This window comes from Modicisalibacter tunisiensis (genome assembly GCF_020148005.1).
Lineage (GTDB): Bacteria > Pseudomonadota > Gammaproteobacteria > Pseudomonadales > Halomonadaceae > Modicisalibacter > Modicisalibacter tunisiensis.
Map to the genome: position 1 here is coordinate 122250 of NZ_JAGXFD010000001.1, position 57504 is coordinate 179753.

Here is a 57504-nt window from a genome sequence, read left to right on the forward strand (position 1 = left end):
CACTCAACAGCAATGGCAACAGAAGCGGCAAGATGTTGAAAATACGTGGGTATTTCTTTTTCCTCATCTCGCGACCTCGTCAGAGCATGAAGACGACCACCGACAAATACCGCTGCGCCAGGTCTCGCGGGGAAACCTGGCGCAGGCGACGTTTGCCACGACGCCTGTCCGGCAAGTCGACAGGGCGGGTGCACTGTCCGGCAGTCGCTATTCAGGGATGGCGTGCTGGTGGGGATCCCAGCGAGCGTCGATAGGCTGATCTGCCCTTGCCGCAGAACGCGCGTATTGTCGATGAACGGCGCATGAATGAGAAGGGACGATTTGCCGCAGGGTGTCGCACCTTGACACACATCCGGGCATGGCATATGGAGTGGCGGGCCGGCAGGGTCACGACCAGGCCTTTGACACACCACCGCCTTTCGGGTTCCCTCTCGAGGCAAGCCCCTGATCCTGTACCGGAGTCCCCTGCCATGACAAGTCTAATGAGCCTGGTCGGGATGGCCACCCTGATCCTGATCGCGGTGCTGTTCTCGTCCAATCGCCGCGCCATTCGCCTGCGCACCGTGGGCGGCGCCTTCGCGCTCCAGGCCGGCATCGGTGCCTTCGTGCTCTACGTGCCCTTCGGCCAGAGCGTGCTCGAGGCCATTGCGGATGCAGTCAGCCAGGTGGTCGCCTACGCCGACGACGGCATCAACTTCCTGTTCGGCAGCCTCGCCGACCCCGGCAGCGGCGTGGGCTTCATCTTCGCCATCAAGGTCCTGCCGGTGATCATCTTCTTCTCCTCGCTGATCGCCGTGCTCTACTACCTGGGCATCATGCAGCGGGTGATCCGGCTGCTCGGCGGCCTGCTGCAGAAGGTGCTGGGCACCTCGCGCACCGAGTCGATGTCGGCCACCGCCAACATCTTCGTCGGCCAGACCGAGGCGCCGCTGGTGGTGCGCCCCTTCATCGCCGGCATGACCCGCTCGGAGCTGTTCGCGGTGATGTGCGGCGGCCTGGCCTCGGTGGCCGGGTCGGTGCTGGGCGGCTACGCCGCGCTGGGCATCCCCATGGACTATCTGGTCGCCGCCTCCTTCATGGCGGCGCCCGGCGGGCTGCTGTTCGCCAAGCTGCTGATGCCCGAGACCGACACGCCGGACGACGACACCCGCCACGTCGAGCAGATCGAGGCCGAATCGAGACCCTCCAACGTGCTCGACGCCGCCGCCGAGGGGGCCTCCTCGGGGCTGCGCCTGGCCGCCAACGTGGGCGCCATGCTGCTCGCCTTCATCGCCCTGATCGCGCTGATCAACGGCATCCTCGGCGGCGTCGGCGGCTGGATCGGCATGGACGACCTGAGCCTGGAACTGATCCTCGGCTGGCTGTTCTCGCCGCTGGCCTTCCTGCTCGGCATCCCCTGGCACGAGGCCACGGTAGCCGGCTCCTTCATCGGTCAGAAGCTGGTGGTCAACGAGTTCGTCGCCTATGTCAATCTCGCCCCCTACATCAGCGGCGACCAGGTGGTGGCCGCCACCGGCGAGGCGATGAGCGCCCATACCCAGGCGGTGCTGTCGTTCGCGCTGTGCGGCTTCGCCAACCTGTCGTCGATCGCCATCCTGCTCGGCGGACTGGGCAGCATGGCCCCCGGCCGGCGCCACGAGATCGCCCGCTTTGGTCTCAAGGCGGTGCTCGCCGGCACCCTCTCGAACCTGATGTCCGCGGTGCTCGCCGGGTTCTTCATCAGCCTGGCGGCCGCCGGCTGAGCCATTCCGACGGCGCGGACGACCGAGGCCCGTGCCGCATCAGACCAAGGATGCAGCCCTCACGCCTGTCACCGGCCGGGGGGTTCGTTATACTCGGCCTCCCGACACCATGCCGCTCACCGCCCGCCGACGGGAGTCGTCGATGCCGCCATCGTCCTTCACGCCGTTCGAGCTGCTGCTGCTGAAAAGCCGCAACCAGACGGACACCGCCGCCCTGCTGATGCTGGCCTGGATCCTGGCCAACAAGGCGCGCGCCCTGCCGGAGGACCGCGACTACCTCGACACCCTGGCCGGCGACTTTCATCACGGCCATGCCCTGGCGCCGCTGATCGAGACCGCCGCCACCCAGGACATGGCGGCCATCCAGCTGGCCGCCGAGGTGCTGCAGAAGGACTGGCAGGGCGAGCCGGCACATCCCTTCCTGCGCCAGGCCATTGCCCTGGCGACCAGCGGCGGCCCGCCCTCGCACCGCAATCATCACGTGCTGCGCTTTCTCGCCGACCTGCTGGGCGTCGCGCCGGGGGCCCTGTCGGCCCTGTTCAAGAGCGTCACCGGCCAGCCGCTGCCACGCCCGGAGGACCCCAGCCGCGCCGGCTACTGGGCCGAGCGCGAGCATCGCCATCAGCGCCGGGCCCACGCCGACGACACCGCGCAGGCCCGGGCCGAGGAAGACGCCCGGCATCGCCGGGCGTCGGAGACCCGGCGTCGCGAGGAAGCCGAGGCAAGAGCCCGCCGTCAGGCCGAGGAGGAAGCCCGGCGACGCGACGAGCAGACCCGCCGGCACCGCGAGCGGGAACGCGCCGACCGGGCCCGCCGACAGCGCGAACGCGCCCAGCAGCGCCGGCACGAGGAGGAAGCCGCGCGGCGGCGACGCGAGCAGGAGCGCGAGCGGCAACGGGGCCAGGAACACGACGGGACCCGGCCTCCGCCGAGCTTCGACACCGCCCACGCCCTGCGCGTGCTGGGCCTCGATGACCGCGCCTCGCGAGGCGAGATCAAGCGCGCCTACCGCCGCCTGGCGCAGCTGCATCACCCCGACCGCTTCCACGCCCAGGGCGAAAGCCGCATGGCGCTGGCCTCCCGTCAGTTCCAGCGAATCCAGAAAGCCTACGAGCACCTGATGCAAGATGCGCGATTTGTATAAACGCCTGGGCGTGCCGGCCGACGCCTCGCCCGAGACGCTCGACACCGCCATCGAGGCCTGCCGACACACCGCCCTCCGGCAGGACGCCGACGCCGTGCTGCGGATCCCCGCCCGGCGCGAGGCCTACGACCAGCTGCACGCCACGCTCGGCGATCTCGGCCGGCTGCGCGCCCGCCTGGGACTGACCCACGCCCCGCACTGGCAGGATGACGTGGCCAACGACTTTTCGCAGGATTCCGACCGCAGCCTGTCGCGTCACCAGGAACTCGCCGACAAGCTCGATGCCCTGGTCGCCGGCGGCGACACCTCCGCCGCGTCACGACGTCCCTGGCGGTGGGCCGCCGCCCTGCTCGGCGCGGCGCTACTCGGCCTGCTGGCGGGTGCCTGGCTGTGACCAGCCGCAGGCTACATGGGGTCCGCATCGCCCTCGTCGGGGGGTGCCATCCCGTGCCGGCGCCGAATGTCGGCGGGCGTGCCGCCCGATCCGGCGCTAGCGGCCGGGTTCTCGAGCACCACGCTCAACCGCGGCAGCGACAGGTCCTGGCCGGTCTCGTCGAGCCGCTGCTTGAGGCGCAGGTTGAAGGCCCGGGCCACGTCCCACTGCATCAGCGGGCTGGTGCGCATGCGTACCCGCAGGATCGCCGCCCCCTGGTCGAAGCTCTCGATCCCCTGCAGCTCCAGCGGCGACCAGATATGGTGGCGCATCATGGGGTCCTGGCGCAGGCCGTCGGCCACCTCCCGCACCAGCTCGATGGCCGCCTCGATGCGCATGGTGTGGGGCACGCGGATGCGCATCAGGGCGATGCCGAACTCGCGGGCGAAGTTCTGGATGCCCTTGATCTGGCTGAAGGGAATGATGTGCACGATGCCGTCGAGATCGCGCAGGCGCACGGTACGCAGACTCAACCCCTCCACCGTGCCCATGTGACCGCCGACGTCGACGAAGTCGTCGATCGACAGCGAGTCCTCGATGAGGATGAACAGCCCGGTGATCAGGTCCTGGACCAGCGTCTGGGCGCCGAAGCCGATCGCCAGACCGATCACCCCGGCACCGGCCAGCAGCGGCGTGACGTTGACGCCCAGGTTGGCCAGCCCGACAATCGCCGCGATGATGAAGATGGTGGCAAACACCACGTTGCGGATCATCGGCGTGATGGTCTGGGCCCGGGCGCTGTTGACGCGCCGCCCCCGCGAGCGACCGCTGCCGCGCAGGGCCCGCTGGATCGCGGTATCGGCGAAGATCCAGGTCAGCCAGGCCAGCAGCACGGTCAGGCCGATGCGCAGCAGCGCCTGGCCGATGCGCGCACTCACCGCCCCCTCCGCGCCGATGCCGAACAGCGACAGCCCCCAGATCCGCAGCGACAGCTCCGCGAACAGCCCCCAGCACAGGAACTGCGCCAGGGTGTAGCCGAAGCGCTCGAGGCGTCGCCGGTACTGGGACTTGCGCCGCCGCCGGGTGGCACGCTCGGCGTGACGGCGCAGCCCACCGCTGACCACCAGGGTGAGCACCAGCAGGGCCGCGCAGAGGATAGCCCGGGTGAAGGCGCCGTCGGCGTCGCCGGCCGAGACGAAGATGGCGACCAGCGAGGCGACGATCAGCAACAGCGCCGGAATGTGCCAGAAATGCCCCAGCACGTTGGCCAGGTCGCGCAGCGAACTGTTGTCACGCCGGTGGGAATAGGGGCGATTGAGAATCAGGTGCTTGACCGGCCGACGCAGCCGAATGACCAGCGCACCGCTGATGAGCCCCGCCAGCACATTACCCATCACCGACAGCCAGTCGGCCAGGCTGGGGCCCAGCAGAGTCGTAAGCCGATCGCTGTTGGCGGCGTCGCCGAAGGCGGCCAGCACGCCGATCCAGAACAGGCGCTTCGGTGCCTGGCGGCGCAGCAGCTGGACGGCGACCCGCCGGTGCCCGTGGGTGAACACCGAGATCACCGTATCGAATACCGTGGCGAGCAACTGGCCGCAGAGCGTGACGTAGGCGATGACCAGCACCACAGCCCGGGCCGGACTCAGCGGTACCAGCCAGCGCAGCCCCAGCAGCATGATCAGGAAGGCCAGCCCCCAGGGCAGCACCTTGCGCAGGAAATGTACCACCAGCAGCGCCGGACGCGGCTCCGGTGGCAGGGCCAGCGGCCAGTCGCGCCGCGAGACAATCCAGCGGCCGGCACCGGCCAGCAGCAGTGCCAGGCCGAGCCAGATCGCCAGCAGCACCGCCGCCTCGAGGCTCTGGCGCAGCAGCTCTTCTCGCCCCATGGTATCGATCAACCGCTGCAGGTCGGCCAGCGCCCACTCGGAGCGAAGCTGCCAGATATCCAGCGGAGAATGCCCGGCCTCGGCCTGCGCGCCGAGGTCGGTGAGCGAGTCCGCCAGCGCGCCCAGCAGACCCTGACGCGGCTCGCCGTCCTGCCCCGGTGCGGCCACGGCCGTGCCCTCGCGCAGGGCCTTGAGCTGCTCGAGGAGCTGGCCGCGCCGGGCATCGTCCTCGAGCATGCCGATCACTTGATCCAGCGAGTCGCGCAGCGCCTGCGGATCGGCCTGGGCGGCGGGCTTGTCACCGCCGCTTCCCAGGCTCGCGGGCAACCCCTGCGCCTGCACCGGCAGGGCCACCATCAGCAGCAGGAACAGCCCGCCTGCCAGTCGCGCCAGCGCCATGTCTTCTCCTCGCGTGATTGACGTTGTGCCAAGCCTGACGCCCCGAAACAGGAAAGCCAAGGCCCGCGGGCCCTGGCTTTCTGCGGTACGGCGTTCGCGGGTCGGGATCAGTGGTCGCTGTCGGTCGCCACCTCGCCCTCACCGGTCTTGCCGCGCTTGCGATCGAGCCAGGTCTCGAAGCGCGTCACCAGCGTAAAGAACATCGGCACGAAGAAGATCGCGATCAACGTCGCGCCGAGCATGCCGCCGATCACGGCGGTGCCGATCGAGTGACGGCTGGCCGAGCTGGCCCCGGTCGCTGTCGCCAGGGGGATCACCCCGACGATGAACGCGAACGAGGTCATGATGATCGGCCGGAAACGCAGCCGTGCCGCCTCCTTCGCCGACTCGACAATGCCCTTGCCGGCTTGGCGCTGGTCGACGGCGAACTCGACGATCAGGATCGCGTTCTTCGCCGCCAGGCCGATCAGCACCAGCAGGCCGACCTGGAAGTAGACGTCACTGGTCAGGCCGCGCAGGATCACCGCCACCGCCGCGCCGAACATGGCGAACGGCACCGCGGTGATCACCACCAGCGGCAGCGACCAGCGCTCGTACTGGGCGGCAAGGATCAGGATGACCATCACCACGCCGAAGATCAGCGCCAGGTTCGCGTTGCCCGACGAGCTCTGCTGCTGGTAGGCCTCGCCGGTCCAGCCCATCTGGTAGTCCTTGCCGACCGTCTGATTTACCACGTCCTGCATCGCCGCCAGCGCCTGTCCGGAACTGTAGCCCTCGGCCGGCTGGCCCTGGATCTTGGCCGCCGGGAACAGGTTGAAGCGCTGGATAATGCTCGGCGCCTGGCTACGCGTCAGCGTCACCACACTCGACAGCGGCACCATCCGCCCGCTGTCGGCACGCACGAAGACGTTGTCCAGGTCCTCGGGAGTGTCGCGGTACTCGCCCTCGGACTGCAGATTGACCTGGAAGTTGCGTCCGAACAGGGTGAAGTCGTTGACGTACAGGGTGCCGAAGGTGCTCTGCATGGTCGAGTAGACATCGTCGAGCGCGATGCCCATGCTGCGTGCCTTGTCGCGATCCACCGTGGCGCTGTAGATCGGCACGCTGGTGCTCATGGTGGTCCGCACCTGGGAAAGCTCGGGCCGCTGGTTGGCAGCCTTGACCAGCGCCCGGGCCTTGGCCTCGATCTCCTTCGGCGACGCCCCCTCGGTGGACTGCAAATAGCCCTCGAAGCCGCCGGTGGTCGACATGCCCTGGATGGGCGGCGGATTGAAGGCGATCACCCGGCCATCGGGAAGCTGCGAGCCCATCTGGAAGGTCTTGCCCACCAGTTGCGGGGCGGTGACGGGCCGCTTGGACCAGTCGTCCAGGGTGACGAAGGCCACCCCGGCGTTGGGTAGCTGGGCGCTGGCGAGGATGTCATAGCCGGCGAACGACACCACGCTCTTCACGCCCGGGAAGTCAAGCATGCCATCGACCACCTTCTGGTTGAAGGTATCGGTCCGTTGCAGCGACGAGGCCGGCGGCAGCTGGGTGATAGCCAGGTAGTAGCCCTGGTCCTCGGACGGTACCAGACCGCTGGGCAGCCGCGTGAACAGGTAGGCGGTGAGGCCGCAGAAGCCGAGGAACAGCACCACGCCGAGGATCGCCCGCTTGACCATGAAGCTCACCCCGGCGAGATAGCCGCGCGTGGCCTTGTCGAAACCCCGGTTGAACCAGCGGAACGGCGCCATCGGTTCCTTGTCGTGTGGCTTGAGCAGCAGCGCGCACATCGCCGGCGACAGCGTCAGCGCGACGATCGCCGAGATCAACACCGAGATGGCGATGGTGATCGCGAACTGGCTGTAGAGCTGCCCGGAGATGCCGCCGAGGAAGCCCACGGGAATGAACACCGAGGCCATGACCAGGGTGACCGCGACGATCGGCCCGGAGATCTCGCGCATCGCCTTGAGCGCGGCCTGCTTCGGCGAGACGTCCTCCTCCTCCATGATGCGCTCGACGTTCTCGATGACGATGATGGCGTCGTCGACCACGATGCCGATCGCCAGGATCATGCCGAACAGCGTCAGCAGGTTGATCGAGTAGCCGAGCAGGTACATGCCGGCGAAGGTACCGACGATGGAGATCGGCACGGCGATGATCGGCACGATCGCCGCCCGCCACTTCTGCAGGAAGACGAACACCACGACCACCACCAGCGCCAGCGCCTCGATGAAGGTGTTGATCACCTCCTCGATGGACAGCTTGACGAACTTGGTGGTGTCGTAGGGAATCGAGTAGTTCAGGCCTTCCGGGAACTTCTCGGACAGCTTCTCCATGGCCTTCTGCACGGCGACCGAGGTCTCCAGGGCATTGGCCCCCGGCTGCAGGAAGATGCCGATCGGCACCGTCGGCTTGTTGTTGAGCCGGCCGACGAAGGAGTAGTCCTGGGCGCCCAGCTCGACGCGGGCGATGTCACCCAGCTTGAGCGAGGCGCCGCTGTCGTCGGTGCGCAGCAGGATGTTCTCGAACTGCTCGACACTGGAGAAGCGTCCCTCGGTGGTGATGGTGAAGGTATAGGGACGCGGGTGCTTCAACGGCTCGGCGCCCAACTTGCCCGCCGCGAACTGGGTGTTCTGCGAGCGAACCGCGGCGGCCACCTCGCTGGCGGTGATGTCGTAGTCGGCCATCTTCTCCGGGTCGAGCCAGACCCGGATCGAGTAGTCCTTGGCCCCGAACAGCTGGGCATTGCCGACACCGGGCGTGCGCTTGAGCGCATCGATGATGTTGGTCAACGCATAGTTGCTGATGAAGACCGGGTCGTACTCGCCGTTGTTCGACGACACCGTGATCACCTGCAGGATGCTCGACGACCGCTTGCGGACCTCCACACCCTGTTGCTGCACCACGTTGGGCAGCTGCGCCATGGCCTGCTGAACCCGGTTGTTGACGTCGATGGTTGCCTGATCGGGATCGGTGCCGATGGCGAAGGTCACCGAGACCGTCACCACCCCGCTGTCGGCACTGGTCGAGTTGATGTAGAGCAGGTTGTCGACGCCGTTGATCGCCTGCTCCAGCGGCGCCGCCACGGTTTCCGAGAGCGTCTGGGCGCTGGCGCCGGGGTAGCTGGCGCGCACCTGGACCTCGGGCGGCACCAGCTGCGGGTACTGCTCGACCGGCAGCACGCGCAGCGCCATCACCCCGGCGATCACGATGATGATCGACAGGACGCTGGCGAAGACCGGCCGCCGGATGAAGAAGCTCGAGAAGTTCATCAGCCCTGAGCCCCCTGGCTCGCTGCCTTGTCATCGGCGCCGCCGGATTTCGCGGCATCGCCGTCGGATTTCGCGGCATCGCCGACAACCGTCTCGGCCTCGCCGTCGAAGGGCTGGGCGTCGATGGCCTGCCCCGGGCGCACGCTGGCGACGTTGGATACCACCACCCGCTGACCGGCCTCGAGCCCCTGCTGGACGACGACCCAGGCCTCGGAGCGCTCGCCCAGGTTGACCGTGACCGGCTTGGCCTTGCCGTCGTCGCCGACGACGTAGACCTGGGGCCCTTCACGCCCCTCGACCACAGCGATCTCGGGCACCGCGATGACGTTCGGCAGCACCAGCCCATCCAGGGTCAGGCGCACGAACTGACCGGGCAGGAACAGCGCATCGGGATTGGCGAAGGTGGCCTCCGCCTGCACGGTGCCGGTGTTGCGGTCGACCCGCGAGCCGACGAAGGTCAGCTCGCCGCGCAGCTCGCTGTCGCCCTGGCCGTTGCGCGAGGTCGCCACCGGCGTGATGGTCTCGTCGTTGCGCCGCTGCAGACGCACGGCCATGGCATCGTCCGGGGTCAGCGAGAAGCGCGCCTGCAGGGTCTTGAGCGGGGTGATGGTGGCCATCACCTGCTGCGGCTGCACCAGGTTGCCGACGTTGACCTCGCTCAGGCTGACCTGGCCGGCCACCGGCGCCTCGACGCTGCTGTAATTGAGATCCAGCTGCGCATCCTCGAGCGCCGCGCTGGCCTGGGCCACCGACGCCTGGGCGGCGAGCAGATCGGCCCGGGCCTCGTCGCGCTGCTGCTGGCTCACCGACTTCTGCTGGTAGAGGCGCTGATAGCGCTCCCAGTTGCGCTGGGCGCGATACTGTTCGGCCTTGGCGCTTTCCAGGTCCGCCTGGCGCTGGGCGACCACCGCCCGGTAGCGGTCGGGCTCGATGACGAACAGCGACTGCCCCTGCTCGACATGCGCCCCCTCCTGGAACTCGCGCTTCTGCAGCTGGCCGGTCACCCGGGCGACCACGTCCACTTCCTGGTCGCTGCGCAGCAGTGCCGAGTAGGCCTTGTCGACCGGCAGGTCGCGGGGTGACAGCGTCATCACCTGCGCCTTGAGCGGGGGTGACTGCTGCTGCCCCTGGGCGTTACCGGCGGCCTTCTCGTCGCTGCACCCGGCCAGGGCCAGCACGAGCGCCACCGACGCCCACAGGACGCCTTGCAGCCGGCGCGGACTCGTCGGGATCGGCATGGTCTGTTCCTCGATGTGTGTCAGGTTGGCGGCAAGCCTACCCCCATACAACAGTGAATGTAAACACGCCGCGGGTGCGTTAAGATGCCCGTCCCGACGTGTTCCCCTTTCGTTCCCGGAGCCTTCACTCGTCATGGCCAGACGCACCAAAGCCGAAGCCGAGGCAACGCGGGAAGCCCTTCTCGACGCGGCCGAGACACTGTTCTTCGACAAGGGCGTGGCCCGCACCTCGCTGGAACAGATCGCGCGCCAGGCCGGCATGACGCGCGGCGCCGTCTACTGGCACTTTCGCAACAAGGCCGACCTCTTCCACGCCCTGCTCGACCGGGTTCGCATGCCCTTCGAGGAGCTGGCCGAGGATATCGAGGCCCGCCACGAGCCCGAGTCGCCACTGGAGTGCATCCGCCTGGCCTGCCACGAGAGCTTCATGCGCCTCGAGCGTCCGCAGTACCAGCGGATTCACTCGATCCTCATCCACCGCTGCGAGTTCTTCAGCGACATCGACCCCCTGGAGATGCAGACCCCATTGAGCCGCAACTGCTTCGCGGCGCTGCTGGACAAGTTCCGGGAGGCGCAGGACGACGGCCATCTCAACCCGGCGCTGTCGCCGGAGATGGCCACGCAGCTGCTGCAGTCCTGCCTCGGGGGGCTGTTTCACGACTGGCTGCGCAATCCGCACGACTACGCCCTGCATGAACAGGGCGGCGCGGTGATCGACGCCCTGTTCGGCCTGCTCGCGCGCTGACGCGCCCTTCAACCGCCGAGCGCGTCGAGGGTCGCCGTCACCGCGGCCCGGTAGCCGCCGCCGAACAGGTAGAGGTGGTTGAGCAGCGGATAGAGCTGGAAGAGCCGCTCGCGACGCGGCCAGTCCGCCGGCGGCCCGCCGTCCCAGTAGGCCTCGAAGAACGCCTCACCGGGCCGTCCGAACAGCGTCAGCATGGCCAGATCCACCTCGGGATAATGGTAATAAACGGCCGGGTCGATGAGCGCCGGCCCATCGGGGGTATACAGCACGTTGCCCGACCACAGGTCGCCGTGGACGAGCCGCGGCTCGGCATCCGGCAACCATTGTTCGAGACGCGCGGCGATCACGGCCAGACGCTCGCCGGCCGTCGCGTCGAGCAGGCCTCGCTGCCGACAAGCCTCGCCCAGCGCCAGCAGGCGCCGTTCACGCTGGAAGGCCCGCCCGTCCGCCTCCGGCGTGTTGCACTGCGGCGTCGGCCCGCAGCGATTGTCGCGGGGCCAGCCATGATAGGGTCCGACCACGGCATGCAGGCGACGCAGCCCTTCGCCGAGCCGGGCCGGATCGCGGGGTGCGGAACCGTCCAGCGCCTCCATCACCAGCAGGTCATCGTCCAGGGCGATCACCGCCGGCACCACCAGGCCACTGCCGGCCTCGCGCAGCGCCTGAAGGCCGTCGGCCTCCAGCCGCAGCGTCGCAGGGTCGTCCCGCTTGATCACCATCGCCCCCTGACGCGTCGCGACCCGCCAGACGTCGGCGCTGTCACCACCGCCCAGCGTCTGTGGCGCCTCGCTGGGTTCGAGGCCCAGCGGGGCCAGGCGTGACGGCCAGTCCGCTTTCTTCATGACGTCTCCTCGCTTGGTCGTCCGGAGTTCACCGCCCGCGTCTCAGGCACGCCGAAACGGTAGCCGCGCCTCGACATGATGCTGATAGGCGGCGATGTGCTCGCGCTCCTCGGCGCAGAAGCGCGCCACCGCGTCGCGGAAGCCGGGATGGGCGATGTAGTGCAGCGAACGCAGACGGCGCGGCGCGAACCCGCGGCTCACCTTGTGCTCGCCCTGGGTCCCGGGGTCGAAGCGCGTCAGCCCCTTCTCCAGACAGTGCTCGATGCCCTGGTAGTAGCAGGCCTCGAAGTGCAGGCAGTCGGCCTCCACCTCGCTGCCCCAGTAGCGCCCGTAGAGGGTGTCGCTGCCCTGCACGCAGAGCGCGGCCGCCACCGGGCGGCCGCCGTGACGGGCCTGCACCAGCAGCAGAGTCTCGGGCATCGTCGCCCGCAGCCGGCGGAAGAAATCCCGCGACAGGTAGGGCTGCTGGCCGCGCTCGTGATAGGTGATCCGATAGCAGCGGTAGAAATGCTCGAGCGCGGCGGCGTCGATCGCCTCGCCTTCCAGCCGCACCATCTCCAGGCCCTGTTCGGCCACCCGGCGGCGCTCGCGTCGCACTTCCTTGCGGCGCTTGGCGCTCATCGCCGCCAGAAAGCCGGCGAAGTCGCCGTAGCCGGCATCCCGCCACTGGAACTGGACCGACGCCCGCTCGAGCAGGTCGGGGCGCACCGCCAGCCAGTCGTCGACCTCCTCCGACTCGGCGAACAGCAGGTGCCAGCTGGACAGCGAGGCGTCGCAGCAGGCCGCCGCCAGCTCGGCGATCACCGCCCGCCGGGAAACGCCCGGCGCGATCAGCAGGCGAGCGCCCGGGGCGGGCGTGAACGGCACCGCCGTCAGGCCCTTGGGATAGTAGTCGCCACCGGCACGCTCCCAGGCATCCGCCCAGGCCCAGTCGAAGACATACTCGCCGAAGGAGTGCACCTTGCGATAGCGCGGCAGGGCCGCCACCAGCGCTCCCTCGCGGCGCACGACCAGGTGGGCCGGCGTCCAGCCGGCAGCCGGCGTGACCGCCCCGGAGGCTTCCAGGGCGTGCAGGAAGGCATGGCGCAGGAAGGGCTGATCGGCCGGCACCAGCGCGTCCCAGTCCCGCGCGGACACGGCCTCGAGGGCCGGCAGGGTGTCGATCGTGAAGTGCATTCGGCAAACTCCTTGACGGCGGACGGGAGCGGCGGCACTGCCGCGACGCCGATCGTGTCCCCACGGTCGACGTCGCGATGCTAGGGTATCCCCATGCCCTGCTCGAGAGAAACCATGACACCAGCCCCGCACCCCGCGCCACCCGACGACGGCCCCGTCAATGCCATGGCGATCGCCGCCTTCGCCCTGAGCGTGCTGGCGGTGTTCGTCATGCCCGCCGCCCTGGCCGGCGTGGTCTGCGGCCACCTGGCTCGTCACCAGATTCGCCGGCGTGGTGAACGCGGCGACAGCTGGGCGCTGGCCGCGCTGATCATCGGCTACCTGCTGATCGGGCTGACCGCCGCCGGATTCGTGTTGTTCGGTGGTTTCGTGGCCACGTTTTTCGGCATCATGGCTGGTGCCGGCTGAGTCGCCGCGACAGCCGCCATTTTCAGGAGGAGACCGCATGGAGCGTTCGGCCGATCACGCACTGAAGACGCTATTCGCCGCCCAGCGTCAGGCCTACGACGCGCATCCCTACCCGGCGCTGTCCGTGCGCCTGGGACAGCTGGCACGCCTGGCCCAGCTGACGCGTCGCCATGCCGGCGAGATCGAGGCCGCCATCGCCCGTGACTTTGGCCATCGCTCCCGCGTCGAGACGCGCCTGGCCGAGCTCACCACCCTGCAGCAGGCCATCCGCCATGCGCGTCGCCACCTGCGGCGCTGGATGCGCCCGCGCCGCGTCCGGGTCGGCTGGCGCTTCTGGCCGGCCCGGGCCGAGATCCATTCCCAGCCGCTGGGCGTGGTGGGCATCATGGCCCCGTGGAACTACCCCTGGAACCTGGCGCTGCTGCCGGCGGTGGATGCCCTGGCCGCCGGCAACCGGGTCATGATCAAGCCCAGCGAACACGCCCCGGCCACCGCGGAACTGCTGCAGTCGCTGGTGGCCCGGTATTTCGACCCGGCCGAGCTGGGCGTGGTGACCGGCGACGCCGACGCCAGCCGGGCCTTTGCCGCCCTGCCCTTCGATCACCTGCTGTTCACCGGCTCCTCCGAGACCGGCAGCCAGGTCGCGCAGGCGGCGGCCGCCAACCTGACCCCGGTCACCCTGGAGCTGGGCGGCAAGTCGCCGGCAATCCTCGACGAGACCACCGATCTCGACGACGCCGCCCGGCGCATCGCCTTCGGCAAGTGGTTCAACGCCGGCCAGACGTGCATCGCCCCGGACTACGTGCTGCTGCCCCAGCGGCGCCTCAACGCCTTCGCCGAGGCCCTGGAGCGCGCGGTGCGGCAGCTGTATCCCGATCCGGCCGGCAATCCCGACTACAGCGCGCTGCTCGGCAGCGCCGCGCGCGAGCGGCTGATCGCGCTGCGCCGCGAGGCCGAGCAGCGCGGCTGCCGGGTGATCGAGATCGGCGGAGACGACGCCACGTTCGCGGCCGGCGGCAAGCTGGCGCCGACCCTGATTCTCGACCCCCAGCAGTCGCTGCGGGTCATGCGCGAGGAGATCTTCGGACCGCTGCTGCCGCTGGTCGGCGTCCAGGACATGGACGCCGCGGTGAACTTCGTCAATGCGCGCCCGCGTCCGCTGGCGCTGTATGCCTTCACCGACAACCCCGCCCATCGGCGACTGCTGCTGACCCGCACTCACTCGGGCGGACTGGTGATCAACGACACCCTGTGGCACATCGCCCAGCCCGCCCTGCCCTTCGGCGGTATCGGCACCAGCGGGCACGGTGCCTATCACGGTGAGCACGGCTTCCTGACCTTCAGCCATCAGCGCAGCGTATTCCGCCAGTCCCGGCACAGCAGCGTCACCCGCCTTCATCCGCCCTATCGGCGCTGGCTGCTGAGGCTGATGGGCCTGTTCTAGCCGCCGGGATTCCGCGCCGGCCCCCGGCCCGACGTCACTTGCCGTTGAGGGTCTTGTCCAGGGTCAGCAGCGCCGCCTGCCAGGACGCCGCGTCGGCGGCCGCATCGTAGCCGAGCGGCAGGCCGGTGCGTTCGGCGACCGCATCGGCGTCCGGATTGGTGAAGCTGTGCCTGGCGTGCGGATAGTTGATGACCTTGACCGTGGCCCCCTGGGCCTTCAGCGCCTGCGCCATGTCGGTCAGCGCCTCGCGCTTGACCAGCGGGTCCTCGGCGCCGTTGTGGATCTGCACCACGCCGTCGAACGGCTGCGGCTTGCTGACCGCCTGGGCGGGGCTGCCATGGAAGCTGATCGCCGCCTTGATCGGCATTCCGGCCAGCGCCATGTTCATGACGATGCCGCCGCCGAAGCAGTAGCCGAGCGCCGCCATGCGATCGCCGCGCACGAACGGCTGCTTGCGCAGCCTGGCCATGGCGGCTTCCAGCCGGGCCCGCGCCGAGGGCCAGTCCTGCATGACCTGACCGGCAAACTTGCCGGCCTCGTCGGGATGGGTGGTCGAGCGGCCATCGCCGTACATGTCCACGGCCAGGGCGACAAAGCCCAGTGCGGCCAGCTGGTCGGCACGGTCGCGGGCATAGTCGTTGAGCCCCCACCACTCGTGGACGACCAGCACGGCGGGGCGCGGCTTGTCGTCGGCGACATTGCGCGCCAGATAGCCCTGATAGCTCTGACCACCGGTTTCATAGGTGAAGGGTTCGCCCACCACGCGCGGGCCCTGTTCGATCGGCACGGCGGGGGCCTCGGTTGCGGCCAGTACCGGCGCCGCCAGCAGGGCCAGCAGCGCGGGCAGGAGGGACACGAACTTGAGCAGCATGCGCATGGTTTCTCCTTGTTCGACTTGCTTGTTCGGCATGTTCGGCTATCGCCCCGGGGCCGGTTCGGCGAGAGCCTGGTGGACCCGGTTGCGGCCATGACGCTTGGCGGCATAGAGCCCCATGTCGGCCCGGTGCATGAGTGCCTCGGCCGTCTCGTGGTCACGCCGCTCGGCGACGCCGAAGCTGACCGTGAAATTGAGCCATTCGTTATGGAATTCGACCATGGCGTTCTCGAACTTGCGACGCAGCCGCTCGGCCAGCACCACTGCCTCCTGCAGCGACTGCGCCGACAGCAACAGGGCAAACTCCTCGCCGCCGATACGGCCGAAGATGTCCTCGGCCCGCAAGGTACTGCGGCAGATGTCGCCCAGGCTGCTCAGCACCAGGTCGCCGGCGGCGTGCCCCCAGGTATCGTTGATGGTCTTGAAATGGTCGATGTCGAAGATCACCAGCGACAGCCGGGTCGCCAGGACGTCGGCCTGCTCGAGAGCCGAGTTCAAGCAGCCCAGGAAGGCACCGCGATTGAGCGCCCCGGTCAGGCTGTCGGTGGTCGAGAGCTCATGGAGCTTGCGCTCGTGGCGCTTGCGGTCGGTGATGTCGCGGGCCACCGCGAGTATCCATTCATAGCGCCCGTTGAGGGGGCTGATGTAGGGGGAGCAGGCCGTCTCCAGCCAGATGTAGTGGCCCCTGGCATGCCGGGCACGCAATTCGATGCGCAGATTGCTGCCCAGCCGCGAGGTCTCGTGGATATACCGCTGGGTGCGCGGCGCATCGTCGGGCGGCAGCAGCTCGATCAGCGGGCGCTGCTGGATCGCCCGGGGCGCATAGCCCAGCAGGCGCTCGACCGAGGGCGAGGCGTAGCGGCAGAGCCCGTCGGCATCGATCAGCAGGATCAGGTCGCTGACGTTCTCGACGATGAAGCGATAGCGGCGCTCGTTCTCGGCCAGCGCCAGCTGCGCCTGCTTGCGCAGCGTGACATCCTCGCAGAAGCCGTGCCAGAGGGTGCTGCCATCCGCCTGGCGCTCGGGCTTGGCCTGCCCCTGGACCCAGAGCTGATAGCCATCGGGGTGACGATAGCGAAACTCGTGGCGCCAGACGCTCAGGCGCCGCGCGCTGCGGTTGATGCTGCGCCACAGCCCCTCGACGTCTTCCGGATGTACCCGCTCCAGCGCCGCCGTCGCCTCCTGCAGGACGGCTTCCGGCGGCAGCCCGAACAGGCGCCGGATACCGGCGCTGACGAAGGGAAAGTCGAGCCGGCCGTCGGGGGTCAGCCGACACTGGTAGAGAGTGCCGGGGAGCTGCTCGCTGAGCTTCTCGAAACGCTCGAGCAGCGCCTGGCGCTCGGTGACATCGACCAGCGACCCCACCAGCTCCACGACCCGGCCGTCCGTGTCGCGATGCAGGACGAGATCATCCTGCAGGTGATGGCGGGAACCGTCGAGATGCGTCAGGGCATAGTGCAGGGTCAGCCGGGAATCGCCGTTGCGGCGGGCCTCGGCCAGGCGTGTCAGCAGCCGCCGGCGGCATTGGGAATCGAGGCATTCCAGCCATCGCCCGGGCTGCTCGCGCAGCGCGTCACGCTCGATGCCGCACAGCGCCGCCACATTCAGGCCCAGGTAGTGGACCTCGCCCTGCCACCAGTCCGCGCTCGTCGCGTAGACCACGGCGGGAGACGCACACAGCATGGCGTCCATGAAGCGCGGCAGGAACTGCAATGACGTCGCCGGCATGCTCATCGTGTCCCCTCTTTCCCGTTCCCTGGACCTGTCGCTCACCACACGCCTGACAGGCAGGCGACGTCAGTCGCCGCCGCGATCCCCGGACACGCGACGCCGGGGGATATCGGCCGACGACTCGGCGGCCCCCTCCTCGTCGTGGCGCTCATCGGCGCGGCGTGCGCGACCGCCCTTCAGGGGAGCGGGCGGAACCCCGGCCCCGGTACACCCGGCCGCCAGCGCCGCCAGTTCGCGATGGCTCATGACCACGCGCTCGGCGCCCGCGCCTTCGACCCAGAGGATCCACAGTGCGGGCGCCTCGCGGGTCTGGTCCACGCCGACCACGCGCCCTTCGCGCTGTCGTTCGGGATCACGCAGGGTCGCACCGATCAAGAGATGAGCCTGAGCAACACAGTCACGCATGATGGCGGTTCGCACGGTCGTCAGGGCCCGCGGCGTCACGCTGCTGCGCGTGATGACACGCTGACCCGGTGGATGAATCGAGAGTTGTTGTCCCAGTGTATCAGCTAATCCTGCATTCGGGACGCAATGCAAGTCCAGCCTAGCAGGGCGGGCGATGCCGCGTAGCGGCAATCCGGGCGACCATGACGCACGACAAGGATTCCGGGCCCGGCCGGCGGGACGAAAAAAGGGTGCCTCCAGGGCACCCCAAGCACTCGCTAACCGCGATTCATTCACAGACTAAGGCGGCGACGCGACGGCAAACCGTCCGTGCGGAGCCGTGAGTGCGCGAAGCCGTGCTGCCCCCGCGCCGCCACACCGGGTGGGATACGTCGTCAGGCCGCCGCGGCCTGCATGGCCAGCGCCGTATCCAGCATGCGGTTGGAGAAGCCCCATTCGTTGTCGTACCAGGCCATGACCTTGACCAGACGGCCGTTGACGCGGGTGTGGTTGGCGTCGAAGGTGGAGGAATGGGCGTCGTGGTTGAAGTCGATCGACACCAGCGGCTGGGCGTTGACCGCCAGCACCGGCGAGTCGGCCGCGGCCTTCTCGACGATGGCGTTGATCTCCTCCTTGCTGGTCTCGCGGCCGGCCGTAAAGGTCAGGTCGACCAGCGAGACGTTGATCACCGGCACGCGCACGGCCAGGCCGTCCAGCTTGCCGTCGAGCTCCGGCAGCACCAGGCCCACCGCCGCCGCGGCACCGGTCCTGGTGGGAATCATCGACTGCGTGGCGCTGCGCGCCCGGTACGGATCCTTGTGATAGACGTCGGAGAGGTTCTGATCGTTGGTATAGGCGTGCACGGTGGTCATCAGGCCGTTGTCGATGCCCACGCTGTCGTTGAGCGCCTTGGCCACCGGCGCCAGGCAGTTGGTGGTGCAGGACGCATTGGAAACGACACGATGCTCGGCCGTCAGCACATCATCATTGACGCCATGGACGACCGTCGCATCGGCATCGGGACTGGGCGCCGAGATCAGCACGCGCCGGGCGCCGGCCTCGAGGTGCTTGCCGGCATCGGCCTTCTTGACGAACAGCCCGGTGCACTCCATCACCAGGTCGATCTTCAGCTCGCTCCACGGCAGCCGGGCAGGATCACGCTGGGCCAGGATCTGGATACGGTCGCCGTCGACCGTCAGCGTCTCCTCGTCGTGGGACACCTCGTGGCCGAACCGTCCGTGCACGCTGTCATGCTTGAGCAGATGCGCGTTGAGCGCCGGGTCGCCGAGGTCGTTGATGGCGACCACCTGCACACGGTCCCGATAGCCGTTCTCGTAGAGTGCGCGCAGCACGTTGCGACCGATGCGTCCGAAACCGTTGATGGCGACACGCAGTGTCATGGTGGCCTCCTTCGATGCGACTGGCGTGAACCCGGTACATGGCCGCCGTCCGGTCCGACAAGGAACGGCCGGGAGGCAACCACGATGAAATAATCCTACGCTTTGCCCACAATCTGGCCCAAAGGATGACGACGTTCAAGTAATTTTTTTGGTAAGTTTACACACATCCTTACTCCACGACCGCGAAAAGAGGTTGCCATGGCCGTCAACGACACCGTCTCCCGCGTGACCCGGCGCATCCGCGAACGCTCCGCGCAGCGGCGCGCCGACTACGAACGCCACATGCAGGCCCAGCATCGCCACGGCGTGCACCGCGGCGAGCTGTCCTGCGGAAACCTGGCCCACGGCTTCGCCGCCTGCGGCCCTCAGGACAAGAATCAGCTCAAGCTGATGAACAGCGCCAACCTGGGGATCGTTTCGTCATATAACGACATGCTCTCGGCGCACCAGCCGCTGGCGCCCTTCCCCGACATGATCAAGGACGCCGCGCGGCAGATGGGCTCCACGGCCCAGTTCGCCGGCGGCGTGCCGGCCATGTGCGACGGCGTGACCCAGGGCCAGCCGGGCATGGAGCTGTCACTGTTCTCGCGCGACGTGATCGCCATGGCCACCTCGGTGGCGCTGTCGCACAACATGTTCGACGCCGCCCTCTACCTGGGCATCTGCGACAAGATCGTGCCGGGGCTGTTCATCGGCGCGGCGCGCTTCGGCCACCTGCCGGCGATCTTCGTGCCCGGCGGCCCCATGACCAGCGGCCTGCCCAACAAGGAGAAGGCCCGCGTCCGCCAGCGCTACGCGGAAGGCAAGGCGGGGCGCGACGAGCTGCTCGAGGCCGAGTCGGCGTCCTACCACAGCCCGGGCACCTGCACCTTCTACGGCACCGCCAACTCCAATCAGCTGATGATGGAGATGATGGGCCTGCACCTGCCCGGCGCCTCCTTCGTCAATCCCGGCACGCCGCTGCGCGAGGCGCTGACCCGCTACGCCGCCGAGCAGGCGGTGCGCAACAGCGAGCCGGGCGGCAACTACCGGCCGTTCTGGCAGCAGATCGACGAGAAGGCGATCGTCAACGCCATGGTCGGCCTGCTGGCCTCGGGCGGCTCCACCAACCACACCCTGCACCTGGTCGCCATGGCCGGCGCCGCCGGGCTGACCCTGACCTGGGACGACTTCGCCGAGCTCTCGGCGGTCACCCCCAGCCTGACCCGCATCTATCCCAACGGCCAGGCCGACGTGAACCACTTCCAGGCCGCCGGCGGCATGAGCCTGCTGATCCGCGAACTGCTCGGCGCCGGCCTGCTGCACCGCGACGTGCCCTGCGTGTTCGGCGGCGACCTGTCCGACTACACCAAGGAGCCGTTCCTCGAGGACGGCAAGCTGGTATGGCGCGAAGGCCCCACCGAAAGCCACGACCTCGACGTGCTGCGGCCGGTCGCCGAGCCGTTCTCGCCCACCGGCGGGCTCGCCGTGCTCGACGGCAACCTGGGCCGCGGCGTGATCAAGATCTCCGCGGTCAAGCCCGAGATGCGCCGCGTCGAGGCGCCGGTTCGCCTCTTCAGCGACCAGCGCCAGCTGAAGGCGGCCTTCGAGGCCGGCGAACTCGACCGCGACGTGGTGGTGGTGGTGCGCTTCCAGGGCCCGCGCGCCAACGGCATGCCCGAGCTGCACCAGCTCACCCCCTTCCTGGGCGTGCTCCAGGATCGCGGCTACCGGGTCGCGCTGGTCACCGACGGGCGCATGTCGGGCGCCTCGGGCAAGGTCCCCGCGGCGATCCATGTCACCCCGGAAGCCTACGACGGCGGCCCGCTGGCCCGCCTGCGCGACGGTGACGTGATCCGCCTCGACCCCGAGAACGGCGAGCTGCGCGCCCTGGTCGACGACGCCGAGTGGGAGGCGCGCGAACTGGCCACCACCGACATCGAGGAGTATCGCTACGGCATGGGCCGCGAGCTGTTCGCAGGCTTCCGCAGCCTGGTCGGCGGCGCCGAGGACGGCGCGGCGACCTTCGGCGGCTTTGAGGCCCGCGACGTCGACGAGGACTCGCAGGCATGACGCGCCCGGCACTGATCGGCGACATCGGCGGCACCAACGCCCGCTTCGCGCTGGTGACGCCGGACACCTTCACGCCCTACGCGATCCGTACCCTGGCCTGTGCCGACTACCCGACGCTGGAGGCGGCGATCCGCGCCTACCTGGCGCAGGTCGACGCCTCCGGCGAGAGTGCCCCGCGGGAAGCCTGCCTGGCCTTCGCCTGCCCGGTGCACGACGACGAGGTGCGCATGACCAACAACGCCTGGCGCTTCTCCAAGCGTCAGGTCAAGGCGGCGCTCGGCCTCGAGCTGTTCAAGGTGATCAACGACTTCACCGCCCAGGCGCTGGGCGTGCCCCACGTCGCCGACGAGGAGCGGGTGGCCATCGGCGAGGGTCGCAGCGAGCCCCACCGGGCCTGCCTGGTGATCGGCCCGGGCACCGGGCTGGGCGTGGCCGGGCTGTTCCCCGGCCGCCACGGCTGGATCCCCCTGCCCACCGAGGGCGGCCACGTCACCTTCGCGCCCACCGACGACGAGGAGCAGGCCCTGCTCGACTACTTCCGCGCCCGCTACGGGCGCGTCTCGGTGGAGCGCGTGCTGTGCGGCCAAGGGCTGCTGGATCTCTACCACGCCCATGCCCTGCTGGCCGGCCGCGAGGCCGCCCTGCCCTCGCCGGCAGCCGTCACCGAAGCCGCCGGCCGGGGCGACGAGCTGGCCGGACGCACGGTGCGCCGTTTCCTGAAGATTCTCGGCGATGTGTGCGGCGACGCCGCCCTGACGCTGGGCGCCCTCGGCGGGGTCTACCTGTGCGGCGGCATCGTGCCGCGCCTGCTCGATTACGTGGCGGACAGCGACTTTCGGCGCGCCTTCGCCGACAAGGGCCGCATGAGCGCTTACAATGCCAACATCCCGGTGTGGGTGGTCACGGCGCCCTGGACGGGGCTGCTGGGCGCCTGCGAGGCATTGCACAACGAGGAGGTCGAATGATTCCCGCTTCTCTGCGCGAACAGCTCGAAGCGACGCGGGGCCAGCGCCACGCCGTCTGGGCCGGACGCGACATCTGGCTGGCCAACGAGGCCTGGGGCGAGCTGATCGTCAGTCTGCAGGGCGCCCAGGTGCTCCACTATTTACCGGCCCCCGAAACCGGGCCAGCCGCAGGCGCTCGCCCGGCACCCACGGCCGATGACGGCTGGCTGTGGGTCACGCCCACGCCCCAGCCGCTGCCCGGCGCTATCCGTGGCGGCATTCCGCTGTGCTGGCCGTGGTTCGCCGACGAGCGCTTCGCCGACGAGTCCCCGGAGCGCAACGGCCCGCTGCACGGCCCGGCGCGCAAGGCCGACTGGCGGCTGGAGGCCGTCGACGAGCATGAGGAAGGCGTCGAACTTCACCTGTCTCCCTCCGAGCGCCTGCACGGCCAGCTGGTGCCGCGGGCGGTCATCCAGGCCAACGCCCGCCGTCTGCACGTGGAGCTGGTGACCGAGCACACCGGCGAGACCCCGGTGAAGCTCACCGGCGCCCTGCACACCTACTTCAGTGTCGCCGACGTTCATGCCTGCCGCGTCGAGGGGCTGGCCGGGGCACGCTATCTCGACAAGCTCGACGGTTTCGCCGAGCGGGTCCAGCAGGGCGAGCTGGGCGTGCGCGGCGCCCTCGACCGCATCTATGCCTCCAATCAGGCCCCGGTGCTCGACGACGGCCGCCGACGGCTGCGCATCGCCAAGCAGGGCAGCGACTCCACGGTGGTCTGGCATCCGGACACCGCCCTGCCCGACGACACCCCGGCCGAGGCCGGCCGACACTTCCTGTGTGTCGAGACCGCCTGTACCCGGATCGACCCAGTATGGCTGGTGCCCGGTGCCCAGCATGTGCTGGGCACGACCCTCAGCCGTGACGAGGACACCCCTTCATGAGTGATGCCACGGAGTTCGACGTTCCCTTCCTGCTGGGCATGATGCGCCTGCACGAGGCTCACGCCCTGGATACGCCCGCGCGCCTGGCCGACTGGATCGAGGCGCGTCTCGACGAGGGCCTGCACTGGTTCGACCACGCCGACATCTACGGTGGCCGGGAGGGCGAGCGGCGTTTCGGCGAGGCCCTGCGCGCACGTCCCGCGCTCGCCGCGCGGGTGCGGGTGGTGACCAAGGCCGACATCGTGCTGCCCGAACTGGACACCTCGCCCCACGGCGTCAAGCATTACGACACGTCGCCCGGCTACGTGACGGCGGCCGTCGATGCCTCGCTGTCGCGGCTGGGCGTCGAGCGCCTCGATCACTTCCTGATCCACCGCCCCGACCCGCTGATGGACGCCGAGGCCACGGCCGAGGCGCTGGACGGCCTCGTCGACAGCGGTAAGGTCGGCGCCATCGGCGTTTCCAACTTCCTGCCCGAACAGTGGCGACGCCTGCAGCGCGGCATGCGCCATCCGTTGACCGCCCACCAGCTGGAGCTGTCACTGGCCCACGCCGAGCCGCTGTTCGACGGCCTCTACGATGCCCTGCTCAACGACGGCCAGCGCCCCATGGCCTGGTCGCCGCTGGGCGGCGGCACGGTATTCGAGGACGTGCTGGGCGGTTCGCTGGCCCGCCTCGCCCAGGAACTCGGTGCCTCCCGGGGCGGTATCGCCCTGGCCTGGCTGCGGCGCATCCCCGGCCGTCCGGTGCCGGTCATCGGCACCCTGCGTGACTCGCGCATCCGCGAGCTGCTGCACGACGGCGAGGTGACGCTCGACCGGGCAACCTGGTTTGCGCTGCTCGAGGAGGCCCGCGGGCATCGCGTCGCCTGACGACGGGCGGCCCTCGGCCGCCCCCGTGACAAGCCGTGCGGGCTCTGCGAAGATCGGGTGACACGATTCACCTGATCGCGGCAGGGCCCCACGACGGCACGGGCCTGGCCGCGACGCCCTACACAACAAGAGGACACGCCCTTATGTTCCAACTCACCCGCAGCGTGACCTGGCGCGCCCTCCAGGCGCTCCACCGGGAAACCACCCACGACCGCATTCGCGATTACTTCGCCGCCGACCCGGCGCGCTTCGACAAGATGAGTCTGCGTGTCGGCGGACTGTTCCTCGACTACTCCAAGCATCACATCTCCGACGCCGTCCTCGCCAAACTGCTCGAACTCGCCGATCACTCGGCGCTGGTCCAGCGCCGGGCGCAGATGTTCTCCGGCGACATCATCAACGTCACCGAGGACCGCCCGGTACTGCACACCGCCCTGCGCAACCTCGGCGACGAGCCGGTGATGGTCGACGGCCACGACGTGATGCCCGAGATCACGCGTACCCGCGAGCAGATCCGCGCCTTCTCCGAGGCGGTGCGCGACGGCAGCTGGAAGGGCTATAACGGCCAGACGATCAAGGACGTGGTCAACATCGGCATCGGCGGTTCGGACCTGGGGCCCAACATGGCCTGTCGGGCGCTGCTCAAGTACCGCAACCAGGCCCTCAACTTCCACTTCGTTTCCAACGTCGACGGCGCCCACATCCAGAAGGTCCTGCGCCGGCTCGACCCGGCGACCACGCTGTTCATCGTCTCGACCAAGACCTTCTCCACCCAGGAGACGCTGCTCAACGCCAAGACCGCGCGCCGCTGGTTCCTCGACAACGCCGGCGAGGACGCCGACGTGGGCGCCCACTTCGTCGCCGCCTCCACCAACCGCAAGGCGGCGATGGAATTCGGCATTCGTGAAGAGAACGTCTTCGAGTTCTGGGCCTGGGTCGGCGGGCGTTACTCGATGTGGTCGTCGATCGGCCTGCCCATCGCCCTGTCGATCGGCTTCGACGGTTTCATGGAGCTGCTCGAGGGCGCCTACGAGATGGACCGCCACTTCATCGAGGCCCCCAACGCTCGCAACATGCCGGTGCTGATGGCGCTGATCGGCATCTGGTACATCAACTTTCACGGCGCCGAGACCCAGGCCATCGTGCCCTACGACCAGGCCCTGCATCAGCTGCCGGCCTTTCTCCAGCAGCTCGACATGGAGTCCAACGGCAAGTCAGTGGACATCTTCGGCCATCCGGTCGACTACAAGACCGGGCCGATCGTCTGGGGCCAGACCGGCTCCAACGGCCAGCACGCCTTCTTCCAGTTGCTCCACCAGGGCACCCGCTACGTGCCGATCGACTTCATCGCCTCGCTCAAGCCCGACGCTGGCATGGAGGAGCATCACTTCGCCCTGCTCACCAACATGCTCGCCCAGGCCAACGCCTTCATGGAGGGCAGCCAGCAGGGCAGCCAGCTCGACCCCTACAGCTGTCCGGGCAACCGCCCGTCGAGCACCCTGCTGCTCGACGAGCTGACCCCGCGCAATCTCGGCGCGCTGATCGCGCTCTACGAGCACAAGGTGTTCGTCCAGGGGGTAATCTGGAACATCAACTCCTTCGACCAGTGGGGCGTGCAGCTCGGCAAGCGCATCGCCGGCGAGATCAGCGAGCGCATCGACGAGCGGGTTCAGGATTTCGACGCCTCCACCCAGGGTCTGCTGGCCCTGGTGCGCCAGCACTTTCCCGCCCACTCGGACCGGGACGCGGGCACGGCCGACGCGCCCGACAAGGGCAAGGCCAAATCCCCCAGCCGGAGCAAGCGCTCATGATCCCTGTCATCGCCTTCGGCGAGGCGCTCGTCGACATGCTTTCCAGCCGCCTCGGCGACGCCGCCGGCGGTCCCGAAACCTTCACGCCCTATGCCGGCGGCGCGCCGGCCAACGTCGCCGTGGCCTGTGCCCGGCTCGGCGTGGAAAGCCACTTTCTGGGCATGGTCGGCGACGACCGCTTCGGCCGCTTCCTGACCGCCGAGATGGCCAGCCACGGCGTCGACACCTCGGGCGTGGTGACGACGCAGGAAGCCCGCACCGCGCTGGCCTTCGTCTCCCGCGACGCCGACGGCGAGCGCACCTTCGACTTCTACCGGCCGCCCGCTGCCGATCTGCTCTACCGCCTCGAGCACCTGCCGGCGGGGGTGTTCGCCGAGCCGGCGATCGTCCACCTGTGCAGCAACAGCCTCACCGAGGAAGCGATCGCCGAGACCACCCTGGCGCTGGCCGACATCGCCCGGCGCTCGGGCAGCCTGGTCAGCGTCGACGCCAACCTGCGCCACACCCTGTGGCCCGGGGGGCAAGTCGACATCGGCCGCGTCACCGCCCTGCTCGATCGCGCCGACCTGCTCAAGCTCTCCGCCGAGGAGGTCGAGGCACTGCGCGGCGATCACCCGGTGGAAGCCTGGCTCAATCAGCGCTTTGCCGCTGGGGTGAAGTTGATCGTGATCACCGACGGCGCCGCGCCCGTGGAGGTACACCGGCTGAACCAGCGACTCACGGTCACGCCGCCGGCCGTCAAGGCCGTCGATACCACCGCCGGCGGCGATGCCTTCATCGGTGGCCTGCTCGCCCTGCTCGCCGAGGACGACGTCGATGCCGGGTCATTCGCCGCCTGGTGCGACGACACGGCGCGCCTCGAGCGGGCGGTGGAAGTGGCCTGCCGCTGCGGCGCCCACGCCGTGACCCGCCCCGGTGCCTACGCCGCGCTGCCGTCGAAGGCGGATCTCGACCAGCTCAGGGGCGAGGCGAAGTAGCCACCCGCCCGCCTGCCGATTACGCGGTAGGCAGACGCCGCGCCAGCCAGTCGCCGATATCGGCGATCTGCTGCGGGCACAGGGCGTGGGCCATCGGGTAGGTACGATAATGCGCCGGCAAGCCCAGCTCGCGCGCCCGGTCGTAGCCGGCCCGACCCAGCGACTCGGGAACGATCGGATCGAAGGTGCCGTGATGTACCTCGACCGCCAGGTCGCGGTTGGCCTCGGCAACGCTGAGCGTGTCGCCGGTGGCGAAGTAGGTGGACATCGCCAGCAGGCCGGCGAGCGGGTGTGGATAGGTCAACGCTGCCTGGTAGGCGACCGCCCCACCCTGCGAGAAGCCGGCAATCACGATCCGCCGGCTGTCGATACCCGCCTCACGCTGAGCATCGATCAGCGCCTGAACGGTCTGCGCCGAGGCTTCGAGCTGATCGACATCGATCTTGCGCGACAGGTCCATCTCGAGGATGTCGTACCAGGCCGGCATGCGCATGCCGCCGTTGACGGTCACCGCCCGGCTCGGCGCATGCGGCAGGACTACCCGCAGGCCCAGGTCGCGCGGCAGCCCGAGCGCCGGCACCAGCGGTTCGAAGTCGCCGCCATCGGCCCCCAGGCCGTGCAGCAGAATCAGTGCGGCGTCCGCCGCCTGCCCGTGGCGGGATTCGATCACCAATGGCTCGCGTGCCATGCCATTCTCCTTGAGCAAATTTCAGGGGCGGGACAGCTTCTACCCACCGACGTCACATGGTGTGCATTTTGATATGGATATCAAGAAAACCTATTTATAGTAATAAAAAATAGGTTTTATATTCCCACTAATACTTAGCCGTTAGGGAAGACCATGAATCTCCAGCAGCTTCGCATCGTACGCGAGACGGTGCGACAGAGTTTCAACCTCACGGAAGCGGCCAACGCTCTTTTCACTTCCCAATCGGGGGCCAGCAAGCACATACGCGATCTGGAAGACGAGTTGGGCGTCGAATTGTTCGAGCGCCGGGGAAAGCGCATCTTGGGTCTCTCGTTAGCTGGCAAGTCGCTTGTGGACACCATCGAGCGCATTCTGCTGGATGTCGAGAACCTCAAGCGCTCAGCCTATCAGCTCGCCCATCAGGACCAGGGCAGCTTGGCCATCGCGACCACACATACTCAAGCGCGTTATGCACTTCCACCGGTAATAGCTCGCTTCAAGGAGGCATTTCCCAAGGTCCATCTGGAACTGCACCAATGCAGCCCCGGTGAAATCGTGTCTCTTCTCAAGGCTGGCAAGGTGGACCTGGGCATAGCCACCGAAGCCTTGCACCAAGAGGGACAGCAATTCGTCTGTTTTCCTTTCTACCACTGGTATCACGGCGTGATTGTTCCCGAGACCCACCCGTTGACGCGCGAGGTCAAGTTGACGCTAGAGCGTATCGCCGACTACCCGATCGTCACCTATCACGAAGGATTCACCGGTCGCGCCCGAATCGACCAAGCCTTTGCCGAAGCCAACGTCTCTCCCGACGTCGTACTCACGGCATTGGATGCCGACGTCATCAAGACCTATGTCGAGCTCGACATGGGCGTCGGCCTGATCGCCTCGGTCGCGTTTCACGCCCAGCGCGACCATGGCCTGAAATTGATCGACGCTTCACACCTATTTCCATGCAATACGACCTACATCGCCCTGCGGCGAGGCCATTTCCTGCGCAGCTTCGCCTACCAGTTCCTCCAGCTGTGCCACAACGATCTCGATCCCGAAACCGTGCAGCGTGCATTGAGCCCAGCGCTGGGCGGCTAGCCAATATTCTTTTCTGCGATAAACAATCCTTTTTTTATTCGTTCATGAATCGCCCTCCTTGCGGTTAGATACTGATATCTCATCAAGCCAATCATCCAGCTGGCCTCATGCGTCACTGCATCCGCAAGAAAGGAGTTCTCATGCTGCATCTTTCACCGACCATCAAGCACTGGCTGGCCCTGGGCGTCCTGGGGTCCTCGATCCTCTCGGGAAGCGCGCTGGCCAAGGATATCGAACTGCTCAATGTCTCCTACGACCCCACGCGGGAGCTCTACAAGCAGTACAACGCCTGGTTCGAGGATTACTGGAAGGAGCAGACCGGCGACACCCTTCAGGTCAAGCAGTCGCATGGCGGTTCCGGCGGGCAGGCACGCTCGATCATCGATGGCTCGCCCGCCGACGTTGCCACTCTCGCGGTCTCGGTGGACATTCAGGGTATCGTCGAGAACTCCAATCTGATCGAGCCCGGCTGGCAATCGGAACTACCTTATAACTCGGCCCCTTATACCACCGTTCAGGTGTTCCTGGTTCGCGAAGGCAACCCCAAGGATATTCACAACTGGGACGACCTGGTGCGCGAGGATGTCCAGGTCATCACCCCCAACCCCAAGACCTCGGGCGGCGCGCGCTGGAACTTCCTGGCAGCGTACGGGTGGGCACTGGATCAATACGGCAGTGAAGACAAAGCCCGGGACTACATCAACAAGCTGTACAAGAACGTCCCGGTACTGGATTCCGGCGCGCGGGGGGCGACCAATACCTTCGTCCAGCGCCATATCGGTGACGTCTTGATCACCTACGAGAACGAGGCGCTGCTGGCCACCGAGGAACTGGGGCCAGATCAGTTCGACATCGTGGTACCCAAGAAGACGGTGCTGGTCGAGACCCCGGTTGCGGTGGTCGACGCCAATGCCAAGAAACACGGCACCACGAAAGTTGCCACGGCCTATCTGGAAAAGCTGTTTGAACCCAAGGCCCAGAAAATTGCCGCGGAGAACTATTACCGCCCCCGCGACAATGACATTCTCGCCGAGTTCAGCGATCGCTATGCCGACGTCGACACCTTCACGGTGGAGGAAAAATTCGGCAGCTGGGAGAAGGCTCAGGCCAAGTTCTTCGATGATGGCGGCGTCTTCGATCAGATCTATCAACCCCAGGGATGATCATGACGCCCTTCGTGTTTACGCCGGGCCATGGGATGGCTCGGCGTCCTGACGTTGCATGCCCCATCAACGCGCACAGCAGCGAGGTACCGCTATGAGTGTCTTGGCGTGGCGACGCCCTTCGCTGATGCCCGGCTTCGGCCTGAGTGTCGGCTACACCGTGGTGTATCTGAGCCTGATCGTGCTGATCCCCCTCTCGGCGGTCTTCATCGAGACCTCGGAACTGGGCTGGGGGCGTTTCTGGGACACAGTGAGCGCACCGCGGGTCGTCGCGGCGTTGCAGACCAGCTTCGGGGCCTCGCTGATCGCCGCCACCATCAACGCCGTGTTCGGCCTGCTGGTGGCCTGGGTGCTGGTTCGCAACCCATTTCCCGGGCGCAAGCTCATCGATGGCCTGGTCGATCTGCCGTTCGCCCTACCCACGGCCGTGGCGGGCATCGCGCTGACCGCGATCTATGCCCCGACCGGCTGGATCGGCCAGTGGCTGCAGCCGCTGGGGCTGCAGATCGGCTATCAGCCGGCGGGGATCGTCGTGGCGCTGATCTTCATCGGCTTGCCGTTCGTGGTTCGCACCGTGCAACCGATCCTCGAGGATCTCGACCCCGAATTCGAGGAAGCGGCGGTCAGCCTCGGCGCCAATCGCTGGACCACCTTCCGGCGCGTCGTTCTGCCCGAACTCTGGCCGGCGCTGCTGACCGGTTACGCCCTGGCCTTCGCCCGTGGCGTCGGGGAGTACGGCTCGGTCATCTTCATCGCCGGCAACATGCCCATGGTCTCGGAAATCGCGCCGCTGCTGATCGTCACCAAGCTCGAGCAGTTCGAATATGCCGAGGCCACCGCCATCGCCGCCGCGATGCTGGTGCTGTCGTTCGTCATCCTGCTGTGCATCAACGGTCTTCAATGGTGGCGCACCAATCGCCACGCCGCGTAGCCAAGGAGATCTGTCAATGAAGATCACTACCGTCAACGGTTCGTCACCCACCGCGCATGCACGGCCGACTGACGCCAGGCAAGCAGCGTGGCCACGGATTGTGATGACCGGAGTGGCACTGGGCTTTCTGCTGGTCTTTCTGGTTTTGCCGTTGATCGCGGTGATGACCCAGGCCCTGGCCAAGGGATTCGGAACCTACATGAGTGCGCTGTCCGATCCGGCGGCCTTGCACGCCATCTATCTCACCCTGATCGTAACGGCCGTCGCCGTACCGCTGAACCTGGTGTTCGGGGTGGCCGCAGCCTGGACAGTCACCAAGTTCGATTTTCGCGGCAAGAGCCTTCTGGTCACGCTGATCGACCTGCCCTTTGCCGTCTCGCCGGTGATCGCCGGACTGATCTACATCCTGCTCTATGGGGCACATGGCTGGCTGGGGCCGTGGCTCGATGCCCATGACATCAATATCGTCTTCGCGCTGCCCGGCCTGGTGCTAGCGACACTCTTCGTCACCTTCCCCTTCGTCGCCCGTGAGCTGATTCCGGTCATGGAGGCCCAGGGGCGTGCCGAGGAAGAAGCGGCGCTGTCGCTGGGTGCCTCGGGCTGGCAGACGTTTCTGCGTGTCACGCTGCCCAACGTCAAGTGGGGGCTCATGTATGGCGTCATCCTCTGCAGTGCACGGGCGATGGGTGAATTCGGTGCCGTCTCCGTAGTCTCGGGGCATATCCGCGGCGAGACCAACACGATGCCGTTGCATATCGAGATTCTCTACAACGAATACCAGTACGCGGCCGCCTTCGCCGTGGCTTCGCTGCTCGCCTTGCTGGCGCTGGTAACCCTGGCCGCCAAGGCCTTCGTGGAATGGCGCGCCAGCCGTTCTCATGCCCTTTATGATTTGGAGGCCTCGCCGACATGAGCATCACCGCACGCGCTATTACCAAACGCTTCGGAGCCTTCACGGCACTCGACGATATCAATCTGGACGTCGAGAGCGGTGATCTCATCGCCTTGCTGGGGCCGTCTGGGTGCGGCAAGACTACGCTGCTGCGCGTCATCGCCGGGATGGAATTTCCCGACGAAGGCGCGGTCCTGCTCGATGGCGAGGACATGACCCATGCGCATATCCAGCGCCGCGAGGTCGGCTTCGTCTTCCAACACTATGCCCTGTTCCGGCATATGACGGTCTTCGAGAATGTCGCCTTCGGCCTGCGCTCGCGGCCGCGCCGGGAACGACCTTCCGAACAGGCCATTCGCCACAAGGTTCACGAACTCCTCGAGCTCGTTCAACTGGGGTGGCTGGCCGATCGTTTCCCCGCCCAGCTGTCTGGCGGACAACGCCAGCGCATCGCGCTGGCGCGGGCACTGGCCATCGAGCCGCGCTATCTCCTGCTCGACGAACCGTTCGGGGCACTCGATGCCAGCGTACGCAAGGAGCTACGCCGCTGGCTGCGTCATCTACATGACGAATTGCACGTCACCAGCCTGTTCGTGACCCACGACCAGGAGGAGGCCATGGAAGTCGCCAGCCGCATCGTGGTGATGAACAAGGGCCGCATCGAGCAGGTGGGCACCCCCGAGGAGATCTACGATCACCCAGCTACTCCATTCGTCTCGACCTTCATCGGTAACGTGAATGTCCTGAAAGGCCACATTAGCAATGGCAGACTGTTGTCCGGCGACTGGCAGTTGCCACTGGGCGAAGACACGCCGAGCGTGGCGAAGGGCGCGTCCATCACCGGGTATGTTCGCCCCCACGACATCGCACTGTTACGACCGCAAGCCACACCTGAAGCCGCCGGTCTGCCACGCGGCCGTGTGCATCATATCCAGCCGATGGGCGGCACCTATCAGTTCGAGATCGCCCCACTCGATCCGGTCGAGCTGCTCGACAAGTCGATTCTCGAGGTCGAGTTGTCGCGTCGCGATGCCGCCCACTTGAACCTCGCCGTGGGCGAGACCGTCGCCATGCAAGCGCTCACCATCCACTGGTACGAGACCGCCGTGTCGCAGGCTGACGGCGACAGGCAACAGGAAGAGGTATCGGCCGAGACACCTCGCCGAGCCGTCGCGACATAGCGATCGCTGACAGAGCGTGGTGCTCATCACGGAACGCTAACGGCGTCCTTGCCGGGCGCCGTTAGCGTTTCGGCTGACCGCGCATGTTGAATCGTTAGCGCGCCGCCAGCCCAGAAGCCGGGCGAACAAGATCAGCGGCCATTTCGTCGACTATCGGCCCGCTGACAAAGCCCAGCGAAAGACGCCTGAGGCGCGCCAGATCGTCACGCCGGTGAATATTCGGCCACCAGCTCGCGATGCCGCTGCGGTGCGCATCGTTTAACCAATGCGCCAGCCTTGAGTCGCCTATTGCCTCGTCTTCTAACGAGGCCCTTGCCAGCCCCTGCGGTGTGGCCCAGCGCACGCCAAGCTCATGAAGGCGTAACCAGACATCGCTCGCCAATTCAAGCGGAAGCTCATCGGCCAGCAAGGCGTACCCGCGGCGATGGAAACTGACCGCCGCCTCGCGCGCGTGCGGGTCACCCAGCAACGCCTTACCACGCTGACGCAGAATGATCCGCGACGGTCGCAGGCCCAAACGCTCCAGTAAGCTCTCGAATACCGCGCCGTGCGAGGACCCGACAGCCTGAATATGCCGGCTGTGAACGGAAACGATCAATGGCCGGGACGAATCCGAGTGGCTGTTGAGAAATTCCAGCGCCTGCAGCGTCCTCAGGAAGCGATCCAGAAAGACCACATCCTCCGTATTCCAGGTCAGGAAATAGAGCGCCTCGGTCGAGAGCGGCTGGCCCTGATCGGTCCGTATGTCGAGCCGTCCCTCGTAGGCGGCTGGCTGCATATTCTCCAGCTCCAGGATTGGCTGCAAGCAGGGATAAATTACATGATCGGCCAGCCGTGCCCACACCCGCCCCTTGTCATAATAGAACCGAGCGTAACGATTCAAGCTGGCATGTACGTTGAAGTCATCGAGATGAGCGTTGAAATAGTCGACGACGCGAGTCAGTGGCATGACCTGATACTCCTGAAAAAACAACGTTATTGTCCCCGCACCATTCCCCAGCGCCTGACGGTCAGCCGTTCGAAGGTATCGAAGATCAGGTTCTCGACCAGCAGGCCGATCACGATCACCACCACCAGACCGGCAAATACCTTGTCGGTGTAGAGTTCGTTACGGTTCTGGAAGATATACCAGCCCAGCCCGCCGCCACCCGAGGAAGCGCCGAACACCAGTTCGGCGGCGATCAGCGTGCGCCAGGCGAAGGCCCAGCCGATACGCAACCCCGCCAGCAGTGACGGCAAGGCGGCCGGGATCAGGATCAGCGCCACATACCGCAGCCCACGCAGGCCGTAGTTTCGCCCCGCCATCCTCAGGGTCTCGCTCACCCCCTGGAAGCCGGCATGAATGTTCACCGCCATGGCCCACAATACCGAATGAATCAGCACGAATATTAGACTGGCTTCGCCCAGCCCGAACCACAGCAATGCCAGCGGTAACAGGGCAATCGCCGGCAGCGGGCTGAACATGGAGGTCAGCGTCGTCAACAGATCTCGACCAATGCGCGTCGATACCGCCAGGGTGGTCAGCCCCAGCGCCAACAGCGATCCCAGGGCGTAGCCCTTGATCAACACACTCAGTGATACGCCGATGCGCGCCAGCAACGGGCCAGCGAAGAGACCGTCCCATAGTGCCCGTACCGTGGCACTCGCGCCGGGCAACATGAGCGGATTGCCTTGATAGCGAGCCGCGCCTTCCCAAAGCAGCACGAGCCCCACCAGGATCAGCGCCTTGCGCACGGCCGGCAGACCCCATAGGTGCTGCCAGCGGCTGCGTTGGGCCATCAGATCGCGGGTATCGATCGGCGGCAGCTCATAGAGCCGGTCAGGCCTTTCCCCCCGTTCTTCGGCGGGCACGGAACGTAGCGTCATGATCGAGCCTCCCGCGTTACCGCATCGTCGGCTTTCGCTTGATGCTCAAAGAGCAGTTGATGAATCCGCTGAGTACGTGCTCGCGTCGCCTCGCTACCATGGTTGTTCAAGGTATCCTCCTCGCAGCCAAGCTCGGCACGGACACGCCCCGGATGAGGCGACAGCAGCAGGATACGGTTGCCGATGACCTGAGCCTCCTCGATAGAATGAGTGACAAACAACAGGGTGAAGTGCACGTCATCCCACAAGGCCAGTAGCTCTTCCTGCATCTTGCGTCGGGTCAAGGCGTCGAGTGCGGCGAAGGGCTCGTCCATCAGCAGTATACGTGGCTGCATGGCCAGCCCCCGGGCGATCGCCACGCGTTGCTTCATGCCACCAGACAGGGTATGCGGATAGGCATCAGCGAAGCCCGACAGGCCGACCTTTTCCAAGGTTTCCAGAGCGCGAGTCTCGGCGGCATCCCGCGCCAGGGTCCTGGACGCGAGCAGCGGAAACATCACATTCTGCTTGACGGTCTTCCAGGGCGGCAGTTGATCGAATTCCTGAAATACCACGATACGATCCGGCCCGGGGGCGTGGATCGAGCGTCCATCGAGTCGGATCTCGCCCTCCACCGGGGCAAGAAAGCCGGCCACCGCCTTGAGCAGTGTCGACTTGCCGCAACCCGATGGCCCCAGCAGCACGAAACGATCGCCCTCCTGCACATTGAAACTGACCTGCTGAGCGGCCTTGACCACATGTCGCGCCGTGCGGTACTCGAGGCTTACGTTATCCACCGCCAGCCGCGGCTGTTCCGGCGGCGACGGCGTCTGTTGCGGCGCCTCGGCGGCTGGCCGTGGCGCGAGCGCGTCGGGCGTCTTGAGTGTGTCGGGCTTCTTGAAAGCGTCGAGGGTGGCCATGTCAACTCCCTTCCCAGTCATGCGCCTCGGGGAAGAAGTAGTCCTTCCAAGAGGCCGGTGAATGCCGAATGGCGCCTACGTCATGCAGAAATTTCGCCAAGGGATAAGTATTGTTCGGTACCGGCGAGAAGTTGATCGCATCGTCGGTAATGATGTCCTCGAGGAAATCGTTATCGAGCTTTGAACCGGTCACTCGCTTGTAGGTCGCGACTGCTTCGGCCGGATGATCGGCAATGAATTCGCTGGCCTGTTGCAGCGCGTCGAGAAACGCCTGATAGAGCTCGGGGTTATTCTTGCGATAGGCGGCCGTGGCATAGAGCAGTACCGGCGATACCGGCCCGCCCAGGATGTCGTAGGAATCGAGCACCTTGTGCACATCGGGGTCCGCCAGTTCCTGATACTGATAGGGCAGGTTGGAGAAGTGCGCCGTCAGTTCAGTGCCGCCGCTCACCAACGCATTGGTGGCGTCCGGATGCGGCAACGACACGGTCAGGTCATCCAGCTTGGCGTAGTGTTGCTGCCCGAATGCCTTGGCAGCTGCCATCTGCAGAAAGCGCGCCTGAACCGAGACCTTGACCGCCGGCACGGCAATGCGATCGTGCTCGCTGAAGTCGGCCAGCGTCTTGACGTCGGGGTTATTGGTGACCAGATAGGTCGGAAAGTTGCCCAGCGAGGCAATCGCCTTGACGTCGAGGCTGCCTCGGGTGCGATCCCAGGCCGTCAATAGCGGCCCTACCCCGGCGGCGGCGATGTCGATGCTGTCGGAAAGCAGCGCATTGTTGACGTTGGCGCCCCCTGAAAGCTGCTTCCACTCGACATCGAGCTCGATGCCGGCCTGCCTGGCCTCCTTCTTCAACAGGCCCTGGTCACGAATGACGTGCAGCGGAAGATAGACGATGCCGTACTGCTCGGCGATACGGACCGTCTCGGCAGCCTGAGCCTGAGCGCAAGCCGCCAACCCCATGCCCGCTACGCCAAGCGAAACCAGGCCGGCCGTGAATAGTCGATAGCGGGTTGGCCGTGTCATGTTCGCGTCTGTCATATCGTCTCCTGGTAAATGCATCTTCATCAGAACTGACAGCCTATCGAGCTGCCACAACCGCCAGCCAATCACTTATTTCGCAATGCTTTTCAAAAAATATGGGTTGGCTTCGCGCAGTTACATAATCTGCCAGTGGCTGATTAGCTAATCGAATATCGGTATTTTTCAACGCGTCCAATTCGATCAAGGATAGACACCAAGGCTTCAGCTATCCGGCATCCGTTATCTCCACCAGAACGTTGCGAGGCAATCACACCATGAGCTATCAATCGTTTCGAGTCATTCCAAGCGCCGGACATATCGGTGCAGAAATTCAAGGCCTTGACCTGAGCAGTGAATTGACACCACTGCAGTGGCGCGAGATTCATAAAGCGTTTCTCGATTATCAGGTACTTTTCTTTCACGACCAGCACCTGACGCGTGATCAGCACATTGCCCTGGGCAAGCATTTCGGTGAACTTCACATCCACCCGATGGTCAGCGGTCCCGAGGGTTACCCGGAAATTTTTCCGATCGAGGCGAACAAGGATTCATCGGACAATCCCCGCGAGGTCAAGGCAGGAAAGCGAGCCGTCAACGGCAATGACTGGCATTCAGACGTTTCCTGCGACGAGCAGCCGCCATTGGGCAGCATCCTGTATCTGAAGGAAGTGCCAGCCGCCGGAGGCGACACGCTATTCGCCAGTAGCTACGCCGCCTTCGAAGCTCTTTCGCCGGCCATGCAGCGTTTTCTGGAAGGACTTACCGCCCGCCATTCCGGAGAGGCCAATTACCGCTATCGCTACGGCAATCAGCGTCCTCAGAATCGCGAATGCTTCGGTTATGCCAATGGCAGCGAATACCCGGAAGCCATTCATCCGGTGGTGCGCACCCACCCGGAAACGGGCCGCAAGGGGCTTTTTGTCAACCGTGGATTTACCGCCGAAATTCTCGAACTGACCCCGTCGGAAAGCGAAGCGCTGCTGGAGTTTATTTATCGGCATCAGGAGACCCCGGAGTTCACAACACGCTTTAGCTGGCGCAATAACTCGCTTGCCTTCTGGGACAATCGCTGCGTTCAGCACCGAGCATTATTCGACTATGCCGGAAAGACCAGGCGCGGTGAACGAGTTACTATCAAGGGAGACCGTCCCTTTTTATCTCTTGATTCAAAGAATCAACACTGGGATCTAGTCGGCTCCTAAACTTGGCTACGGGAGGCATGACATGGCAATAATTATTAATGAAAAATGCCACTATCTTATCGTACCCGGATGGAAAGGCTCAGGTTCAGACCACTGGCAAAGCCATTGGCAAGCCGTTCTACCCCAAGCCTCGCGCATCCAGGTGACTGACTGGGATCTGCCCCGCTTCGATGATTGGATTGAGGCGATCGAGCGTGCCGTTTCCAGACTCGAAGGACCGATAGTGCTCATCGCACATAGCCTGGGCTGTATCAGCATTGCCCATTGGACTACGCGATCAGCGTTCACATACAAAATAGCCGCAGCCATGCTGGTGGCCCCCGCCGATGTAGAACAAGGGCCGGCAAGGAGAAACCTGAAAGCCTTTGCCCCCATCCCCGGAACCCCGTTACCTTTTACGAGCCTGGTGGTGGGATCGACCAACGATTGGTCGGCATCTAGACAGCGAATAGAACACTTCGCCAATGCCTGGGGAAGCATCTGCCATATTATCGCCAATGTCGGCCATATCAATGTTGAATCGGGGCACAGCCATTGGCCTGAGGGACTTTATCTCTTGAGCCACCTGACCCGAGAAATCGCACCAGAAACACCTGGCACCCATTACTGTGAGGACCAGCATTCACGATTTAGAACGGCCAGATCCGTGGGATCAGCAGCAGCGAGGTGATCCCCACCAGCACGCTCAGCGGCCCCCCGACGCGCAGGAAGTCGCCGAAGCGATAGCCGCCCGGGCCGTAGACCATCAGATTGGTCTGGTAGCCCAGCGGCGTCAAAAAGCTCGCCGAGGCGGCGAACATCACCGCGATGGCGAACGGCATGACGCTCACCCCCAGGCTCTCGGCGCTGGCGGTGACGATGGGAAAGGCAATCACCGCCGCGGCATTGTTGGTCACCACTTCGGTGAGCAGCGCGACCAGCACATAGGCGCCGATCAGCATCAGGTAAGGGTCGCCGCCGGCCAGCGTCATCGCCTGCTGCGCCACGGCCGCCGCCGCCCCGGAACTCTCCAGCGCCGCGCCCAGGCCGAACGACGCGCCGATGGTCAGCAGCACCTGGGTATCCAGACCGCGCTTGGCCGCGCCCACCGAGCAGCAGCGCGTGAGCAGGCTCGCCAGGGCGCCGAGCATCGCCGCATTGAGCATGCTCAATACGCCGAAGCTGGCCAGCACCACCACGCCGACGAGGATCGTCCACGCCAGCCAGGCCTTTTCGTGCACCGGGCGCGCCTGGCCGTTGACCTGGCTGATCAGCAGGAAATCCCGCGACTGGCGATGGCGCTCGATGAATGGCGGACGCACTTCCAGAAGCAGCACGTCGGCCGGCTGCAGGCGAATCTGCCCCAGGTTGCCGTCGACCCGCTCGCCGTTGCGGCAGACTGCCAGCACCGCGGCGCCGTAGAGCGTGCGGAAGTGTCCCTCGCGGATACGCTGGCCGATGAACTGGCACTGATCGGAAACCACCGCCTCGACCAGCCGGCGCTCGCGAAAATCCTTCTGCAGGTTCGACTCGCCGAGGCTCGACGGCCGCAGGCCGCGGAACTGCTGCAGTTCGATGGCCGCCTCGCTGGTGCCGGCGAACACCAGCCTGTCGCCGGCCTTGAGCTTCTCGCCCGGACCGACGACGCTGACCACGTTGCCGCCGCGCTCGATCTCGACCAGGAAGAGGCCACGGAGATGACGCAGCCCGGCCTCCTCGACCGTCTTCTCGACCAGCGGGCCCTCCGGGTCGACCGCCATCTCGATGGTGAACTCGCGCGGATTCTCGAAGGCCTGGGCGGCGCTGCGCCGGTTGGGCAGCAGCCAGCGACCGGCGAACAGCAGATAGCCGAGCCCCACCAGCGCCACCGGCACGCCGACCCAGGCGATGTCGAACAGGTGTAGCGAGGCCTGCGGGTAGCGCGCGGCGAGCAGGCCGTTGACCACCAGGTTGGTGCTGGTGCCCAGCAGTGAGCAGGTACCGCCGAGAATCGAGGCGAAGCTCAGCGGGATCAGGAAGCGATGGGCCTTCAGGTCGAGCCGCCGGCTCCAGCTCATCACCGCGGGCACGTAGGTCGCCACCACCGGGGTATTGTTGAGGAAAGCGCTCATTGCCGAGACCGGCAACAGCAGTCGTGCCATGGCACCGGACTCGCTGCGGGGACGCCCCAGCACGTAGCGGATGATCAGATCCATGCCGCCGGTCTCGCGAATGCTGGCGACCAGCACGTACATGAACGCCACGGTGAACAGACCGTCGTTGGAGAAGCCGGCCAGTGCCTGCTGCGGGCCGATCACGCCCAGGGTCAGCAGAACGATCACCCCACCGAGCAAGATCATATCGGCGCCGATACGCGTCGTGCCCATCAGCAGGAACACGATGGTGACGGTCGCGAGCGAGATCCAGGCATCGGGAGACATGGCGGTCCTGCGGCTGAAAGAGATTCAGTCCGCATTTTGACCGCCCTGCTTTATATCATGAAGTTATTTGTGGAAATTTGGCTAGACCTTAATCGCCTAAGCACTTTCAGTGGACGGCGGCTTCGCCCCGCCCAGTCCCCACCAGGCCCTGAGCGACTGAGTGGGCATCGTCTGGCGACGCTCGGTCTCGGGGAGCAACGATTCGGCGTCGACATCGGCCGTTTCGTCGTTCGGCGGATTCGCCTCGAGCTGCTCCAGCCGCGTAAGCACCCACGGTGGGTTGACCTCGGCAGGAATGCACACCAGCCCGTGACGCTGCATCCATTCGCCCGCCCGAATGCTGCTGGTATAACGCAGCAGCGGTGCCGAGGCGACCATGCCCAGCAACACCGGTGACAGCCACCAGAAGAACAGCGGTGCGAAGTAATAGCTGACGCCGCCCCAGAGCAGGCCCAGCAGGGTCATCGCCCCGGTGCGCCGCCACGCCACGCTCCACGGGATCAGCCGCCCGCCCCGCACCTGGGAGCTCCACGATACGGTCCGCCCGAGCAGCACGCTGACCACGAACCAGGCGTGGAAGGCCATCATCAGCGGCGCGATGAGGATCGAGAACACCACCTCCAGCAGGGCGCTCAGCGTCAGCCGCACGGCCCCGCCGAATTCGCGGCGCCGCTGGGCCAGCGCCACGATCACGCCCAGCAGCTTGGGCAGCAGCAGCATCAGCACGGTGATCACCAGCAGCGAGGCGATCATTGCCACCTTGGACTCCGGCCACTCCGGAAACAGCTGGTAGCCCTCGTTGAAGAAGCGCACCTTGGCCACCGCGCGCACCACCGCATCCACGGTGCTCAGCCCCAGCATGATCAGCCACAGCAGCGAGGCCATGTAGGCCAGCGCGCCGAGCAGGAAGTGCAGACGGTTGATGGGGTGCAGGCCGCGGGCGAACAGCAGGCGCAGGTGCTGCATGTTGCCCTGGCACCAGCGCCGGTCGCGCTTGGCGTAGTCGACCATGTTGCCGGGCAGTTCCTCGTAGCTGTCCTCGACCCCGGCGTGCAGACGCACCTCCCAGCCGGCGCGGCGCAGCAGTGCGGCCTCGACGAAGTCGTGACTGAGGATCTCGCCGCCCAGCGGGGCCTTGCCCGGCAGCGGCGGCAGCCCGCAATGCTCGACGAAGGCCGCGATGCGAATGATGGCATTGTGGCCCCAGTAGTTGGCGGTATCGCCCTGCCAGACGCTCTGTCCGGCCGCCAGCATGGGGCTGTAGAGCGTGGCGGCGAACTGCAGGAAGCGGCCGAACAGGGTGTTGGAGCGCGCCGGCAGCGGCACGGTCTGCAGCAGCCCCAGCCGCGGGTTGGCCTGCATGGTCGCCGCCAGGCGCACCAGGGTCTCCCCGCCCATCACGCTGTCGGCGTCGAGCACGATCATGCTCTCGTAGGCGTCGCCCCAGCGGCAGCAGAACTCCGCCAGGTTGCCGACCTTGCGGCCGATGTTGCGCTCGCGACGCCGGTAGTAGAGCGTCAGCCCGCCGGGCATGCGCTCGCTCAGCGCCGCCGCGGCGCGACGCTCGGCGTCGGCGATTTCCGAATCGGTGGTGTCGCTGAGCAGGAAGACGTCGAAGGCGTCGGCCTTGCCGGTGGCCGCCAGCGAGTGGCAGGTCGCCTCGAGCCCGGCGATCACCCGGGCCGTGTCCTCGTTGTAGACCGGCATCACCAGGGCGATGCGCCGGTTCGGGTCGAGGGTTTTCGACAGCGGCGCGGCCCGCTTGAGGGTCAGCGGGTCACGCCGGGTGATGACGACCAGAAAGCCCGCGATCGCCGACCAGAACGACATGGTCAGCCAGGCGAACATGCACACGAACAGGCCCAGGATGGCGCCTTCCAGCACCGTCAGGCCGTTGGCGCGCAGGATGTCGAACATCATGTAGGCGCCCTGCAGGCTGGTCACGATCGCCAGGGTGAAGAACACCAGCCGCCGCAGGCCCAGCATCGGCATGCGCTGGGCCGGCGGGGTCGAGCGACCGGCCGTGCTTGCTTCGGCAGGCGCGGCGGTCGACGACGAGGTCGACTCCGGCCGCTCCTGAAGCGCGACATCGGGGGACGTATCCGTGCCCTGGCTCACCCCCGGGGCACGAGGATCAGTTTCATAGGACATCGGGATTCCACAGGTAGCTCCAGGTTTCGGTCAACCGCTGACCACGCAGCGTCAGGGACAGCTGCATGTCGGCGGACGCGCCTTGCGGGTCCAGGGTGAACATGGCCCGCCAGGTGTCGCCGTCGGGCAGCGGCCGGACGCTGAGGTCGCTGACCTTGCCCTGGCTCACGTTCAGGTCGGCCTGCACCGGCTGCGAGGCGTCCAGCCCGGCCAGTTCGCCGCCGCGGAAGTCGACGATGAAGCGACGCAGGGTATGCGGCGGCGGCTCGGCCTGCCCCGGATCCGCCGCCCAGCCGTTGCGCATGCGGATCGCGCGCCCCAGCGTCTCGCCGGGCACGGTGGCGTCCCGGGTGGCGAGGCGGTAGCGATAATGGCGCGACTGACCGGCCTTGAAGGGCGTATCCGGCACCCAGTAGGAGACGATGTTGTCGTGGATGGTGCGCTCGGTGGGAATCTGGACCAGCTCGACGCCGCCCTCGCCCCAGTCGCCTTCGCGCGGCTCCACCCACAGGCTGGGGCGGCGCTGATAGGCGGCATCCAGATCCAGGTAGTGCTCGAAGTCACGATCCTGCTGCATCAGGCCGAAGCCACGAGGGTTGGTATCACGCAGCTGGGTGACGTTGAGCGACGGCGGATTGGACAGCGGCCGGCGAATCCACTGCCCGCTCGAGGTGTTCATGAGCAGGCCGTCGGAATCGTGTGCCTCGGGCCGGTAGTCGTCGAAGTCCTCCAGGCTGTTCTCGCCGTGCAGGAACATGCTGGTCAGCGGCGCGACACCGAGCTTGCCGACATCCTCGCGGGCGAACAGGCGGGCGTCGACGTCCACCACGGTCTGGCGGCCGGCATGCACGTCGAAGCGGTAGGCGCCGGTGACCGAGGGGCTGTCGAGCAGCGCCAGCAGCGTCATGGTCGAGGCGTTGGGTTCCGGACGGACCAGCCAGAAGGCCCGGAAGGCCGGATACTCCTCGCCGCCCTGGGTCGCGGTGTCCACCGCCAGCCCGCGGGCGGACAAACCGTAGCGCTGTCCGCGCCCGGCAAGCCGGAAGTAGGACGCCCCCAGGAAGACGGCGATCTCGTCCTTGTAGTCCGGCGTATTGACCGGGTAGTGCAGGCGGAAGCCGGCGAAACCCAGCTTGGCCGGGTCGATCTTTTCCACCTTCTCCTTCAGCGACGCCGACTCGCCGCGGTATTCGAACATGCCGGGGTCGAAGGCCAGATCCTCGATGCGGCCGCCCTTGAGCACGTGCATCTCGACCGGGTTGTCGTAGAGAAAGCCGGGGTGGAAGAACTGGACCTCGAAGAGCCGGTCATCCCGCCACAGGGCATGCTCGGGCCGGAAGCGAATGTCACTGTAGGTGTTGTGATCGAGCTCCTTGAGAAAGGCAGGCAACCTGGATTGCGGGGCCTGATAGTCGCCGTCGGCAAGCTTGCGGGCCCGCTCGACGACATGCTCGAACAGCGCCTGGGGTGTCCAGTCCTCGCGGGGGGACGGGTCCGGCGACGAAAGCGGAACCTGCTCGGCGGCCCTGGCCGGCGCCGAATCCGTTCCGCCAGAGGGCGTTTCCTGGGCATTGGCCACCGGCAGGCCCGCGCACGCGAGCCCCAGCGCCAGATAGTGCCACACATTCATGGGCGTTCCTCATTCCCAAAATTGACAATGCGTCCCTTCCGTTCACTGCCCACAATATAGCGGTTTGGCACTCGCTGCGCGTTCGCGCCATGATGGGCCTTCCCCATGCCGGCCGGTGGCGGTCACCGGCGAGGAGTCGTCCCCTGTCTCGAGGCCTGTTGATTCTTGTCGTCGTCGAAGGCTGGCTGCTCGCCCTGAGTCGCCTGGCCCCCGCCATGACCGGCGGCGGATGGCCGGCGCTCGAGGGGCTGTGGCTGGTCCTGGCGCTGTGCCTCGCCGGCCCCGGCCTGCGCCGGTGGCTGGCCTGGCCGGCGGCCTGCGCACTGGGGCTGGCGACGCTGCTGGCCCTGCTCGATGACCTGTCCCGACTGAGCCTGGGGCGCGCCTTCAACCCGCTGCTGGATGCCAGCCTCGTTGGCCCAGCCTACCATCTGATGGTCGATAATGTCGGTAAGTTCCTTGCGCTGCTGCTCCTGTGCGCCGCCGGGGCAGCCATCCTGGCGCTGACCTGGGGCGGGGCGCATCTGCTGGGCCGGCTTCCGACCGCGACGAGCCGGCCACGACGCGGCGCGCTCGTCGCCCTGCTCGTGCTGTCGTTGCCCGTGGCGGCGTCGGGTCACGCTGCCACCCCTCTGATGACCCTGGTCATGCGCCACTGGCAGCAGGGCGTGGAGACCCGCCAGGCCTGGGCCGCCTTCCGGCAGCAGCTCGCCGACGGCCACGCCCGCCCGGCCGCGGCGCTGCCGGGGCTGGCCGGGCGCGACGTGAGCCTGGCCTTCATCGAGTCCTACGGGGTCTCGGCCCTGTTCGACCCGCGCTATGCGCCCGTCATCGCTCCCCGGCTGGCGGCCATGCAGCGCCGCTTCGACGCCGCCGGCCTGCACGTCGCCACCTCGCGGCTGACCTCGCCGGTGCAGGGCGGCCAGTCCTGGCTGGCCCATGGCACCGTCATCAGCGGACTGTGGCTGACCAGCCAACGGCATTACGACCTATTGCTGACGCGCGAGAGCCCGACCCTGATCGACGATTTTGGCCTCACCGGGCACAAGAGCGTGGCCATCATGCCGGCGATCACCGCGCCCTGGCCGGCCGGTCGCCAACTGGGTTACGACACCCGCCTGGCCGCCCGGGACATTCCCTACCGGGGGCCGGCACTCAACTGGGTAACCATGCCCGATCAATACACATGGCGGTTCTTCGCGGACTACCGGCGCAGCCAGTCACGGCCCCTGTTCACCGAACTGGCGATGATCTCGAGCCATGCGCCCTGGACGCCGATTCTGCCGCTGCTGGATGACTGGGATGACCTGCAGGAGGGGCGGCGCTTCGACCGCTGGGCGACGGCCGGGCCGGCACCGGAAGTGCTGTGGCAGGACGCGGGGGACGTGCGTCGCCACTATATTCGCGCCATCGACTATGCCCTGGCCGCGATGGCCGGCTTCGCCGAGCGCTACCTGGGCGAGCACCAGCTGCTGATCGTGCTCGGCGATCACCAGCCGGCCCCGCTGATCACCGGCGACAAGGCCAGCCGCGACGTGCCGATCCACGTCATCAGCCGCGACGCCGCGCTGATCGCCCGCTTCGAGGCGGCGGGCTTCCGGCCCGGCCTGTGGCCGAGCGACGCGCCGGCGAGCCGGCGCCAGGATGCGCTGCGCGGCCTGCTTCACCGGCTGTTCGGTGCCCGATCCCAGCAGGGCATCGCAGTTGGCGCTGACAAGGGGCTATCGAAGTGTTGTCGCCCGGGGGCGCCCGGTGGTTTATCAACGGCTGATCCGTCGACAGGTCTATGAGGAGGCGCTGTGAACCCTTCCCTGGGCGCTACCTACGCCATCCATGGCGTAGGACCCCCTCTTCGACCTGTCCCCGGCGCCGCAGCAGTGGGTAAACTCCGCTTCAGTAATCCACCACCAGATCGCCCTTGGGGCGACTGCAGCAGGACAGGATGTAGCCCTCGGCGATGTCCTCGTCGGTGATCCCGCCGTTGTGGTCCATCTCCACCTCGCCGGACTTGAGCCCCACCCGACAGGTGCCGCAGATGCCCATGCCGCAGGCCTTGGGGATGTGCAGCCCCAGCTTGGAGGCCGCGGCATGCACCGTCTCGCCCGGCTGGATACGCACGCTCTTGCCGGTGCCGGTGAATTCCACCTGCACCATGTCGCTGTAGTCGAGATCCTCGGCTTCCGCCTCGGCCTGCTCGGCCAGCTCGCGCACGTCCTCGCGCACATCCAGCGGCGTGGCACCGAACGACTCCTGATGGTAGTGCGCCATGTCGAAGCCGTTGCTGCGCAGAATCTTCTTGACGGCGTTCATGTAGGGCGTCGGTCCGCAGCAGAAGATCTCGCGCTCGAGGTAGTCCGGCACCATCAGCTCGAGCATCGCCTGGGTCAGGAACCCCCGGTAGCCGGTCCAGGCCTCGCCGATGTCCGACTTGTTCTCGCAGACCACGTGCAGCTTGAACTCGGGCAGGCGCGAGAACATGTGCACCAGCTCGCGATGGAAGATCACGTCGCCCGGCGAGCGCGCGCTGTGGACGAACTCGACGTCAATGTTGGCATTGGTGTCGAAGAACCAGCGCGTCATCGACATCAACGGCGTGATGCCCACGCCGCCGGACAGCAGCAGCACCTTGTCGGCCGGGTGATCGATGGCGTTGAAGTCGCCCACCGGTCCGTGCACGGCGAGTTCGTCGCCGACCTTGAGGTTGTCGTGCAGCCAGTTGGACACCTTGCCGTCGGGCAGGCGCTTGACGGTGATCGAGAAGCTGTAGGGAATCGATGGTGAACTGGAGATGGTATACGAGCGCATGATCGGCTCGCCCTCGATCTCCAGCTCCAGGGTGACGAACTGCCCGGGCTTGAAGAAGAACAGCACCGGCTGCTCGGCCATGAAGCAGAAGGTTCGCACATCCAGGGTTTCCTGGATCACCTTGACGCAGCGCACCCGGTGGCGGCCGTTGGTCCAGGTCTGGGTGGTAACCGGGTTGAAGAAGTTCATTGTCATTGCTGTCTCTGCCTGCCGGATCGTGGGCTGCCGGAACCATGGCCACAAGGGCCGCGACGCCGCCCTCGACCTCGCCCCGAGGGATCGCCGTACCGCCAATTCTGGGTAGGGGCGCGCCGCGTCACTTGTCTGGCAACGACGCGCGCATGCCCATCAGGCCATGTGCCACCAGTGCCCGGGTGCCGTCACGTCGTCCTGAATGCCGGGCTGCGTCGCCTCCAGACAACCTCGTCCTCGACCGCTCCGCCACACTCGGCACAAGCCGAGGTGACAACAGGACGTCGCCCGCCGGTACCACGCCTCTCGATTTCTCGACCCACACGACCCTAATCGCCGTCCTCGGGGGAGGCCGCGATGCATGAGGATTCCACGCCATGGACCTGATAGCCCAGACTGCCTTCGACGACCCGCTGGCCAACGTCAAGGAGACCACCGCCAACCTGCTTCACGAACGCGATCGGCGTTTTTCGCTGCCCCAGGCGTTCTACAACGACCCGCGGCTGTTCGCCCTCGACATGCAGGAGATCTTTACCAAGGAATGGCTGTTCGCCGGCATGACCTGCGAGATTCCGGCCAAGGGCAATTTCCTCACCGTCGATGTCGGCGACAATTCGGTGATCATCGTCCGCGGGGCGGAAGGCCGGATTCACGCCTTCCATAACGTGTGCCGCCATCGCGGCTCCCGACTCTGCGTCAAGGACAAGGGCAAGGTGGCCAAGCTGGTCTGCCCCTACCACCAGTGGACCTACGAACTCGACGGCCGACTGCTGTTCGCCGGCACCGACATGGGCGACGACTTCGACCTTGCGAGTTACGGGCTCAAGCCGGTGCACGTGCGCAGTGCCGGCGGCTTTTTGTTCATCAGCCTCGCCGAACAGCCCCCGGCCATCGAGGACTTCCTGGCCACCCTCGAAACGTATCTCGAGCCCTACCGGATGGACGAGGTGAAGGTCGCCGCGGAATCGAGCATCGTCGAGCAGGCCAACTGGAAGCTGGTGATCGAGAACAACCGCGAGTGCTATCACTGCAACGGCGCCCATCCGGAACTGCTCAACTCGCTGCAGGAGTTCGACGACACCGACGACCCGCGTGCGACCGAGTCCTACAAGGCGCTGGTGGCGCGCAAGCAGGCCGACTGGGAGGCGGAAGCGGTGCCCTGGCGGCTCGCCCGCATCGGCAAGCGCAACCGCCTGACGCGTACCCCGCTGCTCGACGGCACGGTATCGATGACCCTGGACGGCCAGCCCGGCTGTCGCAAGCTGATGGGGCGGCTGACCAGCCCCGACATGGGCTCGCTGCGCATCCTCCACCTGCCCAACTCCTGGAACCACTTCATGGGCGATCACGCGGTGGTCTTCCGGGTCCTGCCGCTGGGGCCGCAGCGCACGCTGGTCACCACCAAGTGGCTGGTGCACAAGGATGCCGTCGAAGGCGTCGACTACCAGCCCGACGAGCTGCGCCGGGTGTGGGATGCAACCAATGACCAGGACCGCCGCCTGGCCGAGGAGAACCAGCGGGGCATCAACTCCGTGGCCTACCAGCCTGGGCCCTATTCCGAAACCTACGAGTTCGGGGTGATCGATTTCGTCGACTGGTACAGCGAGCGCATGCTGTCCAATCTCGGCCATGCCCCCGGGCTGCACCTGGCTCGCGGCTGACACTTCCCGCCGAAAGCTCCCTTCCCGTCTCGCGCACGGCATTCCGCCCGACCCCAAGGTCGGGCTTTTTTGTGGATTTCCCTTCCACACCCTAAACGATGCCGCCCCTCGGCCGATATTCCTCCGAAGGAGGTAACGATCCCGCGTCGTTACCGCCTGTTCTTGACCCCACGCGGGGCAGTCACGCCAGACAAATCAACAACAAGGCGAGATTTCCGTCACCGGCTTCTCAACGTGGTGACATGGAAACCTCTGCCGAAACCGATGCTCACAACGTAAATTCCTTGATGCAGGAGTCTCACTTGTCATGAGTCGCAATTTCCTGACCCGACGCTGGTCATCGCTCGGCCTGCAAGCCAAGGTCATGACCCTGGTTCTGGTGCCCCTGATGCTCGTCACCAGCGGCCTGGTGGCCCTCACCATCCTCGATCGCATCGAGGACAACCAGAAGACCCTGGCCGAAGAGCGCCAGATGCTCATCGACGCACGCAAGCAGTCGGTCAAGAGCGTGGTCGAGACCGCCAAGTCGGCGATCGCGCCGATCGTCGCCGAGGCCGGCGCCGACGACCAGGCCGCCATGGAGCGCGCCAAGGACATCCTGCGCCGGCTGCGCTTCGACGGTAACAACTACGTCTTCGTCTACGATTATCAGGGCACGAACCTGGTCCTGCCCCACAACCGCAAGCTGGAAGGGACCGACATGCTGGACAAGGAAGACGCCCAGGGGCACTTCCTGGTCAAGGACATGATCCAGGTCGCCAAGGACGGCGGCGGTTTCTATCAGTACCTGTGGCCCAACCCCGATACCCGACAGCCCGAGCCCAAGTACTCCTACGCCGCCGGTATCCAGAAATGGGGCTGGATGCTCGGCTCCGGGGTCTATGTCACCGAAATCGACCAGGCCATGGCGGAGATTCGTGCCACCGCCGCCGCGGAACTGCGCACGGCGATCATCCGGGTGGTCCTGCTGGGCCTGGGCATGCTGGTGATCGTGGCGCTGGTGGTCGGCTACCTGGTCCGGCGCACCGTGCGGCCGCTGCGCGAGACCGCCGAGGCCATGAAGGACATCGCCAGCGGCCGGGGCGACCTGACCCGGCGCCTGCCGGTACGCAGTGACGACGAGATCGGTGCGCTGGCGACCCAGTTCAACGCCTTCGTCAGCCGCATGCAGGAAACCCTGCGCGAGGTTCGCGCCAGCACGCGCAGCGTGAGCCAGGCCGTCGGCCACATCGCCCACAGCAGCCAGGAGCTCTCCAGCCGCACCGAACAGGCCGCCGCCAACCTGCAGCAGACGTCTTCCTCCATGGAGGAGATCACCGCCACGGTCAACCACTCCTCCGAGTCGGCCGCCCAGGCCAACCAGCTGGTGCAGTCGACCAGCCGCGTGGCGCAGGACGGCGAAAACGCCATGGGGCAGGTCGAGCAGACCATGCGCGACATCAACGAGTCGGCCGAGAAGATCAGCGAGATCATCACCATGATCGACTCGATCGCCTTCCAGACCAATATCCTGGCGCTCAACGCCTCGGTCGAGGCGGCCCGCGCCGGCGAACACGGCCGCGGCTTCGCGGTGGTCGCCGAGGAAGTCCGCTCCCTGGCCAGCCGTTCCAGCGAGGCCTCCAAGGAGATCCGCGAGCTGATCGACACCTCGACGCGGCATACGCAGACCGGTGCCGACCTGGTGCGCAACGCCGGCGAAACCATGCGCGAGATCGTCACTAGCGTGACCCGGGTTTCCGACGTCATCGCCGAGATCAGCGCCGGTGCCAAGGAGCAGAGCAGCGGCATCGGCCAGATCAACACGGCGGTCGCCGAGATGGACACCATGACCCAGCAGAATGCGTCCATGGTCCAGCAGACCTCCATGGCCGCCGCGGACATGCGCCATCAGGCCGAGCAGCTGACCCGACTCGTCAACCACTTCGTGCTTGGCGACGACACCGCGCCCGCCGCCCCCGCACTGGGCTCGACACACCGCGAACCCGCCGCCCTGCCCTCGGCCCGCGAGTCATCCCGTTCCCGAACCCAGCAGGAGGAGGACGCCTGGGAGTCCTTCTGAACCGACAGCCCGCCCTGACCGGCGGGCTGTACGCGCGTCACGATACTGCCGGCCGGCTCGCCTGCGCCGGCAGCTCGGCGAAGAAGGCCGCCCATGCCAGCGGTCGCTGGAAATAGTATCCCTGCAGGAAATCCGCCCCCATGGCGTGGAGAATCTCCACCTCCTCTTCGGTTTCCACCCCCTCGATGACCACGCCGCGCTGCAGCCGCTTCACCAGATAGAGCAGCCCGTCCATGATGCCGCGAGCCTCCCGGGCGTCGCGATCGGTCAGCCCGGCGATCAGCGAGCGGTCAATCTTGATGCTCGAGAAGGGAATCTCCTTGAGGAAGCTGATCGAGGTGTAGCCGGTGCCGAAGTCATCCAGGGCCACCCGGAACCCCGCCTGACGCAGCCGGGTGATCTCGGCGGTCAGGGTCGAGCGGTCGAGCAGCTTGACGTGCTCGGTCAACTCGAAGGAAATGCGCCCCGGGTCGATACCGTGGCGAGCGGCCAGGGCCAGCGCCGTGTCCACGAAACGCCGCGTATAGAGCTGCTTGGGCGAGATGTTCAGCGACAGGTAGTCCAGTTGCGCCAGCGCGGGCTCGTCGGCCAGCCGCGAGAGCATCGTCTCCAGCGTCCAGTCGCCGAGCTTGATGATCAGGTCGCTGGCCTCGGCGATGGGAATGAACACGCCGGGGCTGATCGGCCCGCGCTCGGCATGCTCCCAGCGCAGCAGCACCTCGCCGGCGCACCAGCCCCGGCGCTTGAGCGAGTGGATCGGCTGGATCGCGAAGCTCAGGCCTTCCCCGCCCGCCGCGAGCGCCTGTTCCAGCAGGTTGGAAAGCTCGGCGTGATACGTCTGGGCATCGAGCATGGCATCGGTGAACTCCACCAGGCTGTCCTCGCGGTCTTCCTTGGCGGCATACATGGCGGCATCGGCACACTTGAGCAGTTGCACAGCGTTCTGGGCATGCAGCGGATAATGCGCGATGCCCATCGAACAACCCAGGGTGTGCGCATTGCCGCCAACCTCAAAGGGGCGCTTGAGCGAGCGCAGCAGCAGTTCGGCGAGTTCCGGATAGGGCGTTTCCCGGCCGCAGAGCACCAGAAACTCGTCGCCGCCCATGCGCCCGGCCACCGGCTGGCGCCCCACGCTGTCACGCAGGCGCGTGGCGAAAAGACGCAGCAGCGTATCGCCCTGGGCGTGGCCGAAGGCGTCGTTGACCTCCTTGAAGCCATTGAGGTCGATGTAGACTACCGTGAACGGCTCGCCGTCCCGAATGCGCTCATCGAGCATGGCGAGCATCGCCTGGCGGTTGTAGAGGTTGGTCAGCGCATCATAGGTCGATTCGTGCCGGACGCGCCGGATCTGGCGCTGCTTGATGCGCAGGTGAACCCAGGCTCCCAGGGCACCGGCGATCAGCAACAGGCTCAGCCCGCCGATCAGCCACCCGGCCCAGCGCGGCATCAGCCCCGGCAACTCTCCCAGCACCTTGACGTCCACGCCCTCGGGCAGCCGGTTCAGCAATTGCGGTTCCAGGGAGAGCTGCTGCGGCACCGTCAGCGGAGACAGCGGATCTGCCGCCTTCGAGACACGCTGGGCCACCTGCTGGGAGAGACTCGCCACATTGATGAACGAGCCCCCCACACAGCCGAAGGGCGTCAGGTAATCCAGAGCGCAGAAGAAGTCGCCCAGCTGCCGACGAAAGTGCGCCGCCAGCGCGTCGGCGGAATGCATCGTCGACAGCTGCAGCGGCGCATCCAGCGCGACAACCGTGTAACCCGAGGCGTCGAAGTCACTCGCGTAGAGCGCGCGCCAGGTGCGGGTCGCCACCGTTTCGAAGCCCATCGCCTCCACATCGGGCATGACCTGACGCCGAAGGCGCAGACCGGCGCGGGACGCCGAGTGCACCAGCAGCAGCCGGTTGCGGCCGGCGATCTCGCGCGCCAGCTGCACGGTATCGATGACCGCCGGGCGGGTGTTGGCGAGAATCACTCCCTGATGCGCCCCGGCCTCGGCCAGTTCGGGATCGTTGACGCCGATGGCGATCGGATGGCGATCGGGAAACCAGTTCGTGTACTCCCGATAGAAGCGCAGCGCCGGGTCATCGAGCAGGATTACCCGATCGTACTGTGTCAGGCGATTGCCGTTGCTGTAGAGCGCGAAGTTCCTCAGATAACGCGCACGCGGCAGGTCCCGGGCGTCCAGGTAATGGACGCGCACCCGGTTGACCTTGCCGCGCAGGTAGTAGGTCAGGTTGCTGACCAGGCTGTCCGTCCACTCGTCGCCGTCATGATAGGACGCCAGGATCAGCACGTTGCTGACCGGGTGCGCGGTCGACACGGCCGGGGGCGGCACCCGAGCGAGCCCCGGCTTCGCCAGGGCCAGCACCGTCAGGCCGAAAACAAGAAGAAGCCCAGCTTTCATTGCGAGCCTGCGGGATCGATGCATGAGACAAGCGGCGAGGATCACCCGCCGTCTGCATGAGAGATGGCATGCCGTATGGCAAAAGCCGCGCATTATAGGCCGCTGCCACCGGCGATGCCACGCTTTCAGGGTGCGCGATATACGAGCCCTGAAATCAGGATTTCGCCGCCATCACGCATCGAACAACCGCTCCCGCTGCTGCGGCCTGCATCAGCGCAGCGCCGGCAGCATGAAGTGCTCGATGGCCTGACGCACCGACGGCAGCATCACGTCGGTGTGCGCCATGAGCTCCTCGATCAACGCCGGCAGGCCGGGCACGCCGACCTCGAGATGCTTGCGTATCGCCATTCTGGCGCAGGTTTCCGGGCAGGCATGCTCGGGCAGGCGAATGTCCAGCGCCTGCAGGCGCGAACGGAAGTCATCGCCGTCGATCAGTTCGACAATCATCATCACTGCACCCTCCCGTCGTCGGGCGCCGGCCCCGGCCGGCGCCGCATGGGCTGTCGTTTCGATACTCGCCCGTCATCGGCGGACGCGCAATGATCGATTTCATCATCCCACCGTGCCGGGGGCCGTCCCTGCCGCGGGCATAAACGACAACGGGGCGCCGAAGCGCCCCGTTGTACGTCATGACCGGGCGACGCCCGGTGCGTGTCCGGTTCAGGATTCGTTGGCCATCCCCTGGACCCGCTTCATGAGTTCGGGATCCTGCTGGATCGCCTGGCCGATGGCGTTGAAGGTCTCGACGGTCAGGCCACTGTCCTGCACGACGGACACCATCTTGTCATTGGCTTCCTTGCGGATCGCCTGCTGCTTGGACTGGTCGTCGGTGCCCTGCAGCTTTTGGGTGTATTTCTGCGAAATCGCGGCGATCTGCTGCGAGGCATCAGCGAACTGCTGCAGCTGCTCGTCGGTGAAGTCCTGCGCCGTCGGCGCGGCCTGCTGAGTCTGCTGCTGGGCCTGGCCGTTGGTATCCTGGGCCATGGCAGGGGCCGAGATCATGCCGGCCGTGAGCAGCGCCGCAGCGAACAGGGCAGTGAACTTTTGCATCTAGAACCTCCAGAATGAATGTCGCGTGTACGGACTCTGACGGCGGTGTGCCTCGCGGGTTCCTGAATTTCCTGTAACGTATTGAAAATTCAAGTTCCACCGTCTCTACATCCGTCGCCAGGGAGCGACAGGGCCGCCCCCGGATACGCTCAGCCCTGCTCGAGCCAGGCGACGAGTGCCTCGATCCCCTCGAGCAGCGAACGACTCGCCGGGTGATCGAGCACCGCACCTTCCCCATCGAGCAGGGCGGCCCCATCGAAATCAACATAGGCCAGGCGCGCCGTCAACTGGTGCGGCCGGCAGCCGAAGGCACTGCCCGGCAGCAGGGCCACGCCCGCTTCGTCGAGCAGCCGCCGGGTCAGCTCGGCGCTGGTGGTGATGCCGCGCCGGGCCAGCGACTCGCGGAAGGCCCCGAAATCCGGGAACAGATAGAAACCGCCATCCGGCGCATGCACCCGCACGCCGGCCGCGCTCAGCCGGTTCGCACAGGCCTCCCCCAGCTCCGCCAGGATCATTCGCTGGCGCGCGACATAGGCGGTCAGCGCCGAGCTCAGCGTATAGGCGGTGATCGCCGCATACTGGACGGGGCTGGTGACGCTCGACCAGGTCTCGGAAGCCAGGCCGATGAGACGCTGGAACAGCTCGTCGCCCAGCGCCGCCGGCACATGCATGACGCCCAGCCGCCAGCCGCCGGCCCCGCACCACTTGGACAGGCCGCTGGTGGTCACCGTGCCTTCCGGGTAGTCGCGGGCGAAGGCGCGATGCGCCCCGGCATGGTCGAGCATCGCGTAGATCTCGTCGGCCAGCACCAGCACCCCGTGGCGGCGGGCAACCTCGGCGAGGCGCTGCTGGCTCTCGGCATCCGGCGACAGCCCGGTGGGGTTGCCCGGCGCATTGAGGATCAGCACCTTGAGTCGCTCGGGAGCGTCGCGGCAGCAGGCGTCCAGCTGCTCGGCGGTCACCTGCCAGCGGGACTCGAAGTCGGCCTCGAGGCGCACCGCACGCTGACCGGCCAGGCGCGCCTGGGGCGCGTAGGAGACCCAGGCCGGCGCGGGAATGAGGATGTCCGCCTCCGGCAGCGACTTCATCAGGGCGAACAGCAGCAGCTTGCTCCCCGGCCCCACCACCACGCGCTGCGCCTCCCAGGCCGTCTCGTCGGTGGCCCGATGAAACGCCGCCACCTGCTCGCGCAGGGCCGCCAGCCCCTGCACGGGCAGATAGGCCTTCTCGCCGGCATGCTCGGCGAGCGCCGCCACCGCCGGCGCGAACACCGGGAACGGCGACTGGCCGAAGCCGAGCTTGTGGATGCGGCGCCCCCCCGCCTCGAGCAGGCGCGACTGCTCGTTGATCAGCAGGGTGTCCGAGGAGGGCGTTCCCGCCTCGGCCTGCCGGTAGCCGCCCTCGAGCCGCTGGGCGAGCGACGCCGACTCGGCGGGAAAGGGGTCGGGGGTGTCGTCGTGACGGATCGCGGTGGTCATCGTGGCCTCCTTGGAAGGCGCTGGGGGTAGGAATCGCCGGGTCATTCGATGGTCAGGCGGGCGATCAACGCCTCGCGGCGGCGGATCGCCGCCACCGCCTCGCTGCCCATTTCCCGGGCCAGGCGGGACAGCAGCAGTTCCACCAGCAGGAACAGGCTGCTCATGGGATTGAAGAAGAACGGCCCCTCGGCGGGCGCCGTGAGGGTGCAGTCGGTCAGCCGCGCCAGCTGGGAGCGGGCATGATTGGTCAGGGCGATCAGCCCCGCGCCCTGCTCCACCGCCAGGCGGCAATAGTCCACGCTGATGCGCGTCTCGGGGCGGAAGGCGATGCCGATCACCAGATCGCCGGCGTCCAGATGCAGGGCCTGTTCGACGGTGACGCCGGCCCGGGACGACACCAGCTGCACGTCGCGACGCAGGTAGTCGAGGTAGTAGGCCAGGTAGTGCGCGGCGCCGTAGCTGGCCCGCAGCCCCACCACATGCACGCGGCGCGCGCTCCGGATGCGCTCGACGGCGCGCTCGAGGCACGCCGCGTCGAGCCCGCTCACGGCCGCGGACAGGTTGGCCATCTCCTGCTGCCAGAGTGCCTGATCCGGAAAGGCGCCAGGCTCCGCCGCGGGCGTCTCGCCGAAGTCCAGCAGGCGCTCGGCGCGGGTGGAGTAGAAGGTGCTGCCGGTGAGGTCGCGGCGGAACAGCGCCTGGAAGGCCTTGAAGCCGGAGAACCCCAGGGCCTGCGACAGGCGCGTCAGCATCGAGGCATTGGCGCGATGACGCTCGGCCAGCTGCGAGATGGTCGACACCCCCACCTGTTCCGGCTCGGCCACCAGCGACTCGAGCAGCGCCAGCGCCCTGGGCGACAGGCGCGGCAAGGCCGCATCGCCCTCGCGCAGCCGGGGCAGCCACGCCTGCAGCGTATCGAAGTCGGCGGGGGCCGCGTCCTGTTTCATGGTCATGCCTCTTGCCCGTTCATGGCCTCAGGCTAGGATGACCACCGGCGATTTGCAAATAAATTTGCATAGTGAAAATAAATTATCAGCCCCGGCCGCCGGCCCTCCCCTGCTCGCCGCCAATGAAAACGGGCGCCCGCAGGCGCCCGTGTCGTGAGCCGGTTTCTCCGTCGGACGACGGGAAGGTCACGATCAGCCGTAGACCATGTCCGGCAGCCAGGTGATCAGCGCCGGGAACACGATCACCAGGAACAGCCCCAGCGCCTGGATGCCCAGGAACGGCAGCGACGAGCGGAAGATCTGCGCCATGGTGATGTGCGGCGGACAGACCCCCTTGATGTAGAACAGCGCATAGCCGAACGGCGGGCTCAGGAACGACATCTGCATGTTGACCAGATAGATGACGCCGAACCACAGCGAGACATCGGCAGCCGAGACCCCGGGCAGGCCGAACAGCCCGTCGAACTCCAGCGGCTGGATCAGCGGCACGAAGATCGGCACCGCCAGCAGCAGGATGCCCACCCAGTCGAGGAACATGCCCAGCGCGATCAGCAGCAGCATCATGATCGCCAGCACGCCGTAGGGCCCCAGCCCGGCGCCCGAGATCAGCTCCTGCACGAAGCTCTGGCCGCCCTGGAGGATGTAGAAGCCGACGAAGATGGTCGCGCCGAAGATGATCCACATCACCATCGCCGTGGCCACCAGCGTGGTCATGCACGCCGCATGCAGGTTGGGCCAGGTCAGCCGGCCGTGCATGGCGGCCACCACCATGGCGCCGAAGGTGCCGATGCCGGCCGCCTCGACCGGCGTGGCCAGGCCGGTGAAGATCACCCCCAGCACCACGACGACCAGGGTGATCGGCGCCAGCATGTTGCGCAGCAGACGCAGCTTCTCCTTCATGCTGACCCGGTCCTCGGGCGGCAGGGGCGGCGCGGTGCGCGGGTTGAGCTTGCCGCGGAACCACACGTAGAAGGCATACATGCCGGCCAGCATCAACCCGGGAATCAGCGACCCCAGGTACAGCTCGCCCACCGACTGCTGGGCCACCACGCCGTAGATGATCGCCAGGATCGACGGCGGAATCAGGATGCCCAGCGTGCCCCCGGCCATGATCGAGCCCAGGGCGATTTCCGGGTCGTAATGGCGCTTG

47 protein-coding genes (2 of these 47 running past the window's edge) are annotated in these 57504 nt (G+C 66.7%); 22 read left to right on the plus strand and 25 right to left on the minus strand.

Features of this window, described 5'->3' with window-relative positions:
* Nucleotides 1–67, minus strand: partial view of a ubiquinol oxidase subunit II gene (gene cyoA / locus KGQ91_RS00570; protein ID WP_224419988.1) — the 5' end (the start) only. The gene continues 851 nt to the left of window position 1, outside the view; the window shows 67 of its 918 coding nt (coding positions 1–67); it begins with the start codon at nt 65–67; the stop codon falls past the left edge of the window.
* 403 nt (nt 68–470) lie between these two features.
* Between cyoA and KGQ91_RS00575 the strand changes: the two genes are divergently transcribed.
* The 3 genes from KGQ91_RS00575 (at nt 471) to KGQ91_RS00585 (ending at nt 3280) form a co-directional block, all read left to right on the plus strand.
* Nucleotides 471–1742 (plus strand): NupC/NupG family nucleoside CNT transporter, encoded by a 1272-nt coding sequence (locus KGQ91_RS00575; protein WP_224419989.1) that lies wholly within the window; start codon nt 471–473, stop codon nt 1740–1742.
* A 142-nt stretch (nt 1743–1884) separates the two neighbouring features.
* Nucleotides 1885–2886: a J domain-containing protein gene (locus tag KGQ91_RS00580; RefSeq protein WP_224419990.1), complete on the plus strand. Its 1002-nt coding sequence runs from the start codon at nt 1885–1887 to the stop codon at nt 2884–2886.
* Nucleotides 2870–3280: a hypothetical protein gene (locus KGQ91_RS00585; protein ID WP_163649197.1), complete on the plus strand. Its 411-nt coding sequence runs from the start codon at nt 2870–2872 to the stop codon at nt 3278–3280. The genes KGQ91_RS00580 and KGQ91_RS00585 overlap by 17 nt, the downstream gene beginning before the upstream one ends.
* Nucleotides 3281–3291: 11 nt before the next feature.
* On the opposite strand, the gene KGQ91_RS00590 is transcribed toward KGQ91_RS00585, so the two are convergent.
* The 3 genes from KGQ91_RS00590 to KGQ91_RS00600 form a co-directional block, all read right to left on the minus strand.
* Nucleotides 3292–5544, minus strand: a complete 2253-nt coding sequence (locus KGQ91_RS00590) for a mechanosensitive ion channel family protein (protein ID WP_224416666.1) — start codon at nt 5542–5544, stop codon at nt 3292–3294.
* A 107-nt stretch (nt 5545–5651) separates the two neighbouring features.
* Nucleotides 5652–8798, minus strand: coding sequence for an efflux RND transporter permease subunit (locus KGQ91_RS00595; protein ID WP_224419991.1), 3147 nt, complete (start codon nt 8796–8798; stop codon nt 5652–5654).
* Complete coding sequence (locus tag KGQ91_RS00600) at nt 8798–10036, minus strand: efflux RND transporter periplasmic adaptor subunit (RefSeq protein WP_224419992.1); 1239 nt, start codon at nt 10034–10036, stop codon at nt 8798–8800. The genes KGQ91_RS00595 and KGQ91_RS00600 overlap by 1 nt, the downstream gene beginning before the upstream one ends.
* A 133-nt stretch (nt 10037–10169) precedes the next feature.
* Between KGQ91_RS00600 and KGQ91_RS00605 the strand changes: the two genes are divergently transcribed.
* Nucleotides 10170–10781, plus strand: coding sequence for a TetR family transcriptional regulator (locus tag KGQ91_RS00605; protein ID WP_224419993.1), 612 nt, complete (start codon nt 10170–10172; stop codon nt 10779–10781).
* 8 nt (nt 10782–10789) lie between these two features.
* Here KGQ91_RS00605 and KGQ91_RS00610 read toward each other — a convergent pair whose 3' ends face one another.
* Together KGQ91_RS00610 and KGQ91_RS00615 are read right to left on the minus strand one after the other, a co-directional pair.
* Nucleotides 10790–11623, minus strand: a complete 834-nt coding sequence (locus tag KGQ91_RS00610; protein ID WP_224419994.1) for a fructosamine kinase family protein — start codon at nt 11621–11623, stop codon at nt 10790–10792.
* Nucleotides 11624–11665: 42 nt separating this feature from the next.
* A complete protein-coding gene (locus KGQ91_RS00615) occupies nt 11666–12799 on the minus strand; it encodes a GNAT family N-acetyltransferase (protein WP_224419995.1) in 1134 nt (377 codons plus the stop codon).
* 114 nt (nt 12800–12913) lie between these two features.
* Between KGQ91_RS00615 and KGQ91_RS00620 the strand changes: the two genes are divergently transcribed.
* Both KGQ91_RS00620 and KGQ91_RS00625 read left to right on the plus strand, forming a co-directional pair.
* Nucleotides 12914–13207: a DUF4190 domain-containing protein gene (locus KGQ91_RS00620; protein WP_224419996.1), complete on the plus strand. Its 294-nt coding sequence runs from the start codon at nt 12914–12916 to the stop codon at nt 13205–13207.
* Between the two features lie 37 nt (nt 13208–13244).
* Nucleotides 13245–14651 carry a coniferyl aldehyde dehydrogenase gene (locus tag KGQ91_RS00625; protein ID WP_224419997.1) on the plus strand — a complete coding sequence of 469 codons (1407 nt, stop codon included), beginning with the start codon at nt 13245–13247 and terminating at the stop codon, nt 14649–14651.
* 34 nt (nt 14652–14685) lie between these two features.
* On the opposite strand, the gene KGQ91_RS00630 is transcribed toward KGQ91_RS00625, so the two are convergent.
* The 4 genes from KGQ91_RS00630 to gap form a co-directional block, all read right to left on the minus strand.
* The gene (locus KGQ91_RS00630; protein ID WP_224416658.1) at nt 14686–15528 is read right to left on the minus strand and encodes a dienelactone hydrolase family protein; all 843 of its coding nucleotides are present in this window, start codon (nt 15526–15528) and stop codon (nt 14686–14688) included.
* A gap of 39 nt (nt 15529–15567) precedes the next feature.
* Nucleotides 15568–17259 (minus strand): sensor domain-containing diguanylate cyclase, encoded by a 1692-nt coding sequence (locus KGQ91_RS00635; RefSeq protein ID WP_224419998.1) that lies wholly within the window; start codon nt 17257–17259, stop codon nt 15568–15570.
* A 63-nt stretch (nt 17260–17322) separates the two neighbouring features.
* A complete protein-coding gene (locus KGQ91_RS00640; RefSeq protein WP_224419999.1) occupies nt 17323–17631 on the minus strand; it encodes a hypothetical protein in 309 nt (102 codons plus the stop codon).
* A 404-nt stretch (nt 17632–18035) separates the two neighbouring features.
* Nucleotides 18036–19040, minus strand: a complete 1005-nt coding sequence (gene gap / locus KGQ91_RS00645; protein WP_224416656.1) for a type I glyceraldehyde-3-phosphate dehydrogenase — start codon at nt 19038–19040, stop codon at nt 18036–18038.
* 198 nt (nt 19041–19238) lie between these two features.
* On the opposite strand from gap, the gene edd reads away from it, so the two are divergent.
* The 6 genes from edd (at nt 19239) to KGQ91_RS00675 (ending at nt 26640) form a co-directional block, all read left to right on the plus strand.
* Nucleotides 19239–21092, plus strand: coding sequence for a phosphogluconate dehydratase (edd, locus tag KGQ91_RS00650; RefSeq protein WP_224420000.1), 1854 nt, complete (start codon nt 19239–19241; stop codon nt 21090–21092).
* On the plus strand, nt 21089–22057 hold the full coding sequence (gene glk / locus KGQ91_RS00655; RefSeq protein WP_224420001.1) for a glucokinase: 969 nt from the start codon (nt 21089–21091) through the stop codon (nt 22055–22057). Before edd ends, glk begins: the two co-directional genes overlap by 4 nt.
* On the plus strand, nt 22054–22980 hold the full coding sequence (locus KGQ91_RS00660) for a D-hexose-6-phosphate mutarotase (RefSeq protein ID WP_224420002.1): 927 nt from the start codon (nt 22054–22056) through the stop codon (nt 22978–22980). The genes glk and KGQ91_RS00660 overlap by 4 nt, the downstream gene beginning before the upstream one ends.
* On the plus strand, nt 22977–23852 hold the full coding sequence (locus tag KGQ91_RS00665) for an aldo/keto reductase (RefSeq protein WP_224420003.1): 876 nt from the start codon (nt 22977–22979) through the stop codon (nt 23850–23852). The genes KGQ91_RS00660 and KGQ91_RS00665 overlap by 4 nt, the downstream gene beginning before the upstream one ends.
* A gap of 143 nt (nt 23853–23995) precedes the next feature.
* The gene (gene pgi, locus KGQ91_RS00670) at nt 23996–25663 is read left to right on the plus strand and encodes a glucose-6-phosphate isomerase (RefSeq protein WP_224416651.1); all 1668 of its coding nucleotides are present in this window, start codon (nt 23996–23998) and stop codon (nt 25661–25663) included.
* A complete protein-coding gene (locus KGQ91_RS00675; protein WP_224420004.1) occupies nt 25660–26640 on the plus strand; it encodes a carbohydrate kinase family protein in 981 nt (326 codons plus the stop codon). Before pgi ends, KGQ91_RS00675 begins: the two co-directional genes overlap by 4 nt.
* 19 nt (nt 26641–26659) lie before the next feature.
* Here the strand turns inward: KGQ91_RS00675 and KGQ91_RS00680 are convergent, their stop codons facing one another.
* A complete protein-coding gene (locus KGQ91_RS00680; protein WP_224420005.1) occupies nt 26660–27328 on the minus strand; it encodes an alpha/beta hydrolase in 669 nt (222 codons plus the stop codon).
* Nucleotides 27329–27481: 153 nt separating this feature from the next.
* Here KGQ91_RS00680 and KGQ91_RS00685 point away from each other — a divergent pair, with 153 nt between their 5' ends.
* From KGQ91_RS00685 to KGQ91_RS00705, 5 genes are all read left to right on the plus strand, one after another.
* Nucleotides 27482–28417: a CysB family HTH-type transcriptional regulator gene (locus KGQ91_RS00685; protein ID WP_163649216.1), complete on the plus strand. Its 936-nt coding sequence runs from the start codon at nt 27482–27484 to the stop codon at nt 28415–28417.
* 140 nt (nt 28418–28557) lie between these two features.
* On the plus strand, nt 28558–29580 hold the full coding sequence (locus tag KGQ91_RS00690; RefSeq protein WP_163649217.1) for a sulfate ABC transporter substrate-binding protein: 1023 nt from the start codon (nt 28558–28560) through the stop codon (nt 29578–29580).
* A gap of 94 nt (nt 29581–29674) precedes the next feature.
* Nucleotides 29675–30511 (plus strand): sulfate ABC transporter permease subunit CysT, encoded by an 837-nt coding sequence (cysT, locus tag KGQ91_RS00695; RefSeq protein WP_163649218.1) that lies wholly within the window; start codon nt 29675–29677, stop codon nt 30509–30511.
* A 103-nt stretch (nt 30512–30614) separates the two neighbouring features.
* The gene (gene cysW / locus KGQ91_RS00700) at nt 30615–31424 is read left to right on the plus strand and encodes a sulfate ABC transporter permease subunit CysW (RefSeq protein ID WP_224416648.1); all 810 of its coding nucleotides are present in this window, start codon (nt 30615–30617) and stop codon (nt 31422–31424) included.
* Nucleotides 31421–32584, plus strand: coding sequence for a sulfate/molybdate ABC transporter ATP-binding protein (locus KGQ91_RS00705; RefSeq protein ID WP_163649220.1), 1164 nt, complete (start codon nt 31421–31423; stop codon nt 32582–32584). Before cysW ends, KGQ91_RS00705 begins: the two co-directional genes overlap by 4 nt.
* A gap of 94 nt (nt 32585–32678) precedes the next feature.
* On the opposite strand, the gene KGQ91_RS00710 is transcribed toward KGQ91_RS00705, so the two are convergent.
* The 4 genes from KGQ91_RS00710 to KGQ91_RS00725 are packed head-to-tail and all read right to left on the minus strand — an operon-like array spanning nt 32679 to nt 36391.
* Nucleotides 32679–33533: an EAL domain-containing protein gene (locus tag KGQ91_RS00710; protein ID WP_163649221.1), complete on the minus strand. Its 855-nt coding sequence runs from the start codon at nt 33531–33533 to the stop codon at nt 32679–32681.
* Between the two features lie 26 nt (nt 33534–33559).
* A complete protein-coding gene (locus KGQ91_RS00715; RefSeq protein WP_163649222.1) occupies nt 33560–34450 on the minus strand; it encodes an ABC transporter permease in 891 nt (296 codons plus the stop codon).
* The gene (locus tag KGQ91_RS00720) at nt 34447–35349 is read right to left on the minus strand and encodes an ABC transporter ATP-binding protein (protein WP_163649223.1); all 903 of its coding nucleotides are present in this window, start codon (nt 35347–35349) and stop codon (nt 34447–34449) included. Before KGQ91_RS00720 ends, KGQ91_RS00715 begins: the two co-directional genes overlap by 4 nt.
* A gap of 1 nt (nt 35350) precedes the next feature.
* Nucleotides 35351–36391 (minus strand): ABC transporter substrate-binding protein, encoded by a 1041-nt coding sequence (locus KGQ91_RS00725; RefSeq protein WP_224416647.1) that lies wholly within the window; start codon nt 36389–36391, stop codon nt 35351–35353.
* Between the two features lie 257 nt (nt 36392–36648).
* On the opposite strand from KGQ91_RS00725, the gene KGQ91_RS00730 reads away from it, so the two are divergent.
* Both KGQ91_RS00730 and KGQ91_RS00735 read left to right on the plus strand, forming a co-directional pair.
* A complete protein-coding gene (locus KGQ91_RS00730) occupies nt 36649–37575 on the plus strand; it encodes a TauD/TfdA dioxygenase family protein (protein WP_163649224.1) in 927 nt (308 codons plus the stop codon).
* Nucleotides 37576–37597: 22 nt separating this feature from the next.
* Nucleotides 37598–38245 carry an RBBP9/YdeN family alpha/beta hydrolase gene (locus KGQ91_RS00735; RefSeq protein ID WP_163649225.1) on the plus strand — a complete coding sequence of 216 codons (648 nt, stop codon included), beginning with the start codon at nt 37598–37600 and terminating at the stop codon, nt 38243–38245.
* On the opposite strand, the gene KGQ91_RS00740 is transcribed toward KGQ91_RS00735, so the two are convergent.
* The 3 genes from KGQ91_RS00740 to KGQ91_RS00750 form a co-directional block, all read right to left on the minus strand.
* Nucleotides 38205–39974 (minus strand): SLC13 family permease, encoded by a 1770-nt coding sequence (locus KGQ91_RS00740; protein ID WP_163649226.1) that lies wholly within the window; start codon nt 39972–39974, stop codon nt 38205–38207. The two genes, KGQ91_RS00735 and KGQ91_RS00740, sit on opposite strands and share 41 nt — an antisense overlap.
* Nucleotides 39975–40070: 96 nt before the next feature.
* Nucleotides 40071–42125, minus strand: a complete 2055-nt coding sequence (gene mdoH / locus KGQ91_RS00745) for a glucans biosynthesis glucosyltransferase MdoH (protein WP_224420006.1) — start codon at nt 42123–42125, stop codon at nt 40071–40073.
* Nucleotides 42115–43755 carry an OpgD/OpgG family glucan biosynthesis protein gene (locus KGQ91_RS00750; protein WP_224420007.1) on the minus strand — a complete coding sequence of 547 codons (1641 nt, stop codon included), beginning with the start codon at nt 43753–43755 and terminating at the stop codon, nt 42115–42117. Before KGQ91_RS00750 ends, mdoH begins: the two co-directional genes overlap by 11 nt.
* A gap of 158 nt (nt 43756–43913) precedes the next feature.
* Between KGQ91_RS00750 and KGQ91_RS00755 the strand changes: the two genes are divergently transcribed.
* Nucleotides 43914–45545 carry an alkaline phosphatase family protein gene (locus tag KGQ91_RS00755; RefSeq protein ID WP_224420008.1) on the plus strand — a complete coding sequence of 544 codons (1632 nt, stop codon included), beginning with the start codon at nt 43914–43916 and terminating at the stop codon, nt 45543–45545.
* A gap of 103 nt (nt 45546–45648) precedes the next feature.
* Here KGQ91_RS00755 and KGQ91_RS00760 read toward each other — a convergent pair whose 3' ends face one another.
* Nucleotides 45649–46755, minus strand: coding sequence for an FAD-binding oxidoreductase (locus KGQ91_RS00760; protein WP_224420009.1), 1107 nt, complete (start codon nt 46753–46755; stop codon nt 45649–45651).
* Between the two features lie 374 nt (nt 46756–47129).
* Here KGQ91_RS00760 and KGQ91_RS00765 point away from each other — a divergent pair, with 374 nt between their 5' ends.
* Both KGQ91_RS00765 and KGQ91_RS00770 read left to right on the plus strand, forming a co-directional pair.
* Entirely contained in the window at nt 47130–48413 is a 1284-nt protein-coding gene (locus KGQ91_RS00765; RefSeq protein ID WP_224420010.1) for an aromatic ring-hydroxylating oxygenase subunit alpha, read from the plus strand.
* A gap of 307 nt (nt 48414–48720) precedes the next feature.
* Entirely contained in the window at nt 48721–50472 is a 1752-nt protein-coding gene (locus KGQ91_RS00770) for a methyl-accepting chemotaxis protein (RefSeq protein ID WP_224420011.1), read from the plus strand.
* A gap of 37 nt (nt 50473–50509) precedes the next feature.
* Here the strand turns inward: KGQ91_RS00770 and KGQ91_RS00775 are convergent, their stop codons facing one another.
* From KGQ91_RS00775 to KGQ91_RS00800, 6 genes are all read right to left on the minus strand, one after another.
* Nucleotides 50510–52879 carry a putative bifunctional diguanylate cyclase/phosphodiesterase gene (locus tag KGQ91_RS00775; protein WP_224420012.1) on the minus strand — a complete coding sequence of 790 codons (2370 nt, stop codon included), beginning with the start codon at nt 52877–52879 and terminating at the stop codon, nt 50510–50512.
* A 210-nt stretch (nt 52880–53089) separates the two neighbouring features.
* Nucleotides 53090–53329: a hypothetical protein gene (locus tag KGQ91_RS00780; protein WP_163649234.1), complete on the minus strand. Its 240-nt coding sequence runs from the start codon at nt 53327–53329 to the stop codon at nt 53090–53092.
* A 210-nt stretch (nt 53330–53539) separates the two neighbouring features.
* Nucleotides 53540–53929, minus strand: coding sequence for a DUF4168 domain-containing protein (locus tag KGQ91_RS00785; protein ID WP_224416638.1), 390 nt, complete (start codon nt 53927–53929; stop codon nt 53540–53542).
* A 149-nt stretch (nt 53930–54078) separates the two neighbouring features.
* The gene (locus KGQ91_RS00790) at nt 54079–55407 is read right to left on the minus strand and encodes a pyridoxal phosphate-dependent aminotransferase (protein ID WP_224420013.1); all 1329 of its coding nucleotides are present in this window, start codon (nt 55405–55407) and stop codon (nt 54079–54081) included.
* Nucleotides 55408–55448: 41 nt separating this feature from the next.
* On the minus strand, nt 55449–56354 hold the full coding sequence (locus KGQ91_RS00795; protein ID WP_224420014.1) for a MurR/RpiR family transcriptional regulator: 906 nt from the start codon (nt 56352–56354) through the stop codon (nt 55449–55451).
* Nucleotides 56355–56546: 192 nt separating this feature from the next.
* Nucleotides 56547–57504, minus strand: partial view of a TRAP transporter large permease subunit gene (locus KGQ91_RS00800; RefSeq protein WP_224420015.1) — the end only. It continues 1241 nt past the right edge of the window; 958 of the gene's 2199 nt are visible here — the last part of the coding sequence; its start codon lies off the right edge, out of view; the stop codon is at nt 56547–56549.

Coding starts and splice junctions, on each gene's coding strand:
- mdoH (WP_224420006.1), bottom strand. CDS start 42,125: ATGTCCTATGAAACTGATCCTCGTGCCCCGGGGGTGAGCCAGGGCACG.
- KGQ91_RS00790 (WP_224420013.1), bottom strand. CDS start 55,407: ATGACCACCGCGATCCGTCACGACGACACCCCCGACCCCTTTCCCGCC.
- glk (WP_224420001.1), top strand. CDS start 21,089: ATGACGCGCCCGGCACTGATCGGCGACATCGGCGGCACCAACGCCCGC.
- KGQ91_RS00765 (WP_224420010.1), top strand. CDS start 47,130: ATGGACCTGATAGCCCAGACTGCCTTCGACGACCCGCTGGCCAACGTC.
- KGQ91_RS00630 (WP_224416658.1), bottom strand. CDS start 15,528: ATGCGCATGCTGCTCAAGTTCGTGTCCCTCCTGCCCGCGCTGCTGGCC.
- KGQ91_RS00685 (WP_163649216.1), top strand. CDS start 27,482: ATGAATCTCCAGCAGCTTCGCATCGTACGCGAGACGGTGCGACAGAGT.
- KGQ91_RS00680 (WP_224420005.1), bottom strand. CDS start 27,328: ATGGCACGCGAGCCATTGGTGATCGAATCCCGCCACGGGCAGGCGGCG.
- KGQ91_RS00710 (WP_163649221.1), bottom strand. CDS start 33,533: ATGCCACTGACTCGCGTCGTCGACTATTTCAACGCTCATCTCGATGAC.
- KGQ91_RS00610 (WP_224419994.1), bottom strand. CDS start 11,623: ATGAAGAAAGCGGACTGGCCGTCACGCCTGGCCCCGCTGGGCCTCGAA.
- cysW (WP_224416648.1), top strand. CDS start 30,615: ATGACCGGAGTGGCACTGGGCTTTCTGCTGGTCTTTCTGGTTTTGCCG.
- KGQ91_RS00750 (WP_224420007.1), bottom strand. CDS start 43,755: ATGAATGTGTGGCACTATCTGGCGCTGGGGCTCGCGTGCGCGGGCCTG.
- KGQ91_RS00620 (WP_224419996.1), top strand. CDS start 12,914: ATGACACCAGCCCCGCACCCCGCGCCACCCGACGACGGCCCCGTCAAT.
- KGQ91_RS00720 (WP_163649223.1), bottom strand. CDS start 35,349: ATGGCCACCCTCGACGCTTTCAAGAAGCCCGACACACTCAAGACGCCC.
- KGQ91_RS00605 (WP_224419993.1), top strand. CDS start 10,170: ATGGCCAGACGCACCAAAGCCGAAGCCGAGGCAACGCGGGAAGCCCTT.
- cysT (WP_163649218.1), top strand. CDS start 29,675: ATGAGTGTCTTGGCGTGGCGACGCCCTTCGCTGATGCCCGGCTTCGGC.
- KGQ91_RS00600 (WP_224419992.1), bottom strand. CDS start 10,036: ATGCCGATCCCGACGAGTCCGCGCCGGCTGCAAGGCGTCCTGTGGGCG.
- KGQ91_RS00690 (WP_163649217.1), top strand. CDS start 28,558: ATGCTGCATCTTTCACCGACCATCAAGCACTGGCTGGCCCTGGGCGTC.
- KGQ91_RS00585 (WP_163649197.1), top strand. CDS start 2,870: ATGCGCGATTTGTATAAACGCCTGGGCGTGCCGGCCGACGCCTCGCCC.
- KGQ91_RS00675 (WP_224420004.1), top strand. CDS start 25,660: ATGATCCCTGTCATCGCCTTCGGCGAGGCGCTCGTCGACATGCTTTCC.
- KGQ91_RS00665 (WP_224420003.1), top strand. CDS start 22,977: ATGAGTGATGCCACGGAGTTCGACGTTCCCTTCCTGCTGGGCATGATG.
- pgi (WP_224416651.1), top strand. CDS start 23,996: ATGTTCCAACTCACCCGCAGCGTGACCTGGCGCGCCCTCCAGGCGCTC.
- KGQ91_RS00730 (WP_163649224.1), top strand. CDS start 36,649: ATGAGCTATCAATCGTTTCGAGTCATTCCAAGCGCCGGACATATCGGT.
- KGQ91_RS00705 (WP_163649220.1), top strand. CDS start 31,421: ATGAGCATCACCGCACGCGCTATTACCAAACGCTTCGGAGCCTTCACG.
- KGQ91_RS00760 (WP_224420009.1), bottom strand. CDS start 46,755: ATGACAATGAACTTCTTCAACCCGGTTACCACCCAGACCTGGACCAAC.
- KGQ91_RS00595 (WP_224419991.1), bottom strand. CDS start 8,798: ATGAACTTCTCGAGCTTCTTCATCCGGCGGCCGGTCTTCGCCAGCGTC.
- KGQ91_RS00780 (WP_163649234.1), bottom strand. CDS start 53,329: ATGATGATTGTCGAACTGATCGACGGCGATGACTTCCGTTCGCGCCTG.
- KGQ91_RS00660 (WP_224420002.1), top strand. CDS start 22,054: ATGATTCCCGCTTCTCTGCGCGAACAGCTCGAAGCGACGCGGGGCCAG.
- KGQ91_RS00740 (WP_163649226.1), bottom strand. CDS start 39,974: ATGTCTCCCGATGCCTGGATCTCGCTCGCGACCGTCACCATCGTGTTC.
- KGQ91_RS00795 (WP_224420014.1), bottom strand. CDS start 56,354: ATGAAACAGGACGCGGCCCCCGCCGACTTCGATACGCTGCAGGCGTGG.
- gap (WP_224416656.1), bottom strand. CDS start 19,040: ATGACACTGCGTGTCGCCATCAACGGTTTCGGACGCATCGGTCGCAAC.
- KGQ91_RS00770 (WP_224420011.1), top strand. CDS start 48,721: ATGAGTCGCAATTTCCTGACCCGACGCTGGTCATCGCTCGGCCTGCAA.
- KGQ91_RS00785 (WP_224416638.1), bottom strand. CDS start 53,929: ATGCAAAAGTTCACTGCCCTGTTCGCTGCGGCGCTGCTCACGGCCGGC.
- KGQ91_RS00580 (WP_224419990.1), top strand. CDS start 1,885: ATGCCGCCATCGTCCTTCACGCCGTTCGAGCTGCTGCTGCTGAAAAGC.
- KGQ91_RS00735 (WP_163649225.1), top strand. CDS start 37,598: ATGGCAATAATTATTAATGAAAAATGCCACTATCTTATCGTACCCGGA.
- KGQ91_RS00775 (WP_224420012.1), bottom strand. CDS start 52,879: ATGAAAGCTGGGCTTCTTCTTGTTTTCGGCCTGACGGTGCTGGCCCTG.
- KGQ91_RS00725 (WP_224416647.1), bottom strand. CDS start 36,391: ATGACAGACGCGAACATGACACGGCCAACCCGCTATCGACTATTCACG.
- KGQ91_RS00625 (WP_224419997.1), top strand. CDS start 13,245: ATGGAGCGTTCGGCCGATCACGCACTGAAGACGCTATTCGCCGCCCAG.
- edd (WP_224420000.1), top strand. CDS start 19,239: ATGGCCGTCAACGACACCGTCTCCCGCGTGACCCGGCGCATCCGCGAA.
- KGQ91_RS00615 (WP_224419995.1), bottom strand. CDS start 12,799: ATGCACTTCACGATCGACACCCTGCCGGCCCTCGAGGCCGTGTCCGCG.
- KGQ91_RS00590 (WP_224416666.1), bottom strand. CDS start 5,544: ATGGCGCTGGCGCGACTGGCAGGCGGGCTGTTCCTGCTGCTGATGGTG.
- KGQ91_RS00635 (WP_224419998.1), bottom strand. CDS start 17,259: ATGAGCATGCCGGCGACGTCATTGCAGTTCCTGCCGCGCTTCATGGAC.
- KGQ91_RS00715 (WP_163649222.1), bottom strand. CDS start 34,450: ATGACGCTACGTTCCGTGCCCGCCGAAGAACGGGGGGAAAGGCCTGAC.
- KGQ91_RS00575 (WP_224419989.1), top strand. CDS start 471: ATGACAAGTCTAATGAGCCTGGTCGGGATGGCCACCCTGATCCTGATC.